Origin of the sequence: Lentzea tibetensis, assembly GCF_007845675.1 — a bacterium.
Taxonomy (GTDB): Bacteria; Actinomycetota; Actinomycetes; order Mycobacteriales; family Pseudonocardiaceae; genus Lentzea; species Lentzea tibetensis.
Map to the genome: position 1 here is coordinate 1 of NZ_VOBR01000033.1, position 55,250 is coordinate 55,250.

Sequence of the window (55,250 nt, forward strand, 5' to 3'; positions counted from 1 at the left end):
CACTCAGAAACCGAACGACGAGCAGCCCTGCCCAGCTGGCTGCACTTCTACAATCACCACCGAGCCCACTCAGCCATCGGAGGCAAGCCACCCATCACCCGGCTGACCAACCTCCCTGGACATCACACCTAGTCGAGGAACGTCAGGTCGAGCTGGGCGAGGCGGTCCGGGTCGGCCAGGATGTCGATCTCGACGATCCGGCCGTCCACGATCGTCAGGCCCATCACCGAGATCGGCTTTCCGTCCGGTGCCGTTAGCAGGCCCGCGGTGCCGTTGACCAGCACCGGCTGGGCGATGGCCGCCAGCTGCCGGAACATGAGCGCGTTCTCCGCCACGGCCACCGCGCCGGTGACCTCGCGGACGGTGCCCGTGTCGGCGCGCAGTACGACGTCCGGGTGCAGCACGGCCACGAGCGCGTCGAAGTCGCCGCCGCGTGAGGCCGCGAGGAACGCGTCGACGACCTCGCGCTGCCTGCCGAGATCCGGCTCGGGCACCGCGGTGCCCTGGATGCGGCGGCGCGCGCGGCTCGCCAGCTGACGGGCGGCGGTCGGCGTGCGGCCGACCATCGGGGCGATCTCGTCGAACGGCACCGCGAACATGTCGTGCAGCACGAACGCCAGCCGCTCGGCCGGCGCCAGCGTGTCGAGCACGACGAGCAACGCGAGGCCGACGGAGTCCGCCAGCTCCGCCTCGTGCTCGGGACCCTGCGTGATGATCGGGTCCGGCACGCGCAGGTCGAGCGGCTCTTCCCGGCGCGAGCGCAGCATGTTCAGGCACACCCGCGCGACGACCGTGGTCAGCCAGCCGCCCAGGTTGTCGATCTCGTCGCTGTCCGAACGGGACAGCCGCAGCCACGCCTCCTGCACCGCGTCGTCGGCCTCCGCCAGCGAGCCGAGCATCCGGTACGCCACCGCTTTGAGGTGGTTCCGGTGCGACTCGAACTGAAGGGCCAGAAGATTCTTCTCGTCCACGGTCACATCCTCCATCGCTGCTGGGTCATAGCTCTGACCAACGAGGAAGCAGAGATGTGACGGAGGACAACGTGGAAGCACGGATGGGCAACCCGGCGATGGTCGTTCCCGGTGCGATGAAGGCGCTCATCGCCCTGTCTAAGGCGGCCGAGGACGCGGGCGTCCCGAAGGCGGTGCTCGAGCTGGTGCACCTGCGTGCCAGCCAGATCAACGGATGCAGCGTCTGCGTCGACATGCACGCCCGCTCACTGCACAAGGAGGGCGAGTCGACCGAACGCGTCTTCACCGTCGCCGCCTGGCGGGAGGCGCCCTACTTCACGGACGCCGAGCGGGCCGCTCTCGCGCTCGCCGAGTCCGTGACGAGGCTGGCCGACAAGGCGGACCCGGTGCCGGACGACGTCTGGAACGAGGCCGCGAAGCACTACAGCGAGCTGGAGCTCGGCGCGCTGGTCGTGTCGATCTCGGCGGTGAACGTCTGGAACCGGCTCAACGCCGCGACCAGGCAGGTGGCCGGAACGGCCTGGTGAGAACGACCGGGCTCACCGGTACCTCGTAGGCGGCCGAGCGGAGCGGAGGCCGAAGCGGGGTCCGGGGCGCAGCGCCCGGCTGGGGTCTGGGGGCTTGGCCCCCAGAAAGCACTTCGCGGCGCTTCGGTCTGCGCTTTCCGCAGACAGGGGCGTACCAGGACCGCGAACACCCGCGCGCAGAAGCTTCCTCTCTTCTGCGTGCGGGTGATCGCGCGCACAGCATAACCCATGTCGAACGTCTGTTCGATCAACCGGGTGTGCGCGTGTCGTCAGCTGGCCGCGAGCGCGGCCCTGCCGTCGTCGGTGAGCTCGGCTCCGACGCGCTGTCCGAGCCGTGCCGGTCGCGCCGGGCGCAGCAGTCCCGCGTGGACGAGGTCGTGCGTCGCCATCTGATCGCAACAGGGCAATCCGTCGACGTACATGTCCGGCTCGATACCGCCGGTGACCTCGGCGCGGCCTGCCGCGACAGCCCGCAGCATCGCCCTCGCTCTTCCGCTGAGTTCCATCTCGACCCCCCAGGTGGTGTTCGTTTCCTAACCCCTTTGTCGAAAAAGAGGCCGGAATCGTTCCACAAGTACGTGGTCTCTTGAGTTCTTCACACCTGCGAACGCTGCCCAGCATGGACTACTACGCCGTTCGGGTCATGGCGCCACGCCGGATGAACGCAAAGCGGGCCTTCTGACCCACATGGTCCAGACCGGTTGGTAACCCTGCGAGTACCAGAACGGGGTCGACCGCGGGTTCGGGTACGCGTGGTGCAGCAGCGTCGTCTGCACGCCCGCCTCGTCCAGCACCTTGTGCGCGTGCGCGACCAGCGACGCGCCCACCCCGCGCCCGCGCAGCCCGTCGCGCACGCCCAGCATCCCGATGTACGCGAAGGGCGCGACCGCCATGTACTGCGCCATCCAGTCGGAGTGCGGCGGCATGTCCACGTACAACATGCCGACCGGGATGTCGTCGAGCGTCGCGAACCAGACGCACTCGTGGTCGCGGTCGAGCATCGCCGCGATGGACGCGCGCAGCAGCTCCGCCGAGTTCTCCCGCTCGGTCACCACGCCGAACTGGGCGTCGTAGCGCACCGTCTCCATGTTCAGCTCGACCGCCACGTCCAGATCCGCGTGCGTCACCGGCCTGATCGCGACGTCCGGTGCGCCGGTCGGCCCGCTCCGCCAGGCCGGGCGGGACGCGATGACGATGAGCGGCGCGAAGTGGTGCCTGATCAAGGCGGGGATCGACGGCGTCTCCAGGCTCGGCAGCGTCACGATCGCCGCCGTGTCCGGGTCGTCGACGCCGGTGAGTCTTCGCTCCCACTCGACGAGCAGGGTGCTGAGGTTCCAGCCCGCGCGCCAGCGCAGGAAGTGCACCCTGCGCGCGTTCCACGTGGGTGCGATCGAGTCCGCGTCGTACTCCGTGTAGCCGAACACGTCGTCCATGGATCTATGCCTACACCCAAGGTCTGACAAAAATGGGGCGTGTGGAGATCTTCGTCGTCGACGCGTTCACCGACCGGCCCTTCGCGGGCAACCCCGCAGGTGTCGTCCTGCTGACAGAACCGCGCGACGACGCGTGGATGCAGGCCGTCGCCGCCGAGATGAAGCACGCGGAGACCGCGTTCGTGGCGCCGGACGAGGATCCCGCGCCGCTGCGCTGGTTCACGCCCGTCGCCGAGGTCGACCTGTGCGGGCACGCCACCCTGGCCACCGCGCACGTGCTCGGCGGTGACATCAGGTTCACCACGCGTAGCGGCATCCTCACGTGCACCCCGAAGGACGGCTGGATCGAGATGGACTTCCCCGCCGATCCGCCCGAACCTGTCGACGTGCCGCCAGGAATGGCGAAAGCCTTGCCGGGCATCACGATCAAGGCCGTCGCGCGGGGCGTCAGCGACTACCTCGTCGAGGCCGCGAACGCCGAGGAAGTCCGCTCACTGCGACCGGACGTCCAAGGGGTGACACAATTTTCGTCACGTGGAGTAATTGTTACGGCCCCAAATGATGGACCAGAGGACATCGTCAGCCGGTGCTTCTACCCGAACTACGGGATCCCCGAGGATCCGGTGACAGGTTCGGCCCACTGCACGCTCGCGTCCTATTGGGCTCCTCGGCTGGGCACCGCTGACCTGCTGGCCGAGCAAGCCTCCGCTCGGGGCGGCCGAGTGCGCATGACGCTCGAAGATGATCGTGTGCGGCTCGCCGGTACGGCGGTCACCGTGTTGCGCGGTCAGCTCAGCGTGTAGCCACGAGTGGGTGAATCGACGTCACGGGAAGTGGTATCTGACTCTTCGACCTGCCATTTTGTCCCCCGAGCGGGGTACCCTAGTGCCCCTGGAGGGGTCCTGGTCAGAAGTTCGGGACCCCTCAGTCACGCCTGAGACCCAGGCCGACGAGGAGGCTGGATGACCGACCGAGCGTCGACCCCCGTGTCGGACTCGGCCGCCAGGTCGGCCAAGTCGACCAATCGCGCGTTCAGCGCATTCGCGGTGACATTGCTGCTCGCGGGTGTGCTCAGCGCCGGAATGGTCGCCGCCTGGCTCCCCGACCGCGACGACCAGTCGCTGTTCTGGGTTGGGCCGCTCCTCGTGATCGGGTTCCTCCTCGCGGAGCAGCTCGCCATCAACGTCGACGTCCGCAGCGGCGTCGCGTGGACGATCTCGTTCACCGAGATCCCGCTGGTGCTGGGCCTGCTGATCGCGCCGTTCGAAGTGGTGCTCGCCGCGCACGTCGTAGCCGGCGTCGGCACGCTGCTCGGCAGACGCATCCTCGACCGCGCCGTCTACAACGCGGGCCTGATGTTCATGGAGATCTCGGTGGCCTTCGCGGTCGCCGAGACGGTGAACAGGTTCGCCCGCGCGCACGGCGGACCCTTCTGGGCCGGTGCGTTCGTCGGAACCATCACGGTGCCGCTGCTGGCCAGCCTGCTCGGGCTGTGCGCGCTGCGCCTGATGGGCAAGTCCATGCGGGTCGGCAACAGCCTCCGGCTCGTGCTCCAGACGCTGGTCGTGGCGCTGCTGAACACCTCGGCAGGCCTCGTCGGCCACCAGATCGCCGCGACGACCCAGTGGGGCGGGCTGCTGATCCTGCTCGTCTTCGCCGGGATCATCGCCACCTATCTCGCCTACTCAGCCTTGCTGCGCGAACAGCGCGACCTGGAGGCGTTGAGCGAGGTCAGCCTCCGCGTCGCCCGTTCAGGTCAGCACGGCGCCGGACCGCGGCAGCCCGAGGACGACATCACGGCGGGCGCCGAGGAAGACGAGTGGCAGCTCATCGCGGAACGCATCCGCGAGCAGCTCAACGCCAACCGGGTCGTGCTGCGCCTGCGCACCGACCCGCAGGAAGCGATGATCACGCTCGTCGCGGGCGAGCCGCTGCCCGCGGAGATGCGCACCGTCGACCCGCGCGTGGTGCGCGAGGACCCGATCCTGCAGCTCCCCGGCACGCACGTCCGGTACTACCGGGTCGCCGACGCGACCGAGGACGTCAGCGAGGCGCTCATCCGCCGCGACGCGCAGGAGGCGCTGGTCGTCCCGCTCCGCGGCGCGACCCAGCTGCTCGGCGCCGTCGAGGCGCACGACCGGCTCAGCCGCTGGCGCGGGTTCGGCAAGGCCGACATCCAGCTGCTCCGCACGCTCGCGTCGCACCTCGCGACCGCCGTCGACAACCGCCGCCTGCTCGCCAGGCTGCGCCACGACGCCTACCACGACCCGCTGACCGGCCTGCTCAACCGGCCCGGCTTCCGCGAGGCCTGCGCCGAACCGCTGCGGCACTCCGAGAAGGCCGTCGTCCTGCGGATAGACCTCGACGTGCTGTCGACCGTCTCCGACGCGCTCGGCCAGGTCTGGGGCAACCGCATGGTCGTCGCGGCGGGCCGCCGGCTCCGCGACGCGCTCGGCCCGGACGTGCCGCTCGCCCGCCTGGAAGGCGGCGCCTTCGCCGCGTTCCTCGACGACAACCGCGCCGCGCAGGCGCACGAGATGGCCGAACGGCTCCGCGCCGGCCTGTCCGTGCCGTACCCGGTCGACCGGCTCACCGTCGAGGCGCACGCCGTCGTCGGTTACGCGTCCGAGGTCGACTGCGAGGTCGAGGACCCGGACGCGGACGCGCTGCTCCAGCGCGCGGACGTCGCGGTGCGCGCGACCAGCGAGAACGACCCGGTGCGGGCGTACGCGCCGAGCATGGGCCAGATCTTCCTGCGCCGTTTCCAGCTCGTCACCCAGTTCCGCCAGGCGCTGGAGACCGGCCAGGTCTCGGTGCACTACCAGCCGAAGGTCGCGCTGCCCTCACGTCAGGTCGTGGGCGCGGAGGCGCTGGTGCGCTGGAAGCACCCCGAGTTCGGCCGCGTCGACCCGGACGAGTTCGTGCCGGCTGTCGAGGCGACCGGCCTGGTCGATGTGCTCACCGACTTCGTCATGGACCGCGCGCTGGAACGCGTGCGCCGCTGGCTCGACCGCGGGCTGCGGATGTCCATCGCGGTCAACCTGTCCGTGCGGACGCTGGCCGACGAGGACTTCCCGAACCGCGTCGCGGACGCGCTCGCGCGCCACGACGTGCCGTCCGGGCTGCTGACGTTCGAGCTCACCGAGTCCGGCGTCATGGCGGACCCGGAGCGCGCGCTGCCGGTGCTGCGGCGCCTGCACGCGATCGGTGTCACGCTGGCCGTCGACGACTTCGGCACCGGCTACTCGTCGCTCGCGTACCTGCGCCAGCTGCCGGTCGACGAGGTCAAGATCGACAAGTCGTTCGTGCTCGGCATGGGCACGGACCTCGGCGACATGGCCGTCGTGCGGTCCATCGTCGAGCTCGGCCACTCGCTCGGCCTCACGGTCGTCGCGGAGGGCGTCGAGGACGACGCCGCGCGCGACCAGCTGGTCGGGATGGGCTGCGACGTGGCGCAGGGCTACCTGATCTCGCGGCCGCTGTCCGAGGACCGCTTCGAGGCGTGGCTGCGCGCGCGAACGGTGCAGGTCAGGGGAGCCCGTGATGAGACGGTCCTCACCTTGGTCCACTAACAGGACCCCCGGATTTCGTCTCCGGCGCGGGGTTGTGTAAAGTTCACATCGCTCCGAGAGCAAGCCCCTTTAGCTCAGTCGGCAGAGCGTCTCCATGGTAAGGAGAAGGTCTACGGTTCGATTCCGTAAAGGGGCTCCACGACTCGCCGCGGTGCACTAGCATCGCGGCTGTGTTGTGTAGTAAAGCGGTGTAGCTCAGTTGGTAGAGCAAGCGGCTCATAATCGCTGTGTCGCCGGTTCAAGTCCGGCCACCGCTACTCAGCAGGATCCCCGCCAGACGGTAAGCCCGGACTGGGTAATCGGGGCAAACGCGCTCTCAGGAAGGCAAGGACCGTGGCTGCAACCGACGTACGCCCGAAGATCACCCTCGCGTGCGAGGAGTGCAAGCACCGGAACTACATCACCAGGAAGAACCGGCGCAACGACCCGGACCGCCTGGAGATCAAGAAGTTCTGCCCGAACTGCAAGACGCACCGCGCGCACAAGGAAACCCGCTGAGCGCGTAGCACCAGCTCTCACGACGAGGCCGTCCCGGAACCGGGGCGGCCTCGTCGCGTAATCTGCCCCGGTGGCACTGGACGAAGCCTTCACCGGACGCACGTACCCGCCGTCACCCGTCTACGAGGTGAGCCGCGAGAAGATCCGCGAGTTCGCCGACGCGACCGGGGCCACGAGCCCGGCGCACCGCGACCCGGAAGCCGCGAAGGCGTTGGGGCACCGGGACGTCATCGCTCCGCCGACGTTCGCGATCGTGGTGTCGATGAAGTCCAACGAGACGATGATGTTCGACCCGGAGCTGGAGCTCGACTACAGCCGGGTCGTGCACGGCGACCAGAACTTCGTCCACCACCGCCCGATCACCGCGGGCGACCGGCTGGTCAGCATCGCCCACATCGACTCCATCACCCAGCGCATGGGCAACGACATGGTCGTCGTGCGCACGGAGATCACCACCGAGGACGGCGAGGCCGTCACGACCGCCCGTTCGATGCTGGTTGTCAGGGGAGAAGACGCGTGAAGGTCGGAGACGAGCTGCCCCCGCTGTCGGTGCGGATCACGCGGGCTGATCTGGTGCGCTACGCGGGCGCCTCGCTGGACTTCAACCCGATCCACTGGAACGAGAAGGTCGCGAAGGACGTCGGGCTCCCGGACGTCATCGCGCACGGCATGCTGACGATGGCCGTCGCCTCGCGCGTCGTCGCGGAGTGGACCGGCGACCCCGGCCGCATCGTCGAGTACGGCTCGCGGTTCGGCAGGCCGGTCGTCGTGCCGAACGACGACGAGGGCGCGCTCGTCGAGGTGACCGCGAAGGTCACCAAGGACTTCGAAGACGGCACCGTCAAGGTCAACATCAGCGCCGCCTTCGAGGGGAAGTCCGTGCTGACGGGCGCTTTCGCCCGCGTGCGGGTGTCCTAGGGTCTTAGAAGCCGGTGCAGGTGACGATCGCGAACTGACCGGTCGCGGTCTCGGTCTTCTTCACCACGCCGTCGACGGTGACCTTGCACGTCAGCGAGCCGCCGTCGACGCCCGTCGACGCGGACATCGAGCCGCCCTTGAGCAGCCCCTTGGTCTTGAAGTCCTTCTGCCACGGCAGAGAAGTCACGGCCTCCTGCTGCGGTGTGGTCGTGGTGTCGCCGAACGTGGTGTAAGTCACGGTGACGTCCTTGGCCTCGCCGGAGAGCTCGTAGACGATCGTCACCTCGCGCTCGGCCTCCTCCTTGACGTCGTTCGCGGCCTTGCCGAACAGCACGACCCAGATCACGCAGACGACGAGCCCGAGCGCGGACAGCACGATGCCGGCGACCGCCATGCCCCTGTTCGTCGCCATGCCCCGGCCCGCCTTGCCGAGCGCGACGAAGCCGAGCACCAGGCCGATGATCACCATCGGCCACGCGACGATGCCCACGACCGGGATGAAGCTGGTGAGCAGGCCCAGCAGGCCGAGCACGAACGACGCGATGCCCATCCCGTTCTGCGCGGGCGGCGGCGGAGGTGCCATCGGGTAGCCGGTCATGGGCTGCTGAGGCGGGTAGTAGGTCATGGTTCTCCTCGGGCGACGGTCTTTGACCCGTGGATCGGTCATCTGTTGACGGCGGTTACCGGAGTGACCTGAATGAGACCGCACACCGGGATGTGGCAAGCTGTGTTCGGGAGCGTCGAAGAGGTTGGGACAACCCCTACGACGGGCCTGATTGGAGTGTGCGGGCGGGCATGCCGTAGACTTCCGGTCTTGGGACGACGGGAACGCACCTCACGGGCCACGTGAGGGCGGCGCAGTTCGTCCAAAAGCCAGGGGATCCAGAGATCCCAAAGGGGTGTAGCTCAACTGGCAGAGCAGCGGTCTCCAAAACCGCAGGTTGCAGGTTCAAGTCCTGTCGCCCCTGCGTCGAAGCGCATTGTTGAGCGGAGGACGGCATGAGCGAGGGCCGCGAGCAGGACCAGCCGGAGGAGCGCGAGGGCGCGTCCCGGCCGGTTACCGCTGCGGCGCGACGTGAGCGTCGCGCATCGTCCCGTCCTGCCGCCCGCAAGGACAGCGCTGAGTCGAAGAGCGCCAAGTCCGACGCGTCGGACGACGGCGAGAAGAAGGGCCGTCCGACCAAGGCTCGTGACAACCAGGAGAAGCGCCCGTCGCTGATCGCCCAGCTCTTCCGCTTCCTCCGTGAGGTCGTCGGCGAGCTGCGGAAGGTCATCTGGCCGACGCGCAAGCAGCTGGTCACGTACACGGGTGTCGTGCTGGTCTTCGTCGTCTTCATGGTGGCGCTGGTGTGGGCACTCGACCTCGGCTTCGGCGCGGCCGTGTTCAAGGTGTTCGGCTGAGCCGAACAGCTGCCGCTGCAATAAGGAAGCGAGATCCACAGTGACCTCCGAGAACGGCGTTGACGCCAAGGAGCTGACCGAACTCACCGACGACGAGCAGGCGTTCGAAGACGCCGTCGCGGCGGCTGAGGCGGCAGAGTCGGAGGCCACGGACAGCGACGACGCCGACGCCGACGGTGCGACCGACGAGGTCGCGGCCGTTGACGCCGAGGACGCTGACGAGGTCGACGTTCTCGCGATCGACGAGACCCCGATCGACGAAGAGATCGCCGACCCGGCCGAGGAGATGCGTCAGGCGCTGCGCCACGCACCCGGCGACTGGTACGTCGTGCACTCGTACGCCGGTTACGAGAACAAGGTCAAGACGAACCTCGAGACGCGCATCCACACGCTCGACATGGAGGACTTCATCTTCCAGGTCGAGGTGCCGACCGAGGAAGTCACCGAGATCAAGAACGGCCAGCGCAAGCAGGTGCAGCGCAAGGTGCTGCCCGGCTACATCCTGGTCCGCATGGAGCTGACGGACGCCTCGTGGAGCGCGGTGCGCAACACGCCGGGTGTCACCGGCTTCGTCGGTGCGACCTCCAAGCCCTCCCCGTTGACCATCGACGAGGTGCTGAAGTTCCTGCTCCCGCAGGGTGAGCAGAAGCCGGCCGAGGGCAAGAAGGCCACCACCACCGCACCGAAGCCGACCATCGAGGTCGACTTCGAGGTCGGCGAGTCGGTCACCGTCATGGACGGCCCGTTCGCCACGCTGCCCGCGACGATCAGCGAGGTCAACGCGGACGGCCAGAAGCTGAAGGTCCTGGTGTCGATCTTCGGCCGGGAGACTCCGGTCGAGCTGTCGTTCAGCCAGGTCTCCAAGATCTGAGCGATCCCCTGGCGGGGATCGATCGGCCACGCTGCGGCTGGCAGGGCCGCGCGCGGACACTGCAATAACAGGAAGTATTGAGATGCCTCCCAAGAAGAAGAAGCTGTCAGCGATCATCAAGCTGCAGATCAAGGCCGGTGCGGCCAACCCCGCTCCGCCCGTTGGTCCTGCGCTTGGTCAGCACGGCGTCAACATCATGGAGTTCTGCAAGGCCTACAACGCCGCGACCGAGTCGCAGCGTGGCACTGTCGTGCCGGTCGAGATCTCCGTGTACGAGGACCGGTCGTTCGACTTCAAGCTCAAGACCCCGCCGGCCGCGAGGCTCATCCTCGCCGCTGCTGGTGTCGAGAAGGGCTCTGGCGAGCCGCACCGCCTCAAGGTCGCCAAGGTGACCATGGAGCAGGTCCGTCAGATCGCGCAGACCAAGATGGTCGACCTGAACGCGAACGACATCGACCAGGCCGCGAAGATCATCGCCGGCACCGCCCGTTCCATGGGCATCACGGTCGAGGGCTGACCGAACTCCAAGCAAGCGTGGCAGAGCCCAGCGCGGCTCGTACCACTACTGATCCATGTGTAGTTAGGACAGAAGTTATGAAGCGCAGCAAGGCCTACAAGCAGGCCGCAGAGCTGGTGGACCGGGAGCGGCTGTACTCGCCGCTGGAGGCCGCCAAGCTCGCCAAGGAGACCTCCAAGGTGAAGCTGGACGCGACCGTCGAGGTTGCGATCCGCCTGGGCGTCGACCCTCGCAAGGCCGACCAGATGGTCCGCGGCACCGTGAACCTGCCGCACGGTACGGGCAAGACCGCCCGCGTGATCGTCTTCGCAACCGGTGACAAGGCCGCAGAGGCCGAGGCCGCCGGTGCGGACGCCGTTGGCTCCGAGGACCTCATCGAACGCATCCAGGGTGGCTGGCTCGACTTCGACGCCGCCATCGCGACGCCCGACCAGATGGCGAAGGTCGGCCGCATCGCCCGCATCCTCGGCCCGCGTGGCCTGATGCCGAACCCGAAGACCGGCACCGTGACCCCCGAGGTCGCCAAGGCCGTCAACGACATCAAGGGCGGAAAGATCAACTTCCGCGTCGACAAGCAGGCGAACCTCCACCTGGTCATCGGCAAGGTGTCGTTCGACCCGGAGAAGCTGGTCGAGAACTACGCCGCGGCGCTGGACGAGGTCCTCAGGGCCAAGCCGTCCGCCGCCAAGGGCCGGTACGTGAAGAAGGTCACCGTCTCCACCACCATGGGGCCTGGCATCCCGGTCGACCCGAACCGCACCCGCAACCTGCTCTCCGACGAGGCCGTCTGATCTCGTTCCACTGAGCTGAGAACGCCCGCCTCCCACTTCCTGGGGGGCGGGCGTTTTCGTTGCGCTGCCTGGAAAGTCAGCCGCAGGCGCTCGGCGCGTAGGAGCTGATCGCCCAGCCGACGCCCTGCTTCTGCAGCCCCAGCTCACCGAGCCGCGGACCGCCGCTCACCGTGAGGTCGCACGCGCTCAGCTTCGTCGAGTCCGAGGACGGCGTGACCGGTGGTGAGTCACCGGACCGCTCGTACGCGCTGATGCTGGTGACCTGCTGCTTCAACGCGCGCACGGCCGCCGGGCAGTCAGCGGCGCCGAGCACCTGTGCGAACTGCTTCTTGGCGTCGTCGGTGAACAGCTGGCACGCGCTGTCCGCGTCCCCGTGCGCGACGTGCTTGTAGAGCATGCCGACCGTGCCCTGCAGGCCGAACGGAGTCGGTGGCCGGAGCGGGTTCTGCGTAAGGCCACCACTGTCCACGGCGACGTTGCCCTGGTCGTCGCCGCCGAAGTAGTGGTCGTACGCCCAGAACGCCAGGATCGCCGCGAACCCCATGTAGATCAGGCGGCGGAACAGCTTGCTGCCCAACAGGATCAGCCAGATCGGCTTCCTCTTGTAGGCAGGCGGCGGAGGTGGGGGCGCGGCGGGCGGTGTTCCGCCCTGGCCCTCCTGGTACCGCTGGAACTCCTGGAAGCGCTGGAACTCCTGGAACTGCCTGAGCTGCTCAGGGTCGATCGGCGGCGGGGCATCGGCGCGGGGCGTGAGCTCCTTGCCAGGCTCGTCAGTCACAGGTCACATCATGCCGATTTGGATTGCCGGACACACGTTGCGTACGATGAGTCACGGTTCTACCGAAGACCGCTGGTCGTCTCCGTCAGGAGAACGAAGGCCCCGTTGCAACACGGGCGGCCCGCGCAGGGAGGACGAGGCAAGTCCTAGTGACGCCCCGTGCTGTTTCTGCGCGAGGGCGTTTTTGTTGTTTCGGGACCTTCTCGCTCGGCGGTCACCCCAGCCCAGAGAGGAGGCGATCATGGCGAAGCCCAGCAAGGTTACGGCGGTCGCCGAGCTCGCGGACAAGTTCCGCGGCAGCTCGGCCGCAGTCGTTACCGAGTACCGCGGCCTCTCCATGGCGCAGCTCACCACGCTGCGTCGCGCTCTCGGCGCGGGCACCACGTACACCGTCGCGAAGAACACGCTGGTCAAGCGTGCTGCTGAGGACGCCGGCATCCAGGGCCTCGAGGCACTGCTCGCCGGCCCCACCGCCATCGCGTTCGTCGATGGCGAGCCGGTCGACGCCGCCAAGGCGCTGCGCGACTTCGCGAAGGACAACAAGGCCCTGATCATCAAGGGCGGCTACATGGATGGCCGCCCGCTCTCGGTCGAAGAGGTCTCCGCGATCGCGGACCTCGAGACCCGTGAGGTGCTGCTCGCCAAGCTGGCGGGCGCGATGAAGGGCAACCTGGCCAAGGCCGCGGGTCTGTTCAACGCCCCGGCCTCCCAGGTCGCTCGCCTGGTTGCTGCCCTGCAGGAGAAGAAGGCCGCGGAGGCGCCTGCCGCCGCCGAGGCCGACGCTCCCGCCGAAAGCTGATCACCCGCAAACATCCCCGCGTTAGCGGGTAATTAGAAAGGAACGCCATCATGGCGAAGCTCAGCACCGACGAGCTGCTCGACGCTTTCAAGGAGATGACCCTCCTGGAGCTGTCCGACTTCGTGAAGCAGTTCGAGGAGACCTTCGAGGTCACCGCCGCTGCTCCGGTCGCCGTTGCCGCCGTTGCCGGCCCGGCCGCCGCCGCCGAGGTCGAGGAGCAGACCGACTTCACCGTCGTCCTCGAGTCCGCGGGCGAGAAGAAGATCCAGGTCATCAAGGTCGTCCGCGAGGTCGTCTCGGGCCTGGGCCTGAAGGAGGCCAAGGAGCTGGTCGAGGCCGCTCCGAAGCCGCTCCTGGAGAACGTGGCGAAGGACGTCGCCGACGCCGCCAAGGAGAAGCTCGAGGCTGCCGGCGCCAAGATCTCGCTCAAGTGATCTAGCGCTTCACAGTCAGTTCGAAGGGCCGCGCATCCAACGGGGGTGCGCGGCCCTTTGCTGTCCGGCGACAACGAGCGTCCGCCCTGTCCGATTTGCACTTTTACGAACCAGCCGTGTTACCCGTTCGATACCTCATTAGGCCAACTGGTGAGTAACCCGAAAAGGTCAACCTCGTTGCACCTGTATGGCGCCGGCCGCCCCGGCGTCCTCGTGGGTTGCGTGTGGAGGTAGCGGATGGGTGTCGAGGTGGTCGTCGAAGGTCTGACGAAGTCCTTCGGCAAGCAGACCATCTGGGGTGACGTGACCCTGACGCTCCCGCCAGGAGAGGTCAGCGTGATGCTCGGCCCATCGGGAACCGGCAAGTCCGTGTTCCTGAAGTGCCTGGTCGGCCTGCTGAAGCCCGAAAAGGGCAAGATCATCATCAACGGTACGGACCTCGTCCGGTGCTCGGAGCACAAGCTCTACGAGATCCGGAAGATGTTCGGGGTGCTGTTCCAGGACGGCGCGTTGTTCGGGTCGATGAACCTGTACGACAACATCGCGTTCCCGCTGCGCGAGCACACCAAGAAGACCGAGGCCGAGGTTCGCCGGATCGTCCTCGAGAAGATGGAGATGGTCGGACTCGTCGGCGCGGAGAACAAGCTCCCCGGTGAGATCTCCGGCGGCATGCGCAAGCGCGCCGGGCTGGCGCGGGCGCTGGTGCTCGACCCCGAGATCATCCTGTGCGACGAACCCGACTCCGGGCTGGACCCGGTGCGCACCGCGTACCTCAGCCAGCTGCTGATCGACCTCAACGCGCAGATCGACGCGACGATCCTCATCGTCACGCACAACATCAACATCGCACGGACCGTGCCGGACAACCTCGGCATGCTGTTCCGGCGCGAGCTGATCATGTTCGGGCCGCGTGAGGTGCTGCTCACCAGCGACGAGCCGGTTGTCGAGCAGTTCCTGAACGGGCGTCGCCTCGGGCCGATCGGCATGTCCGAGGAGAAGGACACGGCCACGATGGCCGCCGAGCAGGCGCACGCCGACGCGGGGCACTCCGACGGGTCGCCCGACGAGGACATGCGCGGCGTCGTCCCGCAGATCGAACCCACACCCGGCCTGCCGAAACGCGACGCGGTGCGCCGTCGCAAGGACCGTGTCATGCAGATCCTGCACGACCTGCCCTACGAGGCGCAGCAGGGCATCATCGCCAGCCTCACCCCGGACGAGCAGGCGCACTACCGCGTCCACGCCGGCGCGCCCAGCCCCTGGCCGCGACAGGGCGGTGTCCTGTGACGACCCAGGCCTTCCCCGGCGCGGCCGCGCTCCGCGAGACCGGCAACCTGTGCCAGCTCGGCATCGACGTCGTGCGCACCACCTTCCGCAGGCCGTTCCAGCTCAAGGAGTTCATCCAGCAGAGCTGGTTCATCGTCAGCGTCACGGTGCTGCCGACCGCACTCGTCTCCATCCCGTTCGGCGCGGTCATCGCGCTGCAGCTGGGCAGCCTGACCCGTCAGATCGGCGCCCAGTCGTTCACCGGCGCGGCCAGCGTGCTCGCCATCATCCAGCAGGCCAGCCCGATCGTGACGGCGCTGCTCATCGCGGGCGCGGGCGGCAGTGCGATCTGCGCGGACATCGGGTCGCGCAAGATCCGCGAGGAGATCGACGCCATGGAGGTGCTCGGCGTCTCGCCGATCCACCGGCTCGTGGTGCCCCGCGTGCTCGCCACGATGCTGGTGGCCGTGCTGCTCAACGGCATGGTCAGCGTCGTCGGCGTGCTCGGCGGCTACTTCTTCAACGTGGTCATGCAGGACGGCACGCCCGGCGCGTACCTCGCCAGCTTCTCGGCACTCGCGCAGCTGCCGGACCTGTGGATCTCCGAGCTCAAGGCGCTGATCTTCGGGTTCATCGCGGGCATCGTCGCCGCCTACCGCGGCCTCAACCCCGCGGGCGGCCCGAAGGGCGTCGGTGACGCGGTCAACCAGGCCGTCGTCATCACGTTCCTGCTGCTGTTCTTCGTCAACTTCGTCCTCACCACGATCTACCTGCAGGTCGTGCCCGCGAAGGGGAGCTGATGGCGAACAGGGCAACTCAGACGCTGGACGACTTCGGCGACCAGCTCGCCTTCTACATCAAGGCGCTGGCGTGGACGCCCCGCGCGATCAGGCGCTACGGCAAGGAGACGCTGCGGCTGCTCGCCGAGGTGAGCTTCGGCAGCGGCGCGCTCGCGGTCATCGGCGGCACGATCGGCGTGATGGTCGGCCTGTCGGTGTTCACCGGCACGGTCGTCGGTCTGCAGGGCTTCACCGCCCTCAACCAGATCGGCACGTCCGCGTTCGCCGGCTTCGTCAGCGCGTACTTCAACACCCGTGAGATCGCGCCGCTGGTCGCGGGCCTCGCACTGAGCGCGACGGTCGGTTCCGGCTTCACCGCGCAGCTCGGCGCGATGCGGATCTCCGAGGAGATCGACGCGCTGGAGGTCATGGGCATCCCCAGCCTGCCGTTCCTCGTCACCACGCGGATCATCGCCGGTTTCGTCGCGATCATCCCGCTGTACGTGATCGGCCTGCTCACCAGCTACCTCGCGGCGCGGCTGATCACGGTCGAGTTCTACGGGCAGTCGGCGGGAACGTACGACCACTACTTCAACCTGTTCCTACCTCCGATCGACGTGCTCTGGTCGTTCGCCAAGGTGCTCGTCTTCGCCGTCGTGATCATCATGACCCACTGCTACTACGGCTACCGCGCCAGCGGCGGCCCCGCGGGCGTCGGTGTCGCCGTCGGCCGCGCCGTGCGGACCGCGATCGTCACCACCGCGGTGCTCGACTTCTTCCTCAGCCTCGCGATCTGGGGCGCGACCACGACGGTGAGGATCGCCGGATGAGGCACCGGATTCTCGGTATCGCCTTCCTCCTGGCGATCGCCATGTTCCTGACCCTGACGGTCGCGATCTACCGCGACGCGTTCGGCGACTACGTCAAGGTCACGCTGAAGACCGACCACATCGGCAACCAGCTGCAGACCGCGAGCGACGTCAAGGTGCGCGGGCTGATCGTCGGCACCGTCAAGGCCGTGCGCACCCGGGGCGAGGGCGCCGAGCTGGAGCTCGCGCTCGAACCGGACAAGGTCGGCCTGATCCCGCAGAACGTCTCCGCGCGCCTGCTGCCGAAGACCTTGTTCGGTGAGCGGTACGTGAACCTCGTGCTGCCGCAGGAGAAGAACGGGAAGCTCGGCGAGGGCGACGTCATCGAGCAGGACAGGTCCAGCAGCGCGATCGAGCTGGAACGCGTGCTCGACGACCTGATGCCGGTGCTCCAGTCGATCCAGCCGGAGAAGCTCGCCACGACGCTCACCGCGCTGTCGCAGGCGCTCGACGGCCGGGGCAAGCCGCTCGGCCAGACCCTGGTGAGCCTCGACTCCTACCTCGGTGAGCTGAACCCGCAGCTGCCGCTGCTCAAGGAGAACATCACCAAGCTCGCGGACGTCTCGAACGTCTACAGCGACGCGGCGCCGGACCTGATCCAGGCGCTCAACGACATGACCGTCACCAGCAAGACCCTGGTCGAGCAGAAGCAGAACCTGCTCGCGCTCTACGGGACGATGACGACCACGTCGCAGGACCTCACGAGCTTCCTCGCCGTGAACAAGAACAACCTGATTCAGCTCAACGACTCCGCGCGCCCGACGCTGGAGCTGCTGGCCAAGTACGCGCCCGAGTACCCGTGCCTGCTCAAGGGGCTCGCCGACTTCGAGCCGGTGATCAGCAAGGCGTTCGGTGAGGGCACGGCCGAGCCGGGCCTGCACATCACGCTGGAGATCACCCAGAACCGCGGCAAGTACCTGCCGAACAAGGACGAACCCGAGTACGCGGACAAGCGCGGACCCCGTTGCTTCGACCTCGTGCCGAGGCCGGACCCGTTCCCGCAGTACCCGCCGGACGGTCCGGTGCAGGACGGCTCGTCCGCGCCACCGCCCGCGCGCGTCGCGAACGACGGCATTCTGCCGCCCGCGAACGGCCTGAACACGAGCACGTCGTCGTTCATGGACGCGCGGAGCCTCGCGAACTCACCGGAGGAGCAGGCGTTGATCGCCGCGCTGTTCGGCCCGCAGGTCGGCGTCGAGTACCAGCAGATGCCCAGCTGGTCGGCACTCCTGCTCGGCCCGCTCGCACGGGGGACGGAGGTGACGGTCAAGTGAAGGGTGTTCTCTCCCCGCTGCTCAAGCTGATCGCGTTCGCCGTCGTCACGATCCTCGCGACCACGTTGCTCGCGGTGACCATCGCGAACGTGAACCTGAGCAGCGCCACGGACTACTCGGCCCGCTTCACCGACGTGACCGCGCTCAACGAGGGCGACGACGTCCGCATCGCCGGTGTCCGGGTCGGCCAGGTCGACGGCATCAAGGTCGTCGACCGGCGCCTCGCCGAGGTCGCGTTCTCCATCGACGGCGACCGCAAGCTGCCCGAGTCCGTCACCGCGACGATCAAGTACCGCAACCTCGTCGGCCAGCGCTACATCGCGCTGGAGTACGGCACCGGCAAGACCGGCGTCCTGCCCGAGGGCGGGGTGATCCCGCTGGACCGCACCAAGCCCGCGCTGGATCTCACGGTGCTGTTCAACGGCTTCAAGCCGCTGTTCCAGGCGCTGTCGCCGGAGGACGTCAACAAGCTCAGCTTCGAGATCATCCAGGTGCTCCAGGGCGAGGGCGGCACGATCGACAGCCTGCTGAAGCACACCGCGTCGCTCACCTCCACGCTCGCGGGCAAGGACAAGGTGATCGGCGAGGTCGTCACCAACCTCAACACCGTGCTGGACACGGTGAACTCGCGCGGCGACGACCTCAACAACCTGGTGATCACGTTGCAGCAGCTCGTCTCCGGGCTCGCGCAGGACAAGGACGCGATCGGCGAGGCCATCACCGGCATCGGCGACCTCACCAACGCGACCGCGGGCCTGCTGGAGCAGGGCCGCCAGCCGTTGAAGGACGACATCGCGGCGCTCGGCCTGGTCTCCAAGAACCTGGGCGACAACGAGCAGATCGTCGAAGGCGTGCTCCAGCGGTTGCCGAACAAGCTGGAGACGATCACCCGCACCGCGACCTACGGCTCGTGGTTCAACTTCTTCCTCTGCGAGGGCAGCGGAAAGATCGCCGTCCCACCGGTGATCAACGACCCGATCCCGATCACGGCTCTGCCGGTCACCCAGCAGAGGTGCCGTCGATGAACAAGCGAAACCCCATCGCCGTCGGCGCGATCAGCCTCACGCTCATCGCGTTGCTGCTGCTCGCCGCCTTCTACTCGGACGACCTGCCGATCGTCGGCAGCGGCACGAGCTACGCGGCCGACTTCAGCGAGGCCGCCGGTCTGGTGCCCGGCAACGAGGTCCGCGTCGCGGGCGTCAAGGTCGGCAAGGTGACCAAGGTGGCGCTCAACGGCGACAAGGTGAAGGTGACCTTCAAGGTCAAGGACGCCTGGCTCGGCGACCGCACCACCGCGGCGATCCGCATCAAGACGTTGCTGGGCCAGAAGTTCCTCGCGCTCGACCCGCAGGGGCTCACGCCGCTCAGCCCGAGCCAGCCGATCCCGAAGGACCGCACGCTCGCGCCGTACGACGTGAACGAGGCCTTCAACGGACTGGCCACCACGGTCGGCCAGATCGACACCAAGCAGCTCGCGGACAGCTTCACCGTGCTCGCCGAGACGTTCAAGGACTCGCCGGAACACGTCCGCGGCGCGCTGGACGGCCTGTCCGCGCTGTCCAAGACGATCTCCTCGCGCGACGAGCAGCTGGCGAAGCTGCTGGACAACACGAGGCAGATCACCAAGACGCTGTCCGACCGCAACGAGCAGTTCGAGAAGCTGCTGAGCGACGGCAACGTCCTGCTCGGCGAGCTGCGCAAGCGCCGTGACGCGATCCACGCGCTGCTCGTCGGCACCCAGAACCTGTCCCGCGAGTTGCAAGGGCTGGTCAACGACAACTCCGAGCAGCTCAAGCCGGCACTCCAGCAGTTGGAGCGGGTCACCACGATGTTGCAGCGCAACCAGGACAAGCTCGACCGCAGCCTCGGGCTGATGGCGCCGTTCTACCGGGTGTTCGCGAACACCCTGGGCAACGGGCGCTGGTTCGACACCTACATCTGCGGCCTGCTCCCGCCGTCGGTGAACCTCGGCGTCGTCGGGTTCAACGAGGAAGGCTGCCTGCCGCCGGGGGTGACCCGATGACCGCGACCACCAGGGTCGGCAAGGACATCGGCCGCGCGATCGCCATCGCGTGCGTCATCGCGCTGGTCGCGTCGTTCGCGATGTGGTGGATCTTCGCTGGCGCCAACAGCCGCAAGATCACCGCGCACTTCGCCGCGGCCGTCGGCGTGTACCCCGGCTCGGACGTGCGGGTGCTCGGCGTGCGGGTCGGCACGATCGAGGACGTCGTCCCCGAGGGCAAGACGGTCAAGGTCGTGTTCAGCGTCGACCGGTCGGTGCGGATCCCGTCGCAGGCGCAGGCCGTCGTCGTCGCGCCCAGCGTCGTCAGCGACCGGTACGTGCAGCTGGCCCCGGTCTACACCGGCGGGCCGACGATCGGCGACAACGCGGTGATCCCGCGCGAGCGCACCGCGACGCCGGTCGAGCTCGACGAGCTGTACGCGTCGCTGGACAAGCTGACCACCGCGCTCGGCCCGAACGGCGCCAACGCCGACGGTGCCCTCGCAGACCTGCTGAACTCGGCCGCCAAGAACCTCGACGGCAACGGCCAGGCGCTCAACGACACCATCAAGAACCTCGGCCAGGCGACGCGGACCCTGTCCGGGTCCAAGGAAGACCTGTTCGCCACTGTCGACAACCTGCAGAAGTTCACCGCGATGCTCGCGGCGAACGACAGTCAGGTGCGCGACTTCAACAACCAGCTCGCGACCGTCGCCGGGTTCCTCGCCGACGACCGCGAGGACCTGGGTGCCGCGCTGAAGGAGCTGGCCACCGCGCTCGGCGTGGTGCAGGGGTTCATCAAGGACAACCGCGACGTGCTCAAGTCGAACGTGGACAAGCTCGCGTCGATCACGCAGGTGCTGGTCAACCAGCGCGCCGCGCTCGCCGAGACGCTCGACGTCGCGCCGCTCGCGCTGGGCAACCTGCAGAACTCCTACAACGCGTCGTCCGGCACGCTCGACACGCGCGCGGACATCAACGAGCTCAACCAGCCGCCGATCGTGCTGATCTGCAAGCTCGTGCAGCAGGCGACGCCGAACAACGTGCCGCCGCTGCTCGCGCAGACCTGCCAGCAGCTGGAGCCGATCCTGAGCGGCAAGGACAAGCTGCCGACGCCGGCGCAGATCGTCGGTGACCTGTCCGCGGGCAAGGTTCCGCTGCCCCTTCCGCAGGCGGGGGTGCCGACCAAGTGAAGCGACTGATCGTTGTGCTCGCGCTGCTGGTGGCCGGATGCGGTTCCGGCGGGTTCGACGGCGTCTACAACATGCCGCTGCCCGGCGGCGCGGACGTCGGAGACGACCCGTACCGCGTCAAGGTGCGCTTCAAGGACGTGCTCGACCTCGTGCCGCAGGCCGGCGTGAAGGTCAACGACGTCCCCGTCGGCCGCGTCGAGCGGATCGACCTCGCGCCCGACGGCTGGACCGCCGAGGTCACCGTCCTGGTGAACGGCGACGTCAAGCTGCCGGCAAACGCTTTCGCCAAGCTGCGCCAGTCCGCGCTGCTCGGTGAGAAGTACGTCGAGCTCGGCAAGCCAAAGGACGCCGCGGGCGCGCTCGCGAACGACGCCGTCATCCCGGTCGAGCGGACCAACCGCAACCCCGAGGTCGAAGAGGTCTTCGGCGCGTTGTCGCTGCTCCTCAACGGTGGTGGCGTGGCGCAGCTGCAGAACATCACCAAGGAGCTGAACACCGCCCTCGACGGCAACGAGCAGGAGATCCGCTCGCTGCTCAAGAACCTCGACACGTTCGTCGGCGAGCTGGACGCGCACAAGGGCGAGATCGTCCGCGCGCTCGACGGCCTCAACCGGCTCGGCGGCACGCTCGCCGCGCAGAACCAGCAGCTCGGCACGGCCATCACGGACCTCGGTCCCGGTCTCGCGGTGCTGAGCGAGCAGCGCACGCAGCTCGTGACGCTGCTCCAGTCGCTCGACAAGCTGTCCGAGGTCGCGGTCGACACGGTCAACAAGAGCCGCGACGACCTGGTCGCGAACCTCAAGGCGCTGCGGCCGACGCTGCAGAAGCTCGCCGAGTCCGGGCAGAACCTGCCCAAGGCGTTCGAGCTGCTGCTGACCTACCCGTTCCCGGACGCCGCGGTCGACGGCATCAAGGGTGACTACACGAACCTCTACGCCGACCTCGACCTCAACCTCGGCACGGTGCTGGACAACCTGAGCCGGTCGAGGCAGTCGCCGCTGGACGGGATCCTGCCGCCCAGCACCCCGTTGCCGCTGCCGAACCTGCCCCTGCCCCTGCCCCTGCCGGGGCAGAACGGCAGCACCGGTCTCGGTGACGTGCTGGGCGGGCTGCTGGGAGGTGGCAAGAAGTGATCACGCGTGGGGTGAAGCTCCAGATCACCGCGTTCGTGCTGATCGCGCTGCTCGGCGTGAGCTACGTCAGCGCCAACTACGTGGGCCTGTTCCAGTCGTCGAAGTACACGGTGACGATGCAGCTCGCGGACTCCGGCGGCATCTTCTCCAACGCCGAGGTCACCTACCGCGGCGTCACCGTCGGCCGGGTCGGCCAGCTGCGGCTCACCGCCGACGGCATCGACGTCGACCTGGAGATCGACCCGGACGCGCCGCGCATCGCGAAGGACACCGAGGCCGTCGTCGCCAACCGGTCCGCGGTCGGCGAGCAGTTCGTCGATCTCAGGCCGCGCAGCGGTGACGGCCCGTACCTCGAGGCCGGGTCGGTGATCCCGCGCAGCGCGACGCGAACGCCGCCGCCCGTCGACAACCTGCTGACGAACCTGGACGCGTTCGCGAAGTCCGTGCCGACGGACTCGCTGAAGACCGTCGTCGACGAGCTGCACAACGCGTTCAACGGCACCGGTGGCGATCTCCAGGTGCTGCTGGACAACACCCAGGCGTTCACGCAGGCCGCGCGCGACCACCTGCCGCAGACCACCGCGCTGCTGCGCGACGGCAGGGTCGTGCTCACCACGCAGGCCGCTCAAGGCGGCGCGATCAGGTCGTTCAGCGCGGACCTCAAGCTCGTCGCCGAGCAGCTCAAGATGTCCGACGGCGACCTGCGCAGGCTGATCGCCGCGGTGCCGCCGGTGTCCGAGCAGGTGTCCGGCCTGCTGCGGGAGAGCGGCCCGAACCTGGGCGTGGTGTTCGCGAACCTGTTGACCACCTCGAACATCCTGGTCACCCGCCGCGATGGTCTGGAGCAGATCGCGGTGACGTACCCACTGGTCGTGGGTGGTGGCTTCACCGTCGCGCCCGGTGACGGCTCCGCCCACTTCGGCCTCGCGCTGAACGTGTTCGACCCGCCTCCGTGCACGGTCGGCTACGAGGGCACCCAGGTCCGTCACGGCACCGACACGTCGCCGGTGGCGCTGAACACGCAGGCCTACTGCGCGCTCGCGCGCGGAAGTGCGACCGCGGTCCGCGGCTCGCAGAACGCCCCGTACGGTGGCACGCCGTCGACCCCGGTCGGGAACGCCACGACCCAGCCGGGGCAGGAGCCTGCGCAGGCCGCCGAGCCCCCGCTGCTGACCACCTTCGGTCAGCTGCTGGGTCTGCCCAGCTAGTAGTTCTGCCCAGCTAGAGGAGCTTGTCTCGTGAACGTCCGACTCGCCACCACGATCGCCGCCGTACTGGCGGTGGTCGCGTTCGGGTACGCCGCGTGGGCCGGGGTGTCCTGGTACGGCAACGCGCACGGCGACACCGCCGGGTACGCAGGGCAGCGCGACGAAGCGCTGATGGCGGGCCAGGTGGGCATCAACAACTTCCTCACGCTCGACTACCGCAAGGTCGACGAGGACCTGAACCGCTGGCTGAGCTCGTCGACCGGTGAACTGCGGTCGGAGATCGACAAGGATCGCGAGTCGCGGAAGAAGCAGCTCGTCGACGCCAAGACCATCACGACTTCGAAGGTGCTCGGCGCGGCGGTGACCGAGCTGGACGACCGGTCCGGCAAGGCCAAGGTCATCGCCGTGGTGGAGAGCACCGTGACGCCGGAGGGCGGCGAGGCCGTCCGCAAGGTCAACCGGTACGTCACGGAGCTGACCCGCACCGAGGACGGCTGGAAGCTCAGCCAGCTCGGCCCGCTGCGGGCCGGCGGCGTCTGAGCGAAGCTTTCTTCACCGAGGATTGGAAACGCACGTGCCCCCCATCCGTCGTCGCCCCGTTCCCACGCCGCCCGCAGGCGGCCGCCCCAAGGTGGCCGGCCTGACCAAGCGTCCCGGTGGTGCGCCCGCAGAGCCCGAGGTCGCCGAGGTCGCCGAGCAGGCGCAGGTCGCCGAGCCGGTGGTCGAGGACGTCGTGGCCGAGGAGACGGAGCCGGTCGCCGTCGAGCAGGTCGAGGACGCCGCGGAGGAGACGACCGCCGACGAGTCCAGGCCGAACTGGGTGCTGCCCGCCGCGCTGGTCGTCGTCGCGCTGCTGCTCGTGGGGCTCGGCGTCTTCTTCCAGACGCGCGACAACGCGACCGTCGACATGGCGCTCGTGGACTCCGCGGCGACCGCCGAGGTCAACGGCCAGGTGCGCGAGGGGATCGAGAAGGCCTTCTCGTACAACTTCGCGGACGTCGACGCCACCGAGAAGGCGGCGAACGAGCTGCTCACGGGTGCCGCGAAGTGCCAGTACAACGCCGTGTTCGGACCGGTGAAGACGCTCGCGCCGCAGCAGAAGCTGGTCGTGACCGTGAAGGTCGTGGCGAGCGGCGTGACCACGCTCAGGGACGACCGCGCGAACGTGCTGGTCTTCGTCGACCAGGTCACGACCCGCACGACGGACAACCAGACCGGCGGCGGCACCGCGATGCTGCAGGCCAGCGCCCTGAAGTCCGACGGCCGCTGGAAGATCGACAACCTGGTGATGTTCGGTCAGACGGCTGAGCAGACCGAGCAGATGAGGCAGTGCAAGTAGGCGACACGCGTGACGTCGATCACACTTTCACGGCCTGAACTCGTGGCGCTCTGTACATCCGCTTGAAGAGCGCCAACCTTTCACCAAATCCGGCGCACTCGTGTTTCCGCAGGTCAAAACCCGTTACTCCTGGTAAACGAGGCTTCGTCCACAGGGGTGATCGGCGCGTGGCATCTTGACTGCGCGCTCATAGGGGGTCACTCTGTCGGTGAACACGAGAAAGGTCCTTCCAGGTGCCTCTCGACAGTCGCCGTGCGCGTGGCTAGACTGCCCCTTTGCGCTGCCCATTTTCCGCTTGCCCTTCGCCGAGAGCGTGGATAGCTGGGCATCGCCGCACCCTTGACAGCCGTGCTAGTTCGCTCTAGCCAGCTACCTGTCCCTGGAAGGACGCATCTTGGCGATCTCTCGCGCGACCAAGGCCACTGCTGCGACCAACTCCACGTCGGGGATCCCTGGAGCGCCCAAGCGGGTCTCGTTCGCGAAGATTCACGAGCCGCTGACGACGCCCAACCTGCTTGACCTGCAGATCCAGTCCTTTGAGTGGCTCACCGGCAACGAGGCGTGGTTCCAGCGCCGCGTCGACGCCGGCGACGAGGCTCCCACGAGTGGCCTCGAAGAGGTCCTCAACGAGATCTCGCCGATCGAGGATTTCTCCGGCTCCATGTCACTGTCCTTCTCCGACCCGCGCTTCGACGAGGTCAAGGCCTCGACCGAAGAGTGCAAGGACAAGGACATGACGTACGCGGCTCCGCTGTTCGTCACGGCCGAGTTCACCAACCACACCACTGGCGAGATCAAGAGCCAGACGGTGTTCATGGGTGACTTCCCGATGATGACGGACAAGGGAACGTTCATCATCAACGGCACCGAGCGGGTAGTGGTCTCCCAGCTCGTTCGTTCCCCCGGCGTCTACTACGACACCGCGGTGGACAAGACGACCGACAAGGACGTCTTCAGCGTCAAGATCATCCCGTCCCGGGGTGCCTGGCTGGAGTTCGACGTCGACAAGCGCGACACGGTTGGTGTCCGCATCGACCGCAAGCGCCGTCAGCCGGTCACCGTGCTGCTGAAGGCACTGGGCTGGACCACGGAGCAGATTCGCGAGCGATTCGCGTTCAGCGAGACGTTGCTGACGACGCTCGAGAAGGACCACACCGCAGGTACCGACGAGGCGTTGCTCGACATCTACCGCAAGCTGCGTCCGGGTGAGCCGCCGACGAAGGAGTCGGCGCAGGCCCTGCTGGAGAACCTGTTCTTCAAGGACAAGCGCTACGACCTCGCGAAGGTCGGCCGGTACAAGGTCAACAAGAAGCTCGGCCTGGGCATCGAGATCAACACCGGCGTGCTGACCGAGGACGACATCGTCACGACGATCGAGTACCTCGTTCGCCTGCACGCGGGTGAGACGTCGATGCAGCCGGGCGACATGGAGGTGCCGGTCGAGGTCGACGACATCGACCACTTCGGCAACCGCCGCCTGCGCACCGTCGGCGAGCTGATCCAGAACCAGATCCGGGTCGGCCTCTCCCGCATGGAGCGCGTGGTCCGCGAGCGGATGACCACCCAGGACGTCGAGGCGATCACGCCGCAGACCCTGATCAACATCCGCCCGGTCGTCGCCGCGATCAAGGAGTTCTTCGGAACCTCCCAGCTGTCGCAGTTCATGGACCAGACCAACCCCCTCGCGGGTCTGACCCACAAGCGCCGCCTGTCGGCGCTGGGTCCGGGTGGTCTGTCCCGTGAGCGGGCCGGCATGGAGGTCCGCGACGTCCACCCGTCGCACTACGGCCGCATGTGCCCGATCGAGACGCCGGAAGGCCCGAACATCGGCCTGATCGGTTCGCTCTCCTCCTACGCGCGGGTCAACCCGTTCGGCTTCATCGAGACGCCGTACCGCAAGGTCGTCGACGGCCGGGTCACCGACCAGATCGACTACCTGACGGCCGACGAAGAGGACCGTTACGTCAAGGCGCAGGCGAACTCGCCGACCGACCTCGACGGCAACTTCCTCGAGGAGAAGGTCCTCGTCCGCAAGAAGGGCGGCGAGGTCGAGTTCATCGTCCCGAACAACGTGGACTACATGGACGTCTCGCCGCGCCAGATGGTGTCGGCCGCGACCGCCATGATCCCGTTCCTCGAGCACGACGACGCGAACCGCGCTCTCATGGGTGCGAACATGCAGCGTCAGGCCGTGCCGCTGCTCCGCTCCGAGGCCCCGCTCGTGGGTACCGGCATGGAGCTGCGCGCCGCCGTCGACGCCGGTGACGTCGTCGTCGCCAAGAAGACGGGTGCGGTCGAGGAGGTCTCCGCCGACTACATCACGGTCATGGCGGACGACGGCTCGCGCCAGACCTACGGCCTGCACAAGTTCCGCCGGTCGAACCAGGGCACCTGCATCAACCAGAAGCCCATCGTCAACGAGGGCGACCGGATCGAGGTCGGTCAGGTTCTTGCCGACGGTCCTTGCACCGAGAACGCCGAGATGGCGCTCGGCAAGAACCTGCTCGTGGCGATCATGCCGTGGGAAGGCCACAACTACGAGGACGCGATCATCCTGTCGCAGCGCCTCGTGCAGGACGACGTTCTCACCTCGATCCACATCGAGGAGCACGAGATCGACGCCCGCGACACGAAGCTCGGCGCCGAGGAGATCACTCGGGACATCCCGAACGTCTCCGAAGAGGTGCTGGCGGACCTGGACGAGCGCGGCATCATCCGCATCGGTGCCGAGGTCCAGCCGGGCGACATCCTGGTCGGCAAGGTCACGCCCAAGGGCGAGACCGAGCTGACCCCGGAGGAGCGCCTGCTCCGCGCGATCTTCGGTGAGAAGGCGCGCGAGGTGCGCGACACCTCGCTGAAGGTGCCGCACGGCGAGTACGGCAAGGTCATCGGCATCCGCGTCTTCAGCCGCGAGGACGACGACGAGCTGCCTCCGGGCGTGAACGAGCTCGTCCGCGTCTACGTCGCCCAGAAGCGCAAGATCCAGGACGGCGACAAGCTCGCCGGCCGCCACGGCAACAAGGGCGTCATCGGCAAGATCCTCCCCGTCGAGGACATGCCGTTCCTCGAGGACGGCACGCCGGTCGACATCGTGCTGAACACGCACGGTGTGCCGCGTCGTATGAACATCGGCCAGGTGCTGGAGACCCACCTCGGGTGGATCGCCAAGCAGGGCTGGAGCATCAACGGCGACCCGGACTGGGCGAAGAACCTGCCCGAGGAGCTGTACGAGGTCGACCCCGGCACGAACACCGCGACCCCCGTCTTCGACGGTGCGCGCGAGGAGGAGATCACGGGCCTGCTGGGCTCGACGGTCCCGAACCGCGACGGCGAGCGGATGGTCAAGGAGAACGGCAAGGCGCAGCTCTTCGACGGGCGCAGCGGCGAGCCGTACCCCTTCCCGGTGTCGGTCGGCTACATGTACATCCTGAAGCTGCTGCACCTGGTCGACGACAAGATCCACGCGCGTTCGACCGGCCCGTACTCGATGATCACGCAGCAGCCGCTGGGTGGTAAGGCGCAGTTCGGTGGTCAGCGTTTCGGTGAGATGGAGTGCTGGGCGATGCAGGCGTACGGCGCCGCATACACCCTGCAGGAGCTGCTCACGATCAAGTCCGACGACGTGCTCGGCCGCGTGAAGGTCTACGAGGCCATCGTCAAGGGCGAGAACATCCCGGAACCCGGTATCCCGGAGTCCTTCAAGGTGCTGCTCAAGGAGCTGCAGTCGCTGTGCCTCAACGTCGAGGTGCTGTCTTCGGACGGCGCTGCGATCGAGATGCGCGACGGCGACGATGAGGACCTGGAGCGTGCGGCCGCGAACCTCGGCATCAACCTGTCGAGGTCCGAGTCGCCCTCTGTCGACGACGTCGTCAACTAGGTCTCGCCGGTCACCGGGGGTGCCTCCCGCGCCCCTGGTGACCACTCCACCAGCTCTTTAGCCACCGATCTAAAAAGGGGAAGAGAGTAGACGTGCTCGACGTCAACTTCTTCGATGAGCTCCGCATCGGTCTCGCGACCGCGGATGACATCCGTCAGTGGTCCTTCGGCGAGGTCAAGAAGCCCGAGACCATCAACTACCGCACGCTCAAGCCTGAGAAGGACGGCTTGTTCTGCGAGAAGATCTTCGGTCCCACCAGGGACTGGGAGTGCTACTGCGGCAAGTACAAGCGCGTGCGCTTCAAGGGCATCATCTGTGAGCGCTGCGGCGTCGAGGTGACGCGTGCGAAGGTGCGCCGCGAGCGGATGGGCCACATCGAGCTCGCCGCGCCGGTCACGCACATCTGGTACTTCAAGGGTGTTCCCAGCCGGTTGGGCTACCTGCTCGACCTGGCCCCCAAGGACCTCGAGAAGATCATTTACTTCGCTGCCTACGTCATCGTGGGCGTCAACACCGAGCTGCGTCACAACGACCTGCCCACGCTGGACAGCGAGATGCAGGTCGAGCGCAAGCGCGTCGAGAACAAGCGCGACGCCGACGTCGAGGCCCGTGCGCAGAAGCTCGAGGCCGACCTCGCCGAGCTGGAGGCGGAGGGCGCCAAGTCCGACGTCCGCCGCAAGGTGAAGGAGGGCGGCGAGCGCGAGATGCGCCAGCTCCGCGACCGCGCCCAGCGTGAGCTGGACCGGCTCGACGAGATCTGGAGCACCCTCACCAAGCTCGAGAAGGGCCAGCTCATCGCCGATGAGCTGCTCTACCGCGAGCTGTACGACCGCTACGGCGACTACTTCGAGGGCGCCATGGGCGCCGAGGCCATCCAGAAGCTCCTGGGTGACTACGACGTCGACGCCGAGGCCGACATCCTGCGCGAGACGATCCGCAGCGGTAAGGGCCAGAAGAAGCTGCGCGCGCTCAAGCGCCTCAAGGTCGTTGCCGCCTTCCAGGCGACCCGCAACAACCCGCAGGGCATGGTGCTCGACTGCGTTCCGGTCATCCCGCCGGACCTGCGTCCGATGGTGCAGCTGGACGGTGGCCGCTTCGCGACCTCCGACCTGAACGACCTGTACCGCCGCGTGATCAACCGCAACAACCGCCTCAAGCGACTGATCGACCTCGGCGCGCCCGAGATCATCGTCAACAACGAGAAGCGGATGCTGCAGGAGGCCGTCGACGCGCTGTTCGACAACGGCCGCCGCGGTCGCCCGGTGACGGGTCCGGGTAACCGGCCGTTGAAGTCGCTGTCCGACCTGCTGAAGGGCAAGCAGGGCCGGTTCCGCCAGAACCTGCTCGGCAAGCGCGTCGACTACTCCGGCCGTTCGGTCATCGTGGTCGGCCCGCAGCTCAAGCTGCACCAGTGCGGTCTGCCCAAGCAGATGGCGCTGGAGCTCTTCAAGCCGTTCGTGATGAAGCGGCTGGTCGACCTCAACCACGCGCAGAACATCAAGTCCGCCAAGCGGATGGTCGAGCGTGCGCGCCCGGCCGTGTGGGACGTGCTGGAAGAGGTCATCACCGAGCACCCCGTGCTGCTGAACCGCGCACCCACGCTGCACCGTCTGGGCATCCAGGCGTTCGAGCCGCAGCTGGTCGAGGGCAAGGCCATCCAGCTGCACCCGCTCGTCTGTGAGGCGTTCAACGCCGACTTCGACGGTGACCAGATGGCAGTCCACCTGCCGCTGTCCGCCGAGGCGCAGGCCGAGGCTCGTGTGCTGATGCTGTCCTCGAACAACATCCTGTCCCCGGCGTCCGGCAAGCCGCTGGCCATGCCGCGTCTGGACATGGTGACGGGTCTGTACCACCTCACTCGGCACAAGGAGAACGACCTCGGCGAAGGCCAGGCCTACTCCTCGCCGGCCGAGGCGCTCATGGCGTTCGACCGCAAGGTCCTGGGCCTGCAGTCGATGGTCAAGATCCGCGTCACGGACAAGAACCCGCCGAAGGGTGAAGAGCCCGAGGGCTGGGAGCCCGGTCAGGCGTGGCTCGCGCACACGACCCTGGGTCGCGTGCTGTTCAACGAGATCCTTCCGCAGGACTACGCCTTCATCAACGAGGTCATGCCCAAGAAGCGGCAGGCCGTGATCATCAACGACCTCGCCGAGCGGTACCCGATGGTCACCGTCGCCCGGACGCTGGACAAGCTGAAGGACGCCGGTTTCTACTGGGCCACCCGTTCCGGCGTGACCGTCGCGATCTCGGACGTGCTCGTCCCGGAGGCCAAGCAGGGCATCCTCGAGGAGCACGAGAAGCTCGCGGACGCCGTTGAGAAGCGCTACCAGCGCGGTCAGCTCTCCAACACGGAGCGCAACAACGAGCTGGTCAAGGTGTGGACCAAGGCCACCGAAGAGGTCGCCGAGGTCATGGAGGCCAACTTCCCCGAGGACAACCCGATCCGCATGATCGTGAAGTCCGGCGCGGCTGGCAACATGACCCAGGTCCGCTCCCTCGCGGGTATGCGTGGTCTGGTGACCAACCCGAAGGGTGAGTACATCCCGCGGCCGATCAAGCACTCGTTCCGCGAGGGCCTGTCGGTGCTGGAGTACTTCATCGCGACCCACGGTGCCCGCAAGGGTCTGGCCGACACCGCGCTTCGTACCGCCGACTCGGGTTACCTGACCCGTCGTCTGGTGGACGTCTCGCAGGACGTCATCATCCGCGAGGTCGACTGCGGCACCACGCGCGGCGTGAACATGACGGTCGGCGAGCAGTACGGCGACAAGGTCGGCCTGCACGAGTTCGCGCAGACCTCGGTCTACGCCCGGACCGTGGCGGACGACATCCTGGACGCGCAGGGCAACCTGGTCCTCAACCGCGGCGACGACCTGGGCGACCCCGCCCTGGAGCGCCTCGTCGAGGCCGGCGTCATCCGCGTCAAGGTCCGCTCGGTGCTGACCTGCGAGTCCGCCGTCGGTGTGTGTGCGTCGTGCTACGGCCGTTCGATGGCGACCGGCCAGCTGGTCGACGTCGGCGAGGCCGTCGGCATCGTCGCCGCCCAGTCGATCGGTGAGCCCGGTACGCAGCTGACGATGCGCACGTTCCACCAGGGTGGTGTGGCCGGTGACGACATCACGACCGGTCTGCCCCGTGTCCAGGAGCTCTTCGAGGCTCGTGTGCCGAAGGGCAAGGCGCCCATCGCGGACGTCGACGGCCGGGTGCGCATCGAGGACGGCGACCGCTTCTGGAAGATCACGCTCATCCCGGACGACGGTTCCGAGGAGATCGTGTTCGAGAAGCTGTCGAAGCGTCAGCGACTCGCCAACACCACCACCGGCCCGCTGCAGGACGGCGACCACGTGTCCGTCGGCCAGCAGCTGCTGGAAGGTACTCCTGACCCGCACGAGGTCCTGCGTGTCATGGGCCCGCGCGAGGCGCAGCTGCACCTCGTGCAGGAAGTCCAGAAGGTGTACCGCGCCCAGGGTGTGGCCATCCACGACAAGCACATCGAGGTCATCGTCCGGCAGATGCTCCGCCGGGTCACGATCATCGACTCGGGCGCCACGGAGTTCCTCCCCGGCTCCCTCGTCGAGCGGTCGGACTTCGAGTCGGGCAACCGCGCCGTCGTCGCCGAGGGCGGCGAGCCCGCGGCCGGCCGTCCGGTGCTGATGGGTATCACGAAGGCGTCGCTGGCCACCGACTCGTGGCTGTCCGCCGCCTCCTTCCAGGAGACCACGCGTGTCCTGACCGACGCCGCCATCAACGGCCGGTCCGACAAGCTGATCGGCCTGAAGGAGAACGTGATCATCGGTAAGTTGATCCCGGCTGGTACGGGCATCAACCGGTACCGCAACATCCAGGTCCAGCCGACCGAGGAAGCGCGCGCCGCGGCGTACGCCATCCCCTCGTACGACGACGGGTACTACACGCCCGACGTCTTCGGCACCGGCACTGGTGCTGCCGTCCCGCTGGACGACTACGACTTCGGTCGCGACTACCGTTGATTGTTGGGTAGTTGAAACGGCCCCCGGAGCCTCCCGCTCCGGGGGCCGTTTCGTTTGTGCTTGGGGTTTTCGTGGTGGGGTGGGGAGGTCCTCGCTGATCACCTCACGGTCGCCCGATTTCTGAGTCCCCGTCAAGGCGAAAAGCGTGCCTTGACGGGGACTCAGAAATCGGGCAAGGCTGCGCCTGATCAGCGAGGACCTCCCCACCCCCGGCCCTTCGGATGCTTGGGATCATTTGGCTGCCGGTTTGGGCTCGGGGGCCGCGCCCGGTTGGCAGTGCGTGGGTTGGGAGTGCGGCGGGCGCTCTTTATCTTTTGGTATCTGCCGGTTTTCGCTGTGCTCTCTTGGTTCGTGCCGGTTTCGTCGGGCTCTTTGGTTCGTGCCGGTTGGTTCGTGCTCTCTTGGCGTCTGCCGGTTTCGATGTGCACGCCTTCGCTTCTGCGGGCGCGGAATTGTCGGTGCGGGCTGGGAGCATGGAATCGGGGGGTTCTCACGTGCGGGGGACGCCTGCGTGAGCGCGGCCAGCCCAGGTTCGAGTCGCGCAGTGTGGCTCGGCGAGCCCACGTCAGGCGGCCAGCCCGGCTGCTGCGCCCATGCGCTCGACTCGACGCTCCGGCCTGAATGAGCCCGCGCCTCGGCCTCGGCGAGCACACCTCGGCCAGCCATGCCTCAGCGAGCACACCTCGGCCAACTAGGCGTCGGCGAGCACCTGCGGCCAACCACGCGCAGCCCGGCGGGCTGGCGTGGGTGTGCGGGGCGCGGTGGTTTCCACCTGGGAGCAGCACCCCCTGCGGTGCGAGGCTTAGAGCGGTGGCGGTGCGGTGTCCGAGAAGCGGCGGCGGGGCCGTCAGTCCGGGTAGCGGCGGCGGGCGCGGGCCAGTGCGCGGGCGCGGGCGACGAGGTCGTCGACCAGGTCGGCATCGGCCAGTGGTGGGGCGCCGAGATCGGAGCAGCACGGGGGCTTGGTGCGCTTCTCAGAGAGCTTCGGGCGCACACCGGCCATCTCGTAGAGCACGTCGTAGAGGTTGCGGCCGGGGTCGTCGTCGTGGGGGCCGACGAGAAGGACCCAGACGACGTCGGGGGAGGGGAAGGCGACCACCACGCGGTCAGGGCCGCGCAGGTGCTTCACGCAGAGGCGGGGTAGGGGTTCCGGGCCGGTCACGCGGTAGCCGAGTGCGGCGCAGCCGGAGTGGGCCAGCTCGTCCAGGAAGCGCTCGTAGGAGACGCGGGCGCGGCCGCGGAGGCCTGCGGCCTGGGAGCTGGCGGTGTGGGTTTCTACGACTTGGATCAAGCTGAGCGGACCACGCGTCCTTTGCCGCTGCGCATTTCGTCTAGCGAGGTGGCCAGGTCTGGGCGGTCCAGCAGGGACTGGTCGCTCAGGCGGCGGTGGACCTCGTCCAGCAGGCCGCGGTTCTTGCCCGCGCGGCGCAGGTCTGACACCAGGTGAAGCACCTCGTGGAGGCGCACGGTGTCGAGGAGCATTCGGGGTTCTTGGCTGTGGATCTGGAGCACGCCCTCGCGCGCCCACGCTTTCACGGTCTTCTCGGTCAGGTCTAGCAACTCGCTCGCCACGACTGGGCGCACCGGTGGGGCTTGGCTGAGGGTGCGCTTCACGACGCCGACCAGCTTCTGGCGGCGTTCGTCGTCTGCGGCCATCGACGAAGCTACTTCCTCGATCTCCTCGATCGCGGAGAACAGATCACGGATCTGCGCGGCCTCGGTTGCAACGGACATGACTCCTCCTCCCGCTGACTACCGATTATCACCCTGTTTTTCGGTAGTAGTCAACGTGAGGTGCCCCGGAGCAGGGATCCGGGGCCAACCGTCACGAGGAGAAGAACAGTCCGCCGAGACCGCGGTGCTTGCGGTGGCCGTAGTGGCCGCCGTAGACCACGGGCGGCGGTGCGGCGCCCCACGCGGGCTGGGCCGGGTAGTGGGCAGCGGGCGGCGGCGCCGGCGCGGGCGGCGGGGCCTGCATCTGGGCCTCGAGGCGGGTGATGGACTCCAGCTCGCCGTAGTCGAGGAAGACCCCGCGGCAGCCGTCGCACTGCTCGATGTGAACGCCCATGCGGTCGAACGTGCGCATGTTCGCATGACACTTAGGACACTGCATCGTGTGAGCCTCCTGAAAGGGACCGGACAAAAACGATATTAGCCGTGTGCCATGTGTTCGTGCGTCGAGACGATCCGGTCACACGCCTCGACCAGGGCATCTTGCGCTTCCGTCCGCATGACGATCGCCCGTGCGGCCATCTGGACGACGAACGCACGAGCTGGGACGTCCAGGACCGCCCATGGTTCCCCCGGCAGGCCGGTTCCGCCCGCTGAGAGGTACGCGTCCAGGAACCGCGTCCACAGATCACCCGGCAGGATGCCCGCCGCGAACAGCGCCGCGGGCCGCGCCAGGTCCCACGCGGGCGCGCCGACGCCCAGGTCGTCGACGTCGATGAGCAGCCACTCGCCCCGGTGCACCAGCTGGCCCAGGTGGTAGTCGCCGTGGATCAGCGCGCGACCGGGCAGGTCGAGCGGGGGCAGCGTGGCGAACGCGCGCAGCACCACGTCCGCGCCCGGCGCGTCGGGTGGCAGCTCGTGCACCGCACGCAGGATGCGGTCCGGGGCCGTCGACACCGGGCCGTCGCACGGCGTCGCGTGCAGCCTCGCCAGCAGCGCCGCGCTCTCCTCCCACGGCGCCGCGTCGGGGTCGGCCTGGCTCACCGGCGTGCCGTGCGGCCACACCGTCACCAGCCGGTCGCCGACGCGCACCGGCGAGGGTGCGATCGGCGGCAGCATCACGCCGGGCAACGAACCGGCGATGCGCATGCGCTCGGTCAGCGGGCCCGCGTCCGTGCCGAGCGCGTGCGCCTTGGCCACCACGTCGCCGACCCGCACGACCACCACGTCGTCGTGGGTGCCCAGCACCTCCGGCTCGGCGTCCGAACCGGTCAGCGCGGCCATCGCGGCGACGAGGTCGCTCATCTGCTGATGCAGATCGTCAGCGCGGGCCGCGAGTACTCCCGCGTGTCATCGCCCGCGCCGCACAGCTTGGCGTCGAACTGCCCGTTCACGACCTTGCTGACCCGCCTGGACGTGCCGCCGCACTGCGCGCGCACGTACGACTCGCCGACCGCGTTCAGGCACTCGCCTTCCTTGACGTTGAGCACGAAGCACTTCCGCGTCCGGCGTTCCGTCTTGCGGTTGCGGATGGACGTGTCCTCCACGTAGTCGCCGCGCGGGCACGCCGGGCTGCGGCCGCTCACCGTGTCGACGAGCTTGTACATCGCGTCCGGGGACGAGCAGTCCACCAGCGCGATCTCGCTCCGGTTGCGCGCCATGTCGGTGTACTTGCCGCACTCGCCGATGTTGCCCGGTGTGCTGGTGCACCCGGCCAGCGCCATGCCCAAGACCGCTACCGCCGCGACGCCGCCGATCCTCACCATGCGGATGGTCTTAGCAGGCTCGGGCACCTGTTCGCTCACGGACACGGGACCTCTCGCTCAGATGGACAGCTTGCGGTCGACTTCGGACGCGTCCGGCGGGTCGTCGGTCATCATGCCGATGACGTCCTTGCCGCCGCTCTTCGCGCTGTCGGCCAGGCTCGTGCCCGCGTTGCTGAGCGCGTCCTTGCCGAACTGCTTCGCCGCCGGACCCCAGCCGGGCGTCTTGTTCCACGCGGCCATGGCGTCCTTGCCGGCGAACTTCCCGGCGGTGGTGCGCCACCACTTCGGACCGGCCAGCCGCCCGCTGAGGACCTTGAACACCTTGCTGATCTTCTGCAGGATGCCGGTCACCTTCTGGACGACGGTGGCGACCCGCGACGTGGCGACGCCGACCTCGACGGTCGTCGCGCCCGCGGCCGCGACCTCGGAGGCACCGCACGTCGGGATCGCCGCCGCCTGCGCGGCCAGCCAGGTGATGATCAGCCACTCGATCAGCGACGCGATGAGGCCCATCACGAGGTCGTAGGCGGCCTTCATGAGCGCCTTGCTGCCGTTGAGCAGCGCGACGATGCTCTCCGCCTCGCCGCCGGTCTCGACGATGCCCTCGGCGAACTCGCTCAACCGCTCCCTGCTGGCACCGGACGCCTCGCCGTGCCACGACTGGAGACCGGTCTCCACCGTGCCGGCGAACTGCTCGCCCATGCCCTTGAGGTCCTTCGCGACCTGCTCGAACTTCTCGGCCGCGTTGCCCAGCTGCTCCTCGTCGCCGGTGACGAGCTTCAGCGCGTCGTCCAGCGGCTTGATCAGGTCGATGAGGAACCCGAGCCCGAACGTGAGCAGGGTGTGCAGCGGGTCGGTGATCATGCCCGCGATCGGCAGCTCCGACACGAAGCCCTGGATGTCGCCGACGGCCTCCTGCACGTCGGCCGGGTTGCCGCTGGTGAGGTTGCCGAGCGCCTTCCACGCCTTCGCGCCGTCCTCGTAGAGACCGCTCTCCTTGAGAGTGCCGACGACGCCCTCGCCCTTGAGGAAGCCGTCGCCGCCGTCCTCGCTGGTCCAGTAGTTGTCGTCCCGCGCCTCGTCGGCGTTGTTGACCTTCTTCTCGTCCTCGTCCGCCACGTCAGCCACTCACCCTCGGCGGCGCCGCGGCCGAGCTCAGCCGGTCGCCGATCTGGTCGAGCGCGGTCTTCATCGCGTCGTCGACGTTCAGGTAGTGCTCACCGCTGAGCGAGAGCTTGTCGCCGACCTCGCCCATCTTCTCGATCATCTTGTCCATGTGGTCCATGAAGGCGGTGGTCAGCTCCACGTAGTCGGAGTACGTGAGCGCCTGGCCCAGCAGCCCCCAGGACTGCTCGGGCACGATGGCGGACTCGGCGGCGGCCTTGATCTTCTCGGCCTGGTCCGCGAGCCCGCTCACCTCCTTGCCGCACGTCATGATCTCTTGTGCGTTCACACCGAAAGTCATCGCAGTTCTCCCCAGTCAGCGCAGGATCGAGCCGAAGCCCTCGTCGTCGTCATCCACCCTCGGCGGCGGACCCGGCCGCTGCGGACGCGGTGCGGGCGGCGGAGGTGGCGGCTGCATCCGCGGCGGCGCCTGAGGCGGGTGCTGCGGGTGCTGGGACCGGGCCTGCTGGAGGAACGAGCCGTTCGCCTGCGGCGGCGGGGGAGGCGGCAACTCGGGCGCCGGGCCGAAGATCTCTTCCTGGACCTTGTTGACCCGCGCGGCGATGTCGATCTGGTCGCCGGTGAACCGCTGCACGATCTCCGCGGACTGCCGGGCCGACTGCGCGACGGCCAGCTGCAGCGTCGTCATCACCGAGCGGCCGAGCGCCTGTGGCGAAAGTCGCATCGCCTCGGGGCGGAACTCGACGTTCAGGATCGACCCGCCGGGCCCCGCGACGACCGTCACAGCTCTGTCGGGCGACGAGGCCGCCGCTCGCAGCTGCGCCATCTCTTCTTTCATGTTCTGATAACCGGCGAGGCGCTGTTCGGCCTTGCGACCGGCCTCCTCGACGGCTTCCACGCGTGGGTCGGACAACAGGTGCACCTTTGGTCGATCTTGGTCTGGCCGCACCTGTGTACTGCATCCGGCGGTGTGGTACCCCCGTTTTGACCCAGGTAGACGTGGACGGGTATCTTTGCTACTCGTGCCCGACCCATGTCGGGCCGCTCCGCGTGCCCGTGCGCCCGCATCAGGTGTTCACGAGACAGCGGTGTCCTCCACTCGCAGGGACATGAAGGTGTTTCTTGCGGACCTTGGGAACGGGCGACACGCCCGACCTCGGGTGCAGAGAGGGATCAGGAAACACAGGCCCGCCACCAGGCGGGTCGCCAGACGGAAGAAGCAGCCGGCGAATGCCAACGATCCAGCAGCTGGTCCGAAAGGGCCGCCAGGACAAGGTGGCCAAGCAGAAGACGGCGGCCCTCAAGGGGTCCCCGCAGCGGCGCGGTGTCTGCACCCGCGTCTACACCACCACGCCCAAGAAGCCGAACTCCGCACTGCGCAAGGTCGCTCGCGTGAAGCTGACCAGCGGCATCGAGGTCACGGCCTACATCCCCGGTGAGGGCCACAACCTCCAGGAGCACTCGATGGTGCTCGTGCGCGGCGGTCGTGTGAAGGACCTGCCGGGTGTTCGCTACAAGATCATCCGCGGCTCTCTCGACACCCAGGGCGTCAAGAACCGCAAGCAGGCTCGCAGCCGCTACGGCGCGAAGAAGGAGAAGAGCTGATGCCCCGCAAGGGACCGGCCCCGAAGCGGCCGCTTATCTCCGACCCGGTCTACAGCTCGCCGCTCGTGACCCAGCTCATCAACAAGGTGCTGGTCGACGGTAAGCGCTCCGTGGCGGAGAAGATCGTTTACGAAGCCCTCGAGGGTGCTCGCGAGAAGACCGGCACCGACCCGGTCGTCACGCTGAAGCGCGCGCTGGACAACGTGAAGCCGTCGCTCGAGGTCAAGAGCCGCCGCGTCGGTGGTGCGACCTACCAGGTGCCGATCGAGGTGAAGCCCGGCCGTGCCACCACGCTGGCGCTGCGCTGGCTGATCACCTTCTCCCGGCAGCGCCGTGAGAAGACCATGGTCGAGCGTCTGATGAACGAGCTGCTCGACGCGAGCAACGGCCTCGGCGCGAGCGTCAAGCGTCGCGAGGACACGCACAAGATGGCCGAGTCGAACAAGGCCTTCGCCCACTACCGCTGGTGATCTGACGCCCGGCCTGGACACAGGCCGGGCTCTCCCAGCCCTAGTGAGCCAGCCACCAGCTAGCTCAAGACAGGGGAAAGACCCGTGGCACAGGACGTGCTCACTGATCTTGCCAAGGTCCGCAACATCGGGATCATGGCCCACATCGACGCGGGCAAGACCACGACGACTGAGCGGATCCTCTTCTACACGGGGATCAGCTACAAGATCGGCGAGGTCCACGACGGCGCTGCCGTGATGGACTGGATGGAGCAGGAGCAGGAGCGCGGCATCACGATCACGTCGGCCGCGACGACCTGCTTCTGGAAGAACCACCAGATCAACATCATCGACACGCCCGGCCACGTCGACTTCACCGTCGAGGTCGAGCGCAACCTGCGCGTCCTCGACGGCGCCGTCGCCGTTTTCGACGGCAAGGAGGGCGTCGAGCCCCAGTCCGAGCAGGTCTGGCGGCAGGCGACCAAGTACGACGTCCCGCGCATCTGCTTCGTCAACAAGATGGACAAGCTCGGCGCGGACTTCTACTTCACCGTGCGGACGATCTCCGAGCGCCTCGGCGCGAAGCCGCTCCCGATCCAGATCCCGATCGGCTCGGAGAGCGACTTCATCGGTTGCGTCGACCTGGTCGAGATGCGTGCTCTCACGTGGCGCGGCGAGGTCCAGAAGGGTGAGGACTACACGGTCGAGGAGATCCCGGCCGACCTCGCCGACAAGGCCGCCGAGTACCGCGAGGCGCTCCTCGAGGCTGTCGCCGAGACCGACGACACCCTCATGGAGAAGTTCCTCGAGGAAGGCGACCTGACCGTCGCCGAGATCAAGGCCGGTCTGCGCAAGATCGTCGCCGAGGGCACCGCGTACCCGATCCTGTGCGGCTCCGCGTTCAAGAACAAGGGCGTCCAGCCCATGCTCGACGCGGTCATCGACTACCTGCCGGCGCCGCTCGACCTGCCGCCGGTCGAGGGCACGCTGCAGGACGGCGAGACGCCGGCCTTCCGCGCGCCCAAGATGGACGAGCCGTTCTCCGCGCTCGCCTTCAAGATCGCGTCGCACCCGTTCTTCGGCAAGCTGACCTACATCCGGGTCTACTCGGGTCGCATCGACTCGGGCACCCAGGTCATCAACGCGACGAAGGACCGCAAGGAGCGCATCGGGAAGATCTTCCAGATGCACGCCAACAAGGAGAACCCGGTCACCGAGGCCATCGCGGGCCACATCTACGCCGTGATCGGTCTCAAGGACACCACGACCGGTGAGACCTTGTGCGACCCGCAGCACCCGATCGTGCTCGAGTCGATGACCTTCCCCGAGCCCGTCATCCAGGTGGCCATCGAGCCCAAGACGAAGGCGGACCAGGAGAAGCTGGGCACCGCGATCCAGAAGCTCGCCGAGGAGGACCCGACGTTCCGGGTCAACCTCGACGAGGAGACCGGCCAGACGATCATCGCCGGCATGGGCGAGCTCCACCTGGACATCCTGGTGGACCGCATGCGCCGCGAGTTCAAGGTCGAGGCCAACATCGGCAAGCCTCAGGTGGCGTACCGGGAGACCATCCGCAAGGCGGTGGAGAAGTACTCCTACACCCACAAGAAGCAGACCGGTGGCTCCGGCCAGTTCGCGAAGGTGCTCGTCACCGTCGAGCCGCTGCCGAAGACCGAGGACGGCGCTCTCTACGAGTTCGTCAACGGCGTCACCGGTGGTCGCATCCCGAGGGAGTACATCCCGTCGGTCGACGCCGGTGCCCAGGACGCGATGCAGTACGGCGTGCTGGCGGGCTACCCGCTCGTCGGTGTCAAGGTCACGCTGCTCGATGGCGCCTACCACGAGGTCGACTCGTCGGAGATGGCGTTCAAGATCGCCGGTTCCATGGCGCTGAAGGAAGCTGCTCGTCTGGCTTCCCCGGCGATCCTCGAGCCGATCATGGCCGTCGAGGTCACGACGCCCGAGGACTACATGGGTGAAGTGATCGGCGACCTGAACTCCCGCCGTGGCCAGATCCAGGCCATGGAGGAGCGCAGCGGTACCCGTGTCGTCAAGGCGCTGGTCCCGCTGTCGGAAATGTTCGGGTACGTGGGTGACCTGCGGTCGAAGACCCAGGGTCGCGCCAACTACTCGATGGTGTTCGACTCCTACGCCGAGGTTCCCGCGAACGTCGCGAAGGAGATCATCGCGAAGGCGACTGGGGAGTAACCCCACACCGGAGCACCGCAGTTCCACCGCGGGCTCTCCGGGGGTTCTCCCTGGGGTCCGCACTTTCCGACCCTGACGTGTAGTCCGGCGGGTGACCACTCGCCCGCCGGACCAGCAAAAAGAAGTCCAGGAGGACAATCCAGTGGCGAAGGCGAAGTTCGAGCGGACGAAGCCGCACGTCAACATCGGCACCATCGGTCACATCGACCATGGCAAGACCACGCTGACCGCGGCGATCTCCAAGGTTCTGCACGACGCGTACCCCGATGTGAACGCTTCGTTCGCGTTCGACCAGATCGACAAGGCGCCGGAAGAGAAGCAGCGCGGCATCACGATCTCGATCGCGCACATCGAGTACCAGACGGAGAACCGTCACTACGCGCACGTTGACTGCCCCGGTCACGCCGACTACATCAAGAACATGATCACCGGTGCGGCGCAGATGGACGGCGCCATCCTGGTGGTCGCGGCGACCGACGGTCCGATGCCGCAGACGAAGGAGCACGTCCTCCTGGCCCGCCAGGTCGGCGTCCCCTACATCGTTGTCGCCCTGAACAAGGCCGACATGGTGGACGACGAGGAGATCCTGGAGCTCGTCGAGCTCGAGGTCCGCGAGCTGCTCTCCGAGTACGAGTTCCCCGGCGACGACCTCCCCGTCGTCCGCGTCTCCGCGCTGAAGGCGCTGGAGGGCGACGAGACCTGGGGCAAGTCGGTTCTCGAGCTCATGGCGGCCGTTGACTCGGCCATCCCGGAGCCGGAGCGCGACACCGAGAAGGCCTTCCTCATGCCCGTCGAGGACGTCTTCACGATCACCGGCCGCGGCACCGTGGTGACCGGTCGCATCGAGCGCGGCATCGTCAAGGTCAACGAAGAGGTCGAGATCGTCGGCATCAAGGAGACCTCGAAGAAGACGACGGTCACCTCGATCGAGATGTTCAAGAAGTTCCTCGACGAGGGCCGCGCGGGCGACAACGCCGCCCTGCTGCTCCGTGGCATCAAGCGCGAGGAGGTGGAGCGCGGCATGGTCATCGTCAAGCCGGGCACCACGACCCCGCACACCGAGTTCACGGCGCAGGTCTACATCCTGTCCAAGGACGAGGGTGGCCGCCACACGCCGTTCTTCAACAACTACCGTCCCCAGTTCTACTTCCGGACGACGGACGTGACCGGCGTTGTGACGCTGCCCGAGGGCACCGAGATGGTCATGCCGGGTGACACCACCGGTATGGACGTCAAGCTGATCCAGCCGATCGCCATGGACGAGGGCCTCCGCTTCGCGATCCGCGAGGGTGGCCGCACGGTCGGCGCCGGCTCGGTCACCAAGATCATCAAGTGATCTAGCTCTAACTTTTCCACCCCGATTTGGAGCGCCACACACGCGTGTGGCATCCTTAACGGGTTGCTCGACGGGGCGGCCGATTCAGTACCACCGATTCGGCCGCCCCGCTACGAGCGGTCCGCGCCCTGTTAGTGAACGTCCCGTTTGCGGGCGGGCATCAGGGTGCAAGGGCAATTAGAACGGCCCATCCCACCGGGGAAACCTTGAGTGGGACCGGTATGTGCATCGGGCGCGACACGCCCGACCGCGTGGACCGGGCACCGTGACACTTAAACAGGGGCGGAGCGCGCCAGAGACCGGCAGGTCTCATCCAGGCACCGCACCGCAGCGGTACGAGAAGCAGAGGAACGGCAAGCCACTATGGCGGGACAAAAGATCCGCATCCGGCTCAAGGCCTACGACCACGAGGCGATCGACGCGTCCGCGCGCAAGATCGTTGAGACCGTGACGCGCACCGGCGCTCGGGTTGTCGGGCCTGTGCCGCTGCCCACCGAGAAAAACGTGTACTGCGTCATCCGCTCGCCGCACAAGTACAAGGACTCGCGCGAGCACTTCGAGATGCGTACGCACAAGCGGCTGATCGACATCCTCGACCCGACGCCGAAGACGGTTGACGCGCTCATGCGCATCGACCTGCCGGCCAGCGTCGACGTCAACATCCAGTAAGCGTTGGGCGCGGAGAGTAACGAGACCTATGTCTGACAGGCAGATCAAGGGCATCCTGGGCACCAAGCTCGGCATGACTCAGGTCTTCGACGAGAACAACCGGATCGTTCCGGTCACCGTCGTGAGGGCTGAGCCGAACGTCGTCACCCAGGTTCGCACCACCGAGAAGGACGGCTACGCGGCCGTGCAGCTGGCGTACGGCGCCATTGACCCTCGTAAGGTCAACAAGCCCGTCGCCGGTCACTTCACCAAGGCAGGCGTCACGCCTCGCCGTCACCTGGTGGAGCTGCGCACGCTGAACGCGAGCGAGTACACGGTCGGCCAGGAGATCACCGCTGAGGTGTTCGAGGCCGGCGCTGTTGTCGACATCACCGGCACCAGCAAGGGCAAGGGCACCGCGGGCGTCATGAAGCGCCACGGCTTCCACGGTCTCGGCGCGAGCCACGGCACCCAGCGCAAGCACCGCTCGCCGGGTTCCATCGGCGGCTGCGCCACGCCGGGCCGGGTCTTCAAGGGCCTGCGCATGGCGGGCCGCATGGGCCACGTGCGTGTCACGACCCAGAACCTGAAGGTGCACAAGATCGACGCCGAGGCCGGCCTGCTGCTCATCAAGGGCGCTGTTCCCGGTCCCAAGGGCGGTCTGGTGTTCGTCAAGACTGCTGCGAAGGGCGGTGCCTGATGTCGACTGTTGAGATCCGCACCCCGAACGGTGGCACCGACGGCAGCGTCGAGCTGCCCGCCTCCGTCTTCGACGCGCAGGCGAACGTCGCGCTGCTGCACCAGGTCGTCGTGGCCCAGCTGGCCGCGGCTCGCCAGGGCACGCACTCGACCAAGACCCGCGGCGAGGTGTCCGGCGGTGGCAAGAAGCCGTACCGCCAGAAGGGCACCGGCCGCGCCCGTCAGGGCTCGACCCGTGCGCCGCAGTTCGCCGGTGGTGGCGTCGTCCACGGCCCTCAGCCGCGTGACTACAGCCAGCGGACGCCCAAGAAGATGAAGGCCGCCGCCCTGCGCGGTGCCCTCTCCGACCGGGCGCGCGCCAACCAGGTGCACGTCGTGTCCGGCCTGGTGGACGGGGACACCCCGTCGACCAAGACCGCGCGCAAGGTGCTCGAGTCGGTCACCCAGGCTCGTCGCGTTCTCGTGGTGCTCAACCGCACCGACGAGGTCGCGTGGGTCAGCGTGCGGAACCTTCCGCACGTGCACGTGATCGCCCCCGACCAGCTCAACACCTACGACGTGCTGGTCAACGACGACGTGGTGTTCACCAAGGACTCGCTCGACGTGTTCCTCGCGAGCAAGGCGCAGAACGGCGCCGGCTCCGCTGAGGCCACGGCGACCGCGGTGGACGAGGAGGCTGCGAAGTGATCCCCGACCACAGGGACATCCTGCTCGCGCCGGTGATCTCCGAGAAGTCCTACGGGCTGCTCGAGGAGAACAAGTACACCTTCATGGTGTCGCCGAGCGCGAACAAGACCCAGATCAAGATCGCTGTCGAGAAGGTCTTCGGCGTCAAGGTCGTCAGCGTGAACACCCTCAACCGCCAGGGGAAGCGCAAGCGGACCAAGAGCGGTTTCGGCAAGCGCAAGGACACGAAGCGCGCGATCGTCACGCTGTCTGCGGACAGCAAGTCGATCGAGATCTTCGGCGGCCCGGCCGCCTGATGACGACGAGGACTGCGTAGAGATGGGCATTCGCAAGTACAAGCCGACGACTCCCGGTCGTCGCGGTGCGAGCGTCTCCGACTTCGCCGAGATCACTCGGTCGACGCCGGAGAAGTCGCTGATCGTCCCGCTGCACGGCCGTGGTGGCCGCAACGCGTCGGGCAAGATCACCACGCGGCACAAGGGTGGCGGTCACAAGCGGGCTTACCGCTTGATCGACTTCCGTCGCAACGACAAGGACGGCGTGCCGGCCAAGGTCGCTCACATCGAGTACGACCCCAACCGGACCGCGCGCATCGCGCTGCTGCACTACGCGGACGGCGAGAAGCGCTACATCGTCGCACCGGAGAAGCTCCGTCAGGGTGACACGGTTGAGAACGGCCCCAAGGCCGACATCAAGCCGGGTAACAACCTGCCGCTGCGCAACATCCCGGTCGGCACCGTGATCCACGCGATCGAGCTCCGCCCCGGCGGCGGCGCGAAGATCGCCCGTTCTGCCGGTGCGAGCGTGCAGCTCGTCGCCAAGGACGGCCCGTACGCCCAGCTGCGGATGCCCTCGGGCGAGATCCGCAACGTGGACGTGCGCTGCCGCGCCACGGTCGGCGAGGTCGGCAACGCCGAGCACCAGAACATCAACTGGGGCAAGGCGGGCCGCATGCGGTGGAAGGGCAAGAAGCCCACCGTCCGCGGTGTCGCCATGAACCCCGTCGACCACCCGCATGGTGGTGGTGAGGGCAAGACCTCCGGTGGTCGCCACCCGGTCAACCCGGCTGGTAAGCCCGAGGGTCGTACCCGCCGCCGCAAGCCAAGCGACAAGCTCATCGTCCGGCGTCGTCGCACCGGTAAGAAGCGCTGAGCAGGGAGGGAGTGAAGGATGCCTCGCAGCCTTAAAAAGGGCCCCTTCGTGGACGACCACCTGCTCAAGAAGGTGGACGTTCTCAACGAGTCGGGCAAGAAGACGGTCATCAAGACGTGGTCCCGCCGGTCCACGATCATCCCGGACATGCTGGGTCACACCATCGCGGTGCACGACGGCCGCAAGCACGTCCCGGTGTTCGTGACCGAAGCGATGGTCGGGCACAAGTTGGGCGAATTCGCCCCGACCCGGACCTTCAAGGGCCACATCAAGGACGACCGGAAGTCTCGCCGCCGCTAAGGCGCCGAACTAGGAAGAGCAAGGGGAAGCAGCGATGAACGCCCGTAACGAAGCTGAGGCGCAGGAGTTTCCGCGCGCCGTGGCTCGGGCTCGCTACGTCCGCGACACGCCCATGAAGGTGCGCCGCGTCGTCGAGCTCATCAGGGGACGTAACGCCCGCGAGGCCCTGGCCGTGCTCCAGTTCGCGCCGCAGGCAGCAAGTGAGCCGGTCGCGAAGGTGCTCGCCAGCGCCATGGCCAACGCCGAGAACAACCTGTCCCTGGACCCCGAGACCCTCTGGGTCGCGGTGGCCTACGTGGACGAGGGTCCGACCCTCAAGCGTTTCCGCCCGCGTGCCCAGGGCCGCGCGTACCGGATCCGCAAGCGGACGAGCCACATCACCATTGAGGTGGAGTCTCGTCCGAAGAAGACCAGCGCGAAGGGAACCCGGTAGTGGGCCAGAAGATCAACCCGCACGGCTTCCGGCTGGGGATCACCACCGACTGGAAGTCCCGCTGGTACGCCGACAAGCAGTACGCCGAGTACGTGGCTGAGGATGTCAAGATCCGCAAGCTGCTCGGCAAGGGCATGGAGCGTGCCGGCATTTCCAAGGTGGAGATCGAGCGGACCCGTGACCGGGTGCGCGTCGACATCCACACCGCCCGGCCGGGCATCGTCATCGGCCGTCGCGGTGCCGAGGCGGACCGCATCCGCGGTGAGCTGGAGAAGCTCACCAAGAAGCAGGTCCAGCTGAACATCCTCGAGGTCAAGAACTCCGAGGCGGACGCGCAGCTCGTCGCGCAGGGCGTTGCCGAGCAGCTGTCCAACCGCGTTGCCTTCCGCCGCGCGATGCGCAAGGCCATTCAGTCGGCCATGCGTTCGCCGCAGGTGAAGGGCATCCGCGTGCAGTGCGGTGGCCGCCTCGGCGGTGCCGAGATGTCCCGCTCGGAGCACTACCGCGACGGCCGCGTGCCGCTGCACACGCTGCGTGCGGACATCGACTACGGCTTCTTCGAGGCCCGCACGACGTTCGGCCGTATCGGCGTCAAGGTGTGGATCTACAAGGGCGACGTGGTCGGCGGCATCTCCGCCAAGCGTGAGCGCGACGCCGCCCCGGCGGCCGAGCGTGCACCGCGGCGCGACCGTGGCGAGCGTCCGAACCGGGCCCGTCGTTCTGGTGCCAGCGGCACCACCGCGACGAGCACCGAGGCCGGCCGTGCCGCCGCTGACGCACAGGTCAGCGAGGCCCCGGCTGCTGCAGAGAAGACGGAGAGCTGAGTCATGCTCATCCCGCGCAGGGTCAAGCACCGCAAGCAGCACCACCCGAAGCGTTCGGGTGCTGCCAAGGGCGGCACGAGGGTTACGTTCGGCGAGTTCGGCATCCAGGCACTGGAGCCGGCCTACGTGACCAACAGGCAGATCGAGTCCGCTCGTATCGCCATCACTCGCCACATCCGCCGTGGCGGCAAGGTCTGGATCAACATCTTCCCGGACCGTCCGCTCACGAAGAAGCCCGCCGAGACCCGCATGGGTTCCGGTAAGGGTTCGCCGGAGTGGTGGGTGGCCAACGTCAAGCCGGGTCGCGTCATGTTCGAGATGACGTTCCCCAACGAGCAGGTCGCTCGCGAGGCGCTCCGCCGCGCGATCCACAAGCTCCCGATGAAGTGCCGCATCGTTACGCGTGAGGGTGGTGAGTTCTGATGGCAGCGGGTACCACCGCTTCCGAGCTGCGTGAGCTCACCGAGGAAGAGCTCGTGCTGCGCTTGAAGGAGTCGAAGGAAGAGCTCTTCAACCTTCGTTTCCAGATGGCCACCGGGCAGCTCGACAACAACCGGCGGCTGCGCACGGTCCGGCATGACATCGCCCGGATCTACACCGTGATGCGGGAGCGGGAGCTCGGGCTCTCCGTTTCGCCGGAATCCACTGGTGAGGGTGCGGCATGACCGAAAGCAACGAAGTTCAGACCGAGAAGCGCAACGACCGCAAGGTCCGTGAGGGCCTCGTCGTGTCCGACAAGATGGACAAGACGATCGTGGTCGCGCTCGAGGACCGCAAGAAGCACCCGCGTTACTCCAAGGTCATGCGCTCCACCACCAAGGTGAAGGTGCACGACGAGGAGAACTCCGCTGGTGTCGGCGACCGCGTTCTGCTGATGGAGACCCGACCGCTGTCGGCGACCAAGCGCTGGCGGCTCGTCGAGATCCTCGAGAAGGCCAAGTAGTCCCAGTCTTTTCAAGACCGAGCCCGTCAGGTCGGCAATCTGGCGGGCCAGGAATGGTCAGGAGCAAGTAAGTGATTCAGCAGGAGTCGCGGCTTCGCGTCGCCGACAACACCGGTGCGAAGGAAATCCTTTGCATCCGTGTTCTCGGTGGCTCGGGCCGCCGCTATGCCGGGATCGGCGACATCATCGTCGCCACCGTCAAGGACGCGATCCCCGGCGCAGGCGTGAAGAAGGGCGACGTCGTCAAGGCGGTCATCGTCCGCACGGTGAAGGAGCGCCGTCGTCCCGACGGTTCCTACATCCGTTTCGACGAGAACGCTGCGGTGCTCATCAAGCCCGACAACGAGCCGCGCGGAACGCGCATCTTCGGCCCGGTCGGTCGCGAGCTTCGCGACAAGAAGTTCATGAAGATCATCTCGCTCGCACCGGAGGTGCTCTGACCATGAAGGTGAAGAAGGGCGACACGGTCGTCGTCATCGCCGGCAAGGACAAGGGCGCCAAGGGCAAGGTCATCATGGCCTACCCCGACACCAACAAGGTGCTGGTCGAGGGCGTCAACCGGATCAAGAAGCACACCCGGATCACGCAGACCCAGCGTGGCGCGCAGTCCGGTGGCATCGTGACCCAGGAAGCGCCCATCCACGTCTCCAACGTGATGGTGGTCGACTCGGACGGCAAGCCGTCGCGTGTTGGTTACCGGAGCAACGACGAGGGCAAGCGGGTCCGCATTTCCCGTCGTAACGGGAAGGACATCTGATCATGACCACTTCTGAGAAGATCATCCCGCGGCTGAAGACCCGCTACCGCGCCGAGATCACCGGCCAGTTGAACGAGCAGTTCAACTACGCCAACGTGATGCAGATCCCCGGCGTGGTGAAGGTCGTCGTCAACATGGGTGTCGGCGACGCCGCCCGTGACGGCAAGCTGATCGAGGGCGCCGTCAAGGACCTCTCGATCATCACCGGTCAGCGTCCCGAGGTCCGCAAGGCCCGCAAGTCCATCGCTCAGTTCAAGCTGCGTGAGGGCATGCCGATCGGTGCGCGCGTCACGCTGCGCGGCGACCGCATGTGGGAGTTCCTCGACCGTCTGCTGACGATCGCGTTGCCCCGTATCCGCGACTTCCGCGGCCTGTCGGGCAAGCAGTTCGACGGCAACGGCAACTACACGTTCGGTCTGAACGAGCAGTCGATGTTCCACGAGATCGACCCGGACGCGATTGACCGTCCCCGCGGCATGGACATCACCGTCGTCACCACCGCCACGAACGACGAGGAGGGCCGGGCGCTGCTGAAGCTCCTGGGCTTCCCGTTCAAGGAGAACTGAGTCGATGGCCAAGAAGGCGTTGATCAACAAGGCCGCGAAGAAGCCGAAGTTCAAGGTTCGCGGTTACACCCGGTGCCAGCGCTGCGGGCGTCCGCACTCGGTGTTCCGCAAGTTCGGCCTCTGCCGGATCTGCCTCCGGGAGATGGCTCACCGCGGTGAGCTCCCCGGTGTCAGCAAGTCCAGCTGGTAGTTCCAGTTTCCAAGAGTGAACAGCTTCGCTGTAGGCCACCCCACGACCGATTCGGACCCTGGGACACGGAACCGCAGCGAGAAAGGTTGACCAGGTCACCATGACGATGACCGACCCGATCGCAGACATGTTGACGCGTCTGCGGAACGCGAACTCGGCATACCACGACAAGGTCGTGATGCCGCACTCCAAGTTGAAGGCGAACATCGCCGAGATCCTCAAGCGCGAGGGCTACATCAGCTCCTACCGCGACGAGCAGGGCGATGTGGCCAAGAACCTGGTGATCGAGCTGAAGTTCGGCCCGAACCGGGAGCGCAGCATTGCAGGCCTGCGCCGGGTGTCCAAGCCCGGCCTGCGCGTGTACGCGAAGTCCACGAACCTGCCGCGAGTTCTCGGTGGGCTGGGCGTCGCGATCATTTCGACCTCTGGTGGTCTCATGACCGACCGCCAGGCCAACAAGTCAGGCGTGGGCGGAGAAGTCCTCGCCTACGTCTGGTGAGGAAGGGGGACTAGGCATGTCGCGCATCGGAAAGATGGCGATCGTCGTCCCCTCAGGGGTCGACGTGAACATCGCAGGCCAGGACATCAGCATCAAGGGCCCGAAGGGCACCCTGAGCCTGGTCGTCGCTGAGCCGATCTTCGTCGAGAAGGCGGAAGACGGGACCCTCGAGGTCAAGCGTCCGAACGACGAGCGTCGCAGTCGCGCGCTCCACGGCCTGTCGCGCACCCTGGTGCACAACATGGTCGTCGGCGTGACCCAGGGTTACGAGAAGAAGTTGGAAATCCACGGCGTTGGTTACCGCGTCGCGCTCAAGGGCAACTCCCTCGAGTTCGCGCTCGGTTTCAGCCACCCGGTGAAGGTCGACGCCCCTGAGGGCATCACCTTCGCAGTGGAGACCCCGACCCGCTTCTCCGTCGCCGGCATCGACAAGCAGCTGGTCGGTGAGGTCGCCGCCAACATCCGCAAGCTGCGGAAGCCCGACCCCTACAAGGGCAAGGGTGTGCGGTACTCGGGCGAGAAGATCCGCCGCAAGGTCGGAAAGACGGGTAAGTGACATGAGCGAGACTGCAACCAAGCGCAAGCCTGTGGGCAAGGACATCTCGACCACTCGCCGTGTCGCCAAGGCCCGTCGCCACTTCCGCCTTCGCAAGAAGGTCAACGGGACCGCCGAGCGTCCGCGCATGGTCGTGCACCGTTCGTCGAAGCACATCACCGTGCAGATCATCGACGACCTGAAGGGGCACACCCTGGCGGCTGCTTCCTCCATGGAGGCGGACGTCCGCGCGCTGGACGGCGACAAGAAGGCCCGCGCGACCAAGGTCGGTCAGCTGGCCGCGGCCCGCGCCAAGGACGCCGGTGTCTCGGCGGTCGTCTTCGACCGCGGTGGCAACGCGTACCACGGCCGGATCGCCGCTCTGGCGGACGCTGCTCGCGAGGCGGGGCTGGAGTTCTGACAATGCACATCACTGGAATTGAGAGGGACGCCTGATGCCAGGACGCACGCGTCGCGAAGGCGGCGGGGGCGAGCGCGGAGAGCGCCGCGACCGTCGCGATGGCGGCCGCGGCGGCGCGGCCCAGGAGAAGACCCCCCACCTCGAGCGCGTGGTTGCGATCAACCGCGTGTCCAAGGTGGTCAAGGGTGGTCGTCGCTTCAGCTTCACGGCCCTCGTGGTCGTTGGTGACGGTGACGGCATGGTGGGCGTCGGCTACGGCAAGGCCAAGGAAGTTCCCGCGGCCATCGCCAAGGGTGTCGAGGAGGCGAAGAAGAACTTCTTCCGCGTTCCTCGCATCGGCGGCACCATCCCGCACCCCATCCAGGGTGAGAAGGCAGCCGGTGTGGTGCTGCTCCGTCCGGCCTCGGCCGGTACGGGTGTCATCGCCGGTGGCGCTGTCCGCGCCGTGCTGGAGTGCGCCGGCGTTCACGACGTTCTCTCGAAGTCGCTGGGTAGCGACAACGCGATCAACATCGTGCACGCCACCGTTGCGGCCCTGAAGGGTCTGCAGCGTCCCGAGGAGGTCGCGGCCCGCCGTGGCCTGCCCCTCGAGGACGTCGCACCCGCCGGCATGATCCGCGCTCGCGCGGGCCAGGGGGCGTGACATGGCACAGCTCAAGATCACTCAGGTGAAGAGCGGCATCGGTACGAAGCGCAACCACCGCGAGTCGCTGCGGACCCTCGGGCTCCGCAAGATCCGCCAGTCGGTTGTGCGTGATGACTCTCCCCAGGTGCTCGGTCTGATTCACACCGTGCGTCACCTGGTCGAGGTCGAGGAGGTCAAGTCGTGACCATCAAGATCCACGACCTGCGTCCCGCCCCCGGAGCCAAGACCGCCAAGACCCGCGTTGGTCGTGGTGAAGGCTCCAAGGGCAAGACGGCTGGCCGCGGTACGAAGGGCACGGGCGCTCGCAAGAACGTCTCGCCGCGCTTCGAGGGTGGCCAGATGCCGCTGCACATGCGGCTCCCGAAGCTCAAGGGCTTCAAGAACCCGTTCCGCACCGAGTACCAGGTCGTCAACGTCGGCGACATCGCGGCCACCTTCCCCGAGGGTGGTTCGGTCGACATCGCGGCCCTGGTGCTGGCCGGTCTCGTCCGCAAGGGCGAGCCCGTCAAGGTTCTCGGAGACGGTGACATCGCCGGCGTGAAGCTGGACGTCGTCGCCAACAAGTTCTCCGGCTCCGCCGTGGAGAAGATCGCCGGCGCCGGTGGCACCACCACCGTGCTCTGATCTTTTCGTCTGAGAAGGGCCCTGGAGCTTTGCGCTCCAGGGCCCTTCTGCTTGTGCTGGGCCGTTTTGTGGGCTTTTGGTGGTGGGGTGGGGAGGTCCTCGCTGATCACCAGAGGTCGCCATAGTTCTGAGTCCCCGTCAAGGCGGAAAAGCTGCCTTGACGGGGACTCAGAACTATGGCCAGGCTGCGCCTGATCAGCGAGGACCTCCCCACCCCCTGCCCTTCGGATGCTTGGGATCATTTGGCTGCCGGTTTGTGCTCGGGGGCCGCGCCCGGTTGGCGGTGCGTGGGTTGGGAGTGCGGCGGGCGCTCTTTTCTTTTGGTATCTGCCGGTTTTCGCTGTGCTCGCTTGGTTCGCGCCGGTTTGGCTGGTGCTCGCTTGGTTCGTGCCGGTTGGGGTGTGGCCCGCCCTCGCTTCTGCCGGTTGGGAGGTGGGTCCCCTGGCGCGCTGGCTTCGCTTCGCTCGCGGGAGCCACGTTGTGCCGCAGGAGTTGCCCACTGGCGCACCCCAGTGCCGTGCTCGGCCACGCGAGCATCGCTTCGCTGCCTGAAGTAGTGGGTTGGTGCGGTTCAGGGGCGGGGAGTGTCGGTGCTGGCTGAGAGCATCGACTCGGGGGGTTCTCTTGTGCGGGGACGCCTGCGTGAGCATTCCGCTTCCACACCGAGTCCCATGCTGCGCCGCACCAACTGCACGTGCCCCGTGCCCGTGGCTCGCGTTCTGCCATGCGAGCATCCGCTTCCGCAGGTTTCCCCCTACCGAGCCGCGCGAGCTGCACGCTCCCGCACCCTGAGGCTCGCGTTCCGCCGCGCCGGGCATTCCGCTTCCACGCCTTCCCCCCTGCTGCGCCGCAGGAGATGCAGGCTCCCGCACCCGAGTTGGGGTTGGTGCGGCTGTGAGGGCCGGGGATTGTCGGTGCCGCCTGGCAGCATCGAGTCGGGGGGTTCTCAGACACAGGGGACGCCTGCGCGAGCACACCCAGCCCCCGAGTCCGGAGCGCTGCGCCAGCTCCCCAAGCGAGGTCTCGGCGAGTCGTCAGTGCGGGCTCGGCGAGTCGTCGGGTCGGTGGCCGTGTGTCGGCTGTCTCAGTGCCCGCGTGGTGCGCGCTCAGCGCGAAGTGGGTGGCCGTTCGGGGCTGTCGAGTTGGTCATTCGACGGTCGTCGGTGGGCGGTCTGGCAGCGGGTTGCCAAGCGTTTGGCCGAAACGTTCGCGGATAGCGAAACGGCTGCGTAGTGTGGCTGTGCAAGACGGTTTCTAGCCCGTTCGGCCTAGCTGGTGGGTCAGAGATCAACGGTCTACAACCTGTGATTGACGACTGGGTGCGAACAGGTGCCCGTGGACTGTTAAAGTCGCGGGCTGAACCCGGATGTCCTCCGGGTCGCTCGGTCGTGGCTACCTACCTCGATCGCCATCTACCGCATGATGTCGGCTCCCAGCGGGCCGGCAACGTTCAGGAGGTTCGCGTGCTCGGCGCATTCCGCTCGGCTCTCGCGACGCCGGATCTACGCAAGAAGATCCTTTTCACGCTCGGGATCGTGATTGTGTACCGGCTTGGTGCGACCATGCCCGCGCCGGGCGTGTCCTTCAAGAACGTCAAGGAGTGTGTGAGCCAGGTCGAGGGCGAAGGCGTTTACTCGCTGATCAACCTCTTCAGCGGCGGCGCGCTGCTGAACCTCTCGATCTTCGCGCTGGGCATCATGCCCTACATCACCGCGAGCATCATCATCCAGCTGCTCACCGTGGTCATCCCGCGGTTCGAGCAGCTGAAGAAGGAAGGCCAGGCCGGTCAGGGCAAGTTGACGCAGTACACGCGTTACCTGACCATCGGTCTCGCGATCCTGCAGTCCACCGGCCTCATCGCTCTCGCGGTGCGCGGCCAGCTCTTCGGTGACTGCTCCGTGCCGGTCATTCCGGACCAGAGCGTGTTCAACCTGGTCGTCCTCGTCGTCACGATGACGGCCGGCACCAGCGTGATCATGTGGCTCGGCGAGCTCATCACGGAGAAGGGCATCGGCAACGGCATGTCGTTGCTGATCTTCACCGGTATCGCCGCCCGGATCGTGCCCGAGGGCCAGAACATCCTCGCCAAGGGTGGCGTGACCTTCACGCTCGTCGTGATCGCCGCTCTCGTCATCATCGCCAGCGTCATCTACGTCGAGCAGGCGCAGCGTCGCATCCCGGTGCAGTACGCCAAGCGCATGATCGGCCGCCGCATGTACGGCGGCACCTCGACCTACCTGCCTCTCAAGGTGAACCAGGCCGGTGTCATCCCGGTCATCTTCGCTTCTTCGCTGCTGTACCTGCCGGACCTGATCGTCCGCCTCACGCAGTCGAACGCCGCCGAGCCCAACTGGTTCGCGACGTTCGTGCAGACCTACCTGGTCAAGCAGTCCAGCTGGGTCCACATCTCGGCGTACTTCCTGCTGATCGTCTTCTTCACGTACTTCTACGTCGGCATCACGTTCAACCCGGACGAGCGTGCTGACGAGATGAAGAAGTTCGGCGGGTTCATCCCCGGCATCCGTCCCGGTCGTCCCACTGCCGAGTACCTGAAGTTCGTGCTCGGGCGCATCACGCTGCCCGGCTCGCTCTACCTGGGCATTGTGGCGATCCTGCCGAACCTGTTCCTGGACCTGACCGGTGACGGCCAGAACCAGAACTTCCCGTTCGGTGGTACCGCGGTTCTGATCATGGTCGGCGTCGGTCTCGACACCGTGAAGCAGATCG

65 protein-coding genes and 3 tRNA genes (1 of these 68 running past the window's edge) are annotated in these 55,250 nt (G+C 67.3%); 55 read left to right on the forward strand and 13 right to left on the reverse strand.

Annotated elements, in window-relative coordinates; genetic code table 11:
- Window positions 1–132 (forward strand): integrase core domain-containing protein (locus FKR81_RS35850; RefSeq protein WP_146358674.1); only part of this gene is annotated, 132 nt, incomplete at its 5' end.
- Here the strand turns inward: FKR81_RS35850 and FKR81_RS35855 are convergent.
- A complete protein-coding gene (locus FKR81_RS35855) occupies window positions 129–971 on the reverse strand; it encodes a sigma-70 family RNA polymerase sigma factor (RefSeq protein WP_186763375.1) in 843 nt (280 codons plus the stop codon). The two genes, FKR81_RS35850 and FKR81_RS35855, sit on opposite strands and share 4 nt — an antisense overlap.
- Window positions 972–1,042: 71 nt before the next feature.
- On the opposite strand from FKR81_RS35855, the gene FKR81_RS35860 reads away from it, so the two are divergent.
- A complete protein-coding gene (locus FKR81_RS35860; RefSeq protein ID WP_146358676.1) occupies window positions 1,043–1,498 on the forward strand; it encodes a carboxymuconolactone decarboxylase family protein in 456 nt (151 codons plus the stop codon).
- 269 nt (window positions 1,499–1,767) lie between these two features.
- Here the strand turns inward: FKR81_RS35860 and FKR81_RS35865 are convergent, their stop codons facing one another.
- Together FKR81_RS35865 and FKR81_RS35870 are read right to left on the reverse strand one after the other, a co-directional pair.
- Window positions 1,768–1,977, reverse strand: coding sequence for a hypothetical protein (locus FKR81_RS35865; RefSeq protein WP_328593182.1), 210 nt, complete (start codon window positions 1,975–1,977; stop codon window positions 1,768–1,770).
- A 162-nt stretch (window positions 1,978–2,139) separates the two neighbouring features.
- A complete protein-coding gene (locus tag FKR81_RS35870; RefSeq protein WP_146358678.1) occupies window positions 2,140–2,931 on the reverse strand; it encodes a GNAT family N-acetyltransferase in 792 nt (263 codons plus the stop codon).
- A 41-nt stretch (window positions 2,932–2,972) separates the two neighbouring features.
- On the opposite strand from FKR81_RS35870, the gene FKR81_RS35875 reads away from it, so the two are divergent.
- From FKR81_RS35875 to FKR81_RS35905, 7 genes are all read left to right on the forward strand, one after another.
- Window positions 2,973–3,734: a PhzF family phenazine biosynthesis protein gene (locus FKR81_RS35875; protein WP_146358768.1), complete on the forward strand. Its 762-nt coding sequence runs from the start codon at window positions 2,973–2,975 to the stop codon at window positions 3,732–3,734.
- A 159-nt stretch (window positions 3,735–3,893) separates the two neighbouring features.
- Window positions 3,894–6,503 carry a putative bifunctional diguanylate cyclase/phosphodiesterase gene (locus FKR81_RS35880; RefSeq protein ID WP_146358679.1) on the forward strand — a complete coding sequence of 870 codons (2,610 nt, stop codon included), beginning with the start codon at window positions 3,894–3,896 and terminating at the stop codon, window positions 6,501–6,503.
- Between the two features lie 63 nt (window positions 6,504–6,566).
- Window positions 6,567–6,642, forward strand: a tRNA-Thr gene (locus FKR81_RS35885).
- 45 nt (window positions 6,643–6,687) lie between these two features.
- Window positions 6,688–6,760: transfer RNA gene (locus FKR81_RS35890), tRNA-Met, on the forward strand.
- A gap of 76 nt (window positions 6,761–6,836) precedes the next feature.
- Window positions 6,837–7,001, forward strand: coding sequence for a 50S ribosomal protein L33 (gene rpmG, locus FKR81_RS35895; RefSeq protein WP_015105301.1), 165 nt, complete (start codon window positions 6,837–6,839; stop codon window positions 6,999–7,001).
- Window positions 7,002–7,071: 70 nt separating this feature from the next.
- On the forward strand, window positions 7,072–7,521 hold the full coding sequence (locus FKR81_RS35900; RefSeq protein ID WP_146358680.1) for a MaoC family dehydratase N-terminal domain-containing protein: 450 nt from the start codon (window positions 7,072–7,074) through the stop codon (window positions 7,519–7,521).
- On the forward strand, window positions 7,518–7,919 hold the full coding sequence (locus tag FKR81_RS35905; protein ID WP_146358681.1) for a MaoC family dehydratase: 402 nt from the start codon (window positions 7,518–7,520) through the stop codon (window positions 7,917–7,919). Before FKR81_RS35900 ends, FKR81_RS35905 begins: the two co-directional genes overlap by 4 nt.
- A 4-nt stretch (window positions 7,920–7,923) precedes the next feature.
- Here FKR81_RS35905 and FKR81_RS35910 read toward each other — a convergent pair whose 3' ends face one another.
- The gene (locus FKR81_RS35910) at window positions 7,924–8,544 is read right to left on the reverse strand and encodes an MmpS family transport accessory protein (RefSeq protein ID WP_235922092.1); all 621 of its coding nucleotides are present in this window, start codon (window positions 8,542–8,544) and stop codon (window positions 7,924–7,926) included.
- Between the two features lie 270 nt (window positions 8,545–8,814).
- Between FKR81_RS35910 and FKR81_RS35915 the strand changes: the two genes are divergently transcribed.
- The 5 genes from FKR81_RS35915 (at window position 8,815) to rplA (ending at window position 11,499) form a co-directional block, all read left to right on the forward strand.
- A tRNA-Trp gene (locus tag FKR81_RS35915) sits at window positions 8,815–8,887 on the forward strand.
- Between the two features lie 31 nt (window positions 8,888–8,918).
- Window positions 8,919–9,320 carry a preprotein translocase subunit SecE gene (secE, locus tag FKR81_RS35920; protein WP_146358682.1) on the forward strand — a complete coding sequence of 134 codons (402 nt, stop codon included), beginning with the start codon at window positions 8,919–8,921 and terminating at the stop codon, window positions 9,318–9,320.
- 40 nt (window positions 9,321–9,360) lie between these two features.
- Window positions 9,361–10,191 (forward strand): transcription termination/antitermination protein NusG, encoded by an 831-nt coding sequence (gene nusG / locus FKR81_RS35925; RefSeq protein WP_146358683.1) that lies wholly within the window; start codon window positions 9,361–9,363, stop codon window positions 10,189–10,191.
- Between the two features lie 82 nt (window positions 10,192–10,273).
- Window positions 10,274–10,708, forward strand: a complete 435-nt coding sequence (rplK, locus tag FKR81_RS35930) for a 50S ribosomal protein L11 (RefSeq protein WP_146358684.1) — start codon at window positions 10,274–10,276, stop codon at window positions 10,706–10,708.
- A gap of 77 nt (window positions 10,709–10,785) precedes the next feature.
- Entirely contained in the window at window positions 10,786–11,499 is a 714-nt protein-coding gene (gene rplA / locus FKR81_RS35935) for a 50S ribosomal protein L1 (protein WP_146358685.1), read from the forward strand.
- A gap of 76 nt (window positions 11,500–11,575) precedes the next feature.
- On the opposite strand, the gene FKR81_RS35940 is transcribed toward rplA, so the two are convergent.
- Window positions 11,576–12,277, reverse strand: a complete 702-nt coding sequence (locus FKR81_RS35940) for a hypothetical protein (protein ID WP_146358686.1) — start codon at window positions 12,275–12,277, stop codon at window positions 11,576–11,578.
- A 241-nt stretch (window positions 12,278–12,518) separates the two neighbouring features.
- Between FKR81_RS35940 and rplJ the strand changes: the two genes are divergently transcribed.
- The 15 genes from rplJ (at window position 12,519) to FKR81_RS36015 (ending at window position 32,439) form a co-directional block, all read left to right on the forward strand.
- Window positions 12,519–13,076, forward strand: a complete 558-nt coding sequence (gene rplJ / locus FKR81_RS35945; protein ID WP_146358687.1) for a 50S ribosomal protein L10 — start codon at window positions 12,519–12,521, stop codon at window positions 13,074–13,076.
- Between the two features lie 50 nt (window positions 13,077–13,126).
- Window positions 13,127–13,510 carry a 50S ribosomal protein L7/L12 gene (rplL, locus tag FKR81_RS35950; protein WP_146358688.1) on the forward strand — a complete coding sequence of 128 codons (384 nt, stop codon included), beginning with the start codon at window positions 13,127–13,129 and terminating at the stop codon, window positions 13,508–13,510.
- A 237-nt stretch (window positions 13,511–13,747) separates the two neighbouring features.
- Entirely contained in the window at window positions 13,748–14,797 is a 1,050-nt protein-coding gene (locus FKR81_RS35955; protein WP_146358689.1) for an ABC transporter ATP-binding protein, read from the forward strand.
- The gene (locus FKR81_RS35960; protein WP_146358690.1) at window positions 14,794–15,576 is read left to right on the forward strand and encodes an MlaE family ABC transporter permease; all 783 of its coding nucleotides are present in this window, start codon (window positions 14,794–14,796) and stop codon (window positions 15,574–15,576) included. The genes FKR81_RS35955 and FKR81_RS35960 overlap by 4 nt, the downstream gene beginning before the upstream one ends.
- Entirely contained in the window at window positions 15,576–16,385 is an 810-nt protein-coding gene (locus tag FKR81_RS35965) for an MlaE family ABC transporter permease (protein WP_146358691.1), read from the forward strand. Before FKR81_RS35960 ends, FKR81_RS35965 begins: the two co-directional genes overlap by 1 nt.
- Entirely contained in the window at window positions 16,382–17,698 is a 1,317-nt protein-coding gene (locus tag FKR81_RS35970; RefSeq protein WP_146358692.1) for an MCE family protein, read from the forward strand. The genes FKR81_RS35965 and FKR81_RS35970 overlap by 4 nt, the downstream gene beginning before the upstream one ends.
- Complete coding sequence (locus FKR81_RS35975) at window positions 17,695–18,723, forward strand: MCE family protein (RefSeq protein WP_146358693.1); 1,029 nt, start codon at window positions 17,695–17,697, stop codon at window positions 18,721–18,723. The genes FKR81_RS35970 and FKR81_RS35975 overlap by 4 nt, the downstream gene beginning before the upstream one ends.
- On the forward strand, window positions 18,711–19,721 hold the full coding sequence (locus tag FKR81_RS35980) for an MCE family protein (RefSeq protein WP_186763376.1): 1,011 nt from the start codon (window positions 18,711–18,713) through the stop codon (window positions 19,719–19,721). Before FKR81_RS35975 ends, FKR81_RS35980 begins: the two co-directional genes overlap by 13 nt.
- Complete coding sequence (locus tag FKR81_RS35985; protein ID WP_146358695.1) at window positions 19,718–20,893, forward strand: MCE family protein; 1,176 nt, start codon at window positions 19,718–19,720, stop codon at window positions 20,891–20,893. Before FKR81_RS35980 ends, FKR81_RS35985 begins: the two co-directional genes overlap by 4 nt.
- Entirely contained in the window at window positions 20,890–22,026 is a 1,137-nt protein-coding gene (locus FKR81_RS35990; protein WP_146358696.1) for an MCE family protein, read from the forward strand. The genes FKR81_RS35985 and FKR81_RS35990 overlap by 4 nt, the downstream gene beginning before the upstream one ends.
- Window positions 22,023–23,234, forward strand: coding sequence for an MCE family protein (locus FKR81_RS35995; protein WP_146358697.1), 1,212 nt, complete (start codon window positions 22,023–22,025; stop codon window positions 23,232–23,234). Before FKR81_RS35990 ends, FKR81_RS35995 begins: the two co-directional genes overlap by 4 nt.
- 30 nt (window positions 23,235–23,264) lie before the next feature.
- Entirely contained in the window at window positions 23,265–23,774 is a 510-nt protein-coding gene (locus tag FKR81_RS36000) for a nuclear transport factor 2 family protein (protein ID WP_146358698.1), read from the forward strand.
- A gap of 34 nt (window positions 23,775–23,808) precedes the next feature.
- Window positions 23,809–24,573: a hypothetical protein gene (locus FKR81_RS36005; protein WP_146358699.1), complete on the forward strand. Its 765-nt coding sequence runs from the start codon at window positions 23,809–23,811 to the stop codon at window positions 24,571–24,573.
- Between the two features lie 394 nt (window positions 24,574–24,967).
- Window positions 24,968–28,450 (forward strand): DNA-directed RNA polymerase subunit beta, encoded by a 3,483-nt coding sequence (gene rpoB / locus FKR81_RS36010; RefSeq protein WP_146358700.1) that lies wholly within the window; start codon window positions 24,968–24,970, stop codon window positions 28,448–28,450.
- A 92-nt stretch (window positions 28,451–28,542) separates the two neighbouring features.
- Entirely contained in the window at window positions 28,543–32,439 is a 3,897-nt protein-coding gene (locus FKR81_RS36015; RefSeq protein ID WP_146358701.1) for a DNA-directed RNA polymerase subunit beta', read from the forward strand.
- A gap of 847 nt (window positions 32,440–33,286) precedes the next feature.
- On the opposite strand, the gene FKR81_RS36020 is transcribed toward FKR81_RS36015, so the two are convergent.
- From FKR81_RS36020 to FKR81_RS36055, 8 genes are all read right to left on the reverse strand, one after another.
- Window positions 33,287–33,730 (reverse strand): hypothetical protein, encoded by a 444-nt coding sequence (locus FKR81_RS36020; protein WP_146358702.1) that lies wholly within the window; start codon window positions 33,728–33,730, stop codon window positions 33,287–33,289.
- Window positions 33,727–34,173, reverse strand: coding sequence for a hypothetical protein (locus FKR81_RS36025; protein ID WP_146358703.1), 447 nt, complete (start codon window positions 34,171–34,173; stop codon window positions 33,727–33,729). The genes FKR81_RS36020 and FKR81_RS36025 overlap by 4 nt, the downstream gene beginning before the upstream one ends.
- A gap of 91 nt (window positions 34,174–34,264) precedes the next feature.
- Window positions 34,265–34,552 (reverse strand): TFIIB-type zinc ribbon-containing protein, encoded by a 288-nt coding sequence (locus tag FKR81_RS36030; RefSeq protein WP_146358704.1) that lies wholly within the window; start codon window positions 34,550–34,552, stop codon window positions 34,265–34,267.
- Window positions 34,553–34,590: 38 nt separating this feature from the next.
- Window positions 34,591–35,415: a phosphotransferase family protein gene (locus FKR81_RS36035; protein WP_146358705.1), complete on the reverse strand. Its 825-nt coding sequence runs from the start codon at window positions 35,413–35,415 to the stop codon at window positions 34,591–34,593.
- On the reverse strand, window positions 35,412–35,915 hold the full coding sequence (locus FKR81_RS36040) for an LppU/SCO3897 family protein (protein WP_146358706.1): 504 nt from the start codon (window positions 35,913–35,915) through the stop codon (window positions 35,412–35,414). The genes FKR81_RS36035 and FKR81_RS36040 overlap by 4 nt, the downstream gene beginning before the upstream one ends.
- A gap of 18 nt (window positions 35,916–35,933) precedes the next feature.
- Entirely contained in the window at window positions 35,934–37,004 is a 1,071-nt protein-coding gene (locus FKR81_RS36045) for a WXG100 family type VII secretion target (protein ID WP_146358707.1), read from the reverse strand.
- A complete protein-coding gene (locus FKR81_RS36050; protein WP_146358708.1) occupies window positions 36,997–37,341 on the reverse strand; it encodes a hypothetical protein in 345 nt (114 codons plus the stop codon). The genes FKR81_RS36045 and FKR81_RS36050 overlap by 8 nt, the downstream gene beginning before the upstream one ends.
- Window positions 37,342–37,356: 15 nt before the next feature.
- Window positions 37,357–37,914 (reverse strand): YbaB/EbfC family nucleoid-associated protein, encoded by a 558-nt coding sequence (locus FKR81_RS36055; RefSeq protein ID WP_146358709.1) that lies wholly within the window; start codon window positions 37,912–37,914, stop codon window positions 37,357–37,359.
- 317 nt (window positions 37,915–38,231) lie between these two features.
- Here FKR81_RS36055 and rpsL point away from each other — a divergent pair, with 317 nt between their 5' ends.
- From rpsL to secY, 26 genes are all read left to right on the forward strand, one after another.
- Complete coding sequence (gene rpsL / locus FKR81_RS36060; RefSeq protein WP_030473471.1) at window positions 38,232–38,606, forward strand: 30S ribosomal protein S12; 375 nt, start codon at window positions 38,232–38,234, stop codon at window positions 38,604–38,606.
- Window positions 38,606–39,076, forward strand: coding sequence for a 30S ribosomal protein S7 (gene rpsG / locus FKR81_RS36065; RefSeq protein WP_053733153.1), 471 nt, complete (start codon window positions 38,606–38,608; stop codon window positions 39,074–39,076). The genes rpsL and rpsG overlap by 1 nt, the downstream gene beginning before the upstream one ends.
- Before the next feature lie 84 nt (window positions 39,077–39,160).
- Window positions 39,161–41,263: an elongation factor G gene (fusA, locus tag FKR81_RS36070; RefSeq protein ID WP_146358710.1), complete on the forward strand. Its 2,103-nt coding sequence runs from the start codon at window positions 39,161–39,163 to the stop codon at window positions 41,261–41,263.
- Window positions 41,264–41,405: 142 nt separating this feature from the next.
- Window positions 41,406–42,599 carry an elongation factor Tu gene (gene tuf, locus FKR81_RS36075; RefSeq protein ID WP_146358711.1) on the forward strand — a complete coding sequence of 398 codons (1,194 nt, stop codon included), beginning with the start codon at window positions 41,406–41,408 and terminating at the stop codon, window positions 42,597–42,599.
- A gap of 363 nt (window positions 42,600–42,962) precedes the next feature.
- Complete coding sequence (gene rpsJ, locus FKR81_RS36080; protein WP_003938093.1) at window positions 42,963–43,268, forward strand: 30S ribosomal protein S10; 306 nt, start codon at window positions 42,963–42,965, stop codon at window positions 43,266–43,268.
- Between the two features lie 28 nt (window positions 43,269–43,296).
- Complete coding sequence (rplC, locus tag FKR81_RS36085; protein WP_146358712.1) at window positions 43,297–43,947, forward strand: 50S ribosomal protein L3; 651 nt, start codon at window positions 43,297–43,299, stop codon at window positions 43,945–43,947.
- Complete coding sequence (gene rplD / locus FKR81_RS36090) at window positions 43,947–44,633, forward strand: 50S ribosomal protein L4 (protein ID WP_146358713.1); 687 nt, start codon at window positions 43,947–43,949, stop codon at window positions 44,631–44,633. The genes rplC and rplD overlap by 1 nt, the downstream gene beginning before the upstream one ends.
- Entirely contained in the window at window positions 44,630–44,929 is a 300-nt protein-coding gene (rplW, locus tag FKR81_RS36095; RefSeq protein WP_146358714.1) for a 50S ribosomal protein L23, read from the forward strand. The genes rplD and rplW overlap by 4 nt, the downstream gene beginning before the upstream one ends.
- A 22-nt stretch (window positions 44,930–44,951) precedes the next feature.
- A complete protein-coding gene (gene rplB / locus FKR81_RS36100) occupies window positions 44,952–45,785 on the forward strand; it encodes a 50S ribosomal protein L2 (RefSeq protein WP_146358715.1) in 834 nt (277 codons plus the stop codon).
- 18 nt (window positions 45,786–45,803) lie between these two features.
- A complete protein-coding gene (rpsS, locus tag FKR81_RS36105) occupies window positions 45,804–46,085 on the forward strand; it encodes a 30S ribosomal protein S19 (RefSeq protein WP_015105260.1) in 282 nt (93 codons plus the stop codon).
- 34 nt (window positions 46,086–46,119) lie between these two features.
- A complete protein-coding gene (gene rplV, locus FKR81_RS36110; protein WP_146358716.1) occupies window positions 46,120–46,518 on the forward strand; it encodes a 50S ribosomal protein L22 in 399 nt (132 codons plus the stop codon).
- Window positions 46,518–47,342, forward strand: coding sequence for a 30S ribosomal protein S3 (gene rpsC, locus FKR81_RS36115; protein ID WP_146358717.1), 825 nt, complete (start codon window positions 46,518–46,520; stop codon window positions 47,340–47,342). The genes rplV and rpsC overlap by 1 nt, the downstream gene beginning before the upstream one ends.
- 3 nt (window positions 47,343–47,345) lie before the next feature.
- Window positions 47,346–47,765, forward strand: a complete 420-nt coding sequence (rplP, locus tag FKR81_RS36120) for a 50S ribosomal protein L16 (protein ID WP_146358718.1) — start codon at window positions 47,346–47,348, stop codon at window positions 47,763–47,765.
- Window positions 47,765–48,007 (forward strand): 50S ribosomal protein L29, encoded by a 243-nt coding sequence (rpmC, locus tag FKR81_RS36125; protein ID WP_146358719.1) that lies wholly within the window; start codon window positions 47,765–47,767, stop codon window positions 48,005–48,007. The genes rplP and rpmC overlap by 1 nt, the downstream gene beginning before the upstream one ends.
- Window positions 48,004–48,285, forward strand: a complete 282-nt coding sequence (rpsQ, locus tag FKR81_RS36130; protein WP_146358720.1) for a 30S ribosomal protein S17 — start codon at window positions 48,004–48,006, stop codon at window positions 48,283–48,285. Before rpmC ends, rpsQ begins: the two co-directional genes overlap by 4 nt.
- 71 nt (window positions 48,286–48,356) lie before the next feature.
- Window positions 48,357–48,725 carry a 50S ribosomal protein L14 gene (gene rplN / locus FKR81_RS36135; RefSeq protein ID WP_146358721.1) on the forward strand — a complete coding sequence of 123 codons (369 nt, stop codon included), beginning with the start codon at window positions 48,357–48,359 and terminating at the stop codon, window positions 48,723–48,725.
- 2 nt (window positions 48,726–48,727) lie between these two features.
- Entirely contained in the window at window positions 48,728–49,042 is a 315-nt protein-coding gene (rplX, locus tag FKR81_RS36140) for a 50S ribosomal protein L24 (protein WP_146358722.1), read from the forward strand.
- A 2-nt stretch (window positions 49,043–49,044) separates the two neighbouring features.
- On the forward strand, window positions 49,045–49,608 hold the full coding sequence (gene rplE / locus FKR81_RS36145) for a 50S ribosomal protein L5 (protein ID WP_146358723.1): 564 nt from the start codon (window positions 49,045–49,047) through the stop codon (window positions 49,606–49,608).
- A 4-nt stretch (window positions 49,609–49,612) separates the two neighbouring features.
- Window positions 49,613–49,798 carry a type Z 30S ribosomal protein S14 gene (locus FKR81_RS36150; RefSeq protein ID WP_121224918.1) on the forward strand — a complete coding sequence of 62 codons (186 nt, stop codon included), beginning with the start codon at window positions 49,613–49,615 and terminating at the stop codon, window positions 49,796–49,798.
- Window positions 49,799–49,898: 100 nt separating this feature from the next.
- The gene (rpsH, locus tag FKR81_RS36155) at window positions 49,899–50,297 is read left to right on the forward strand and encodes a 30S ribosomal protein S8 (RefSeq protein WP_146358724.1); all 399 of its coding nucleotides are present in this window, start codon (window positions 49,899–49,901) and stop codon (window positions 50,295–50,297) included.
- A 16-nt stretch (window positions 50,298–50,313) separates the two neighbouring features.
- Window positions 50,314–50,853, forward strand: a complete 540-nt coding sequence (gene rplF / locus FKR81_RS36160; protein WP_146358725.1) for a 50S ribosomal protein L6 — start codon at window positions 50,314–50,316, stop codon at window positions 50,851–50,853.
- A 1-nt stretch (window position 50,854) separates the two neighbouring features.
- The gene (rplR, locus tag FKR81_RS36165; protein WP_146358726.1) at window positions 50,855–51,253 is read left to right on the forward strand and encodes a 50S ribosomal protein L18; all 399 of its coding nucleotides are present in this window, start codon (window positions 50,855–50,857) and stop codon (window positions 51,251–51,253) included.
- 34 nt (window positions 51,254–51,287) lie between these two features.
- Window positions 51,288–51,896, forward strand: coding sequence for a 30S ribosomal protein S5 (gene rpsE / locus FKR81_RS36170; protein ID WP_146358727.1), 609 nt, complete (start codon window positions 51,288–51,290; stop codon window positions 51,894–51,896).
- 1 nt (window position 51,897) lies between these two features.
- Entirely contained in the window at window positions 51,898–52,083 is a 186-nt protein-coding gene (rpmD, locus tag FKR81_RS36175; RefSeq protein ID WP_146358728.1) for a 50S ribosomal protein L30, read from the forward strand.
- Window positions 52,080–52,523, forward strand: a complete 444-nt coding sequence (gene rplO, locus FKR81_RS36180) for a 50S ribosomal protein L15 (RefSeq protein ID WP_146358729.1) — start codon at window positions 52,080–52,082, stop codon at window positions 52,521–52,523. The genes rpmD and rplO overlap by 4 nt, the downstream gene beginning before the upstream one ends.
- A 1,463-nt stretch (window positions 52,524–53,986) precedes the next feature.
- A protein-coding gene (gene secY / locus FKR81_RS36185; RefSeq protein WP_146358770.1) for a preprotein translocase subunit SecY crosses the window boundary here: on the forward strand, window positions 53,987–55,250 show its 5' portion. 44 nt of this gene lie beyond the right edge of the window; 1,264 of the gene's 1,308 nt are visible here — the first part of the coding sequence; the start codon lies at window positions 53,987–53,989; its stop codon lies beyond the right edge, outside the window.

Excerpts from the sequence above, each read along its gene's own strand:
- FKR81_RS35865 (WP_328593182.1), bottom strand. The coding sequence starts at position 1,977 with ATGCTGCGGGCTGTCGCGGCAGGCCGCGCCGAGGTCACCGGCGGTATC.
- FKR81_RS35870 (WP_146358678.1), bottom strand. The coding sequence starts at position 2,931 with ATGGACGACGTGTTCGGCTACACGGAGTACGACGCGGACTCGATCGCA.
- FKR81_RS35880 (WP_146358679.1), top strand. The coding sequence starts at position 3,894 with ATGACCGACCGAGCGTCGACCCCCGTGTCGGACTCGGCCGCCAGGTCG.
- FKR81_RS35910 (WP_235922092.1), bottom strand. The coding sequence starts at position 8,544 with ATGACCTACTACCCGCCTCAGCAGCCCATGACCGGCTACCCGATGGCA.
- secE (WP_146358682.1), top strand. The coding sequence starts at position 8,919 with ATGAGCGAGGGCCGCGAGCAGGACCAGCCGGAGGAGCGCGAGGGCGCG.
- rplK (WP_146358684.1), top strand. The coding sequence starts at position 10,274 with ATGCCTCCCAAGAAGAAGAAGCTGTCAGCGATCATCAAGCTGCAGATC.
- rplA (WP_146358685.1), top strand. The coding sequence starts at position 10,786 with ATGAAGCGCAGCAAGGCCTACAAGCAGGCCGCAGAGCTGGTGGACCGG.
- rplJ (WP_146358687.1), top strand. The coding sequence starts at position 12,519 with ATGGCGAAGCCCAGCAAGGTTACGGCGGTCGCCGAGCTCGCGGACAAG.
- rplL (WP_146358688.1), top strand. The coding sequence starts at position 13,127 with ATGGCGAAGCTCAGCACCGACGAGCTGCTCGACGCTTTCAAGGAGATG.
- FKR81_RS35955 (WP_146358689.1), top strand. The coding sequence starts at position 13,748 with ATGGGTGTCGAGGTGGTCGTCGAAGGTCTGACGAAGTCCTTCGGCAAG.
- FKR81_RS35965 (WP_146358691.1), top strand. The coding sequence starts at position 15,576 with ATGGCGAACAGGGCAACTCAGACGCTGGACGACTTCGGCGACCAGCTC.
- FKR81_RS35970 (WP_146358692.1), top strand. The coding sequence starts at position 16,382 with ATGAGGCACCGGATTCTCGGTATCGCCTTCCTCCTGGCGATCGCCATG.
- FKR81_RS35985 (WP_146358695.1), top strand. The coding sequence starts at position 19,718 with ATGACCGCGACCACCAGGGTCGGCAAGGACATCGGCCGCGCGATCGCC.
- FKR81_RS36025 (WP_146358703.1), bottom strand. The coding sequence starts at position 34,173 with ATGTCCGTTGCAACCGAGGCCGCGCAGATCCGTGATCTGTTCTCCGCG.
- FKR81_RS36030 (WP_146358704.1), bottom strand. The coding sequence starts at position 34,552 with ATGCAGTGTCCTAAGTGTCATGCGAACATGCGCACGTTCGACCGCATG.
- FKR81_RS36035 (WP_146358705.1), bottom strand. The coding sequence starts at position 35,415 with ATGAGCGACCTCGTCGCCGCGATGGCCGCGCTGACCGGTTCGGACGCC.
- FKR81_RS36050 (WP_146358708.1), bottom strand. The coding sequence starts at position 37,341 with ATGACTTTCGGTGTGAACGCACAAGAGATCATGACGTGCGGCAAGGAG.
- rpsL (WP_030473471.1), top strand. The coding sequence starts at position 38,232 with ATGCCAACGATCCAGCAGCTGGTCCGAAAGGGCCGCCAGGACAAGGTG.
- rpsG (WP_053733153.1), top strand. The coding sequence starts at position 38,606 with ATGCCCCGCAAGGGACCGGCCCCGAAGCGGCCGCTTATCTCCGACCCG.
- rpsJ (WP_003938093.1), top strand. The coding sequence starts at position 42,963 with ATGGCGGGACAAAAGATCCGCATCCGGCTCAAGGCCTACGACCACGAG.
- rplC (WP_146358712.1), top strand. The coding sequence starts at position 43,297 with ATGTCTGACAGGCAGATCAAGGGCATCCTGGGCACCAAGCTCGGCATG.
- rplD (WP_146358713.1), top strand. The coding sequence starts at position 43,947 with ATGTCGACTGTTGAGATCCGCACCCCGAACGGTGGCACCGACGGCAGC.
- rplB (WP_146358715.1), top strand. The coding sequence starts at position 44,952 with ATGGGCATTCGCAAGTACAAGCCGACGACTCCCGGTCGTCGCGGTGCG.
- rpsS (WP_015105260.1), top strand. The coding sequence starts at position 45,804 with ATGCCTCGCAGCCTTAAAAAGGGCCCCTTCGTGGACGACCACCTGCTC.
- rplV (WP_146358716.1), top strand. The coding sequence starts at position 46,120 with ATGAACGCCCGTAACGAAGCTGAGGCGCAGGAGTTTCCGCGCGCCGTG.
- rplP (WP_146358718.1), top strand. The coding sequence starts at position 47,346 with ATGCTCATCCCGCGCAGGGTCAAGCACCGCAAGCAGCACCACCCGAAG.
- rpmC (WP_146358719.1), top strand. The coding sequence starts at position 47,765 with ATGGCAGCGGGTACCACCGCTTCCGAGCTGCGTGAGCTCACCGAGGAA.
- rpsQ (WP_146358720.1), top strand. The coding sequence starts at position 48,004 with ATGACCGAAAGCAACGAAGTTCAGACCGAGAAGCGCAACGACCGCAAG.
- rplX (WP_146358722.1), top strand. The coding sequence starts at position 48,728 with ATGAAGGTGAAGAAGGGCGACACGGTCGTCGTCATCGCCGGCAAGGAC.
- rplE (WP_146358723.1), top strand. The coding sequence starts at position 49,045 with ATGACCACTTCTGAGAAGATCATCCCGCGGCTGAAGACCCGCTACCGC.
- FKR81_RS36150 (WP_121224918.1), top strand. The coding sequence starts at position 49,613 with ATGGCCAAGAAGGCGTTGATCAACAAGGCCGCGAAGAAGCCGAAGTTC.
- rpsH (WP_146358724.1), top strand. The coding sequence starts at position 49,899 with ATGACGATGACCGACCCGATCGCAGACATGTTGACGCGTCTGCGGAAC.
- rplF (WP_146358725.1), top strand. The coding sequence starts at position 50,314 with ATGTCGCGCATCGGAAAGATGGCGATCGTCGTCCCCTCAGGGGTCGAC.
- rplR (WP_146358726.1), top strand. The coding sequence starts at position 50,855 with ATGAGCGAGACTGCAACCAAGCGCAAGCCTGTGGGCAAGGACATCTCG.
- rpsE (WP_146358727.1), top strand. The coding sequence starts at position 51,288 with ATGCCAGGACGCACGCGTCGCGAAGGCGGCGGGGGCGAGCGCGGAGAG.
- rpmD (WP_146358728.1), top strand. The coding sequence starts at position 51,898 with ATGGCACAGCTCAAGATCACTCAGGTGAAGAGCGGCATCGGTACGAAG.